This is a genomic window from Exiguobacterium sp. ERU653, assembly GCF_018617775.1.
GTDB classification, from domain to species: domain Bacteria; phylum Bacillota; class Bacilli; order Exiguobacteriales; family Exiguobacteriaceae; genus Exiguobacterium; species Exiguobacterium marinum.
Map to the genome: position 1 here is coordinate 1726282 of NZ_JACSKV010000001.1, position 57671 is coordinate 1783952.

A 57671-nucleotide genomic window follows, 5' to 3' on the forward strand; every position below is an offset into this window, starting at 1 on the left:
AGTGCTTTCACATGCAAATCAATCGGTCGTGGACCAATCGCGTATCCTCCAGGTAGCCCAACTGCTCCTTTTCCGAAACGAGCGGCGAAGACACCAAGTAAATAGACAGCGGCACGAACTTTCCTCGTCTCGGAACCGAGAAGGGGCATCGCAACCGCTTCATTCGAATGAATGGTCACCTGCTCGCCATCGCGCTCCACTCGAACGCCTAGCTCTGTCAACAGATTGACCATCACTTCTACATCTTCAATCATCGGGACGTTTTCAATCGTCACCGACTCTTCCGTGAGAAGTGCAGCCACAAGACAAGGAAGAGCGCTCTGTTTCGCTCCGCTAATCTCGACGGTTCCTTCTAGTTTTTGCTGCCCAACGATATGGAGAATTTCCACGCTGATCAAAACCTTTCTACGACGGACTTATTTGGATTGAGCGTTGTTCCAATCCGCTAAGAACTGCTCAATACCTTTGTCTGTGAGCGGATGATTCATCATCTGTTCGATGATTTTGTATGGTACTGTCGCAATGTCAGCCCCAAGGAGTGCGGCTTTCGTCACGTGAATCGGGTGACGTACAGATGCCGCGATAATCTCTGTCTCGATGCCATGAATCGCAAAGATGTTCGCAATCGTCTCGACTAAATCGAGTCCATCCTGTCCGATATCATCTAATCGTCCGATGAATGGAGAAACATACGAAGCTCCGGCACGCGCTGCGAGTAACGCCTGATTCGCATTAAAGATGAGCGTGACGTTCGTTTTGATCCCGAGCTCTTTGAACTGTTTCACTGCTTCCATTCCCGCTGAAGTCATCGGTACTTTTACTGTAATATTCGGCGCAATAGCGGCAAGTTCCTTTCCTTCTTCCACCATACCCGATGCATCGAGTGCAATAACTTCAGCGCTGACCGAGAGATCCCCGACGATCTCACAGATTTCACGAAGTCTTGTATGGAAATCGACACCTTCTTTGGCAACGAGCGATGGATTCGTCGTCACGCCTCCGATGACGCCCATCTGATGGGCCTTTTTAATGTCTTCCACATTCGCTGTGTCAATAAAAAAACGCATATGTGTATCCTCCTCAAGTTGTGATCGCTTACAATCTCTATTATGAGGAAAGACTTGGCGAATTACTACACCCTTTGTTAGATTCGGAACGAGACGACAGAGAGAATATAAAAAGTCGGTCCTCATAGAGAACCGACTTGATCAAACAGGATTACGCTTGGTTGCTTGAACCAAACTCACGCATCTTACCAGTAACGACGTTGTAGATCGCTTCAATACCAGGTCCGATGATTTTACGTGGGTCATATACTTTTGCATCAGCAGCAACTTTCTCACGTACGGCACGAGTCCACTCTTGTTGGCACTCTGTGTTAACGTTAATCTTGCTGTGTCCGAGCTCGATTGCTTTTTTGATTTGGTGCTCAGGAATTCCTGATCCACCGTGAAGAACGAGTGGAGTTTGAGTCGCTTCTGCGATTTCTTCCATCTCTTTGAAGCCGAGGTTTGGCTCGCCTGCGTATTCTCCGTGTACAGAACCGAGTGCTGCAGCAAGTGCATCCACTTTCGCTTCTTTGACGACACGTACGCACTCATCAAGATCAGCGTATTGTACACCACCGACTACGCCATCTTCTTCGCCGCCAACTGTACCGACTTCTGCCTCAACAGAAGCACCTTTAGCGTGCGCGTACTCGACAACTTGCTTCGTCATTTCGACGTTTTCGTCGATCGGATGGTGTGAACCGTCGATCATGACTGATGTGAAGCCAGCGTCGATCGCTGCTTTACACTTATCGAATGAAGAACCGTGGTCAAGGTGGATTGCAACTGGAACAGTGATGCTGTAGTCGTGCATGAGACCTTCAACCATTTTGACAACTGTAGTGAAGCCACCCATGTATTTCGCTGCACCTTCTGATACACCGAGGATTACTGGTGATTTCTCGTCTTCCGCAGCGCGAAGAATCGCTTGCGTCCACTCGAGGTTGTTAATGTTGAATTGGCCGACTGCATACTTGCCTTCGAATGCTTTGTTAAGCATTTCTGTCATTGATACTAATGGCATAATGACATCCTCCTGTCTGTTCGCTATTATACACGTTTAGGGAAAGTACCCCCGTGCAATTCGTTCCCATTATAACACACCGTAAAACATGTGCCTATGCTATTCGGGCATAGAAATGACTCAGCGCAAGCGTTTACATATGTCATCTTCGTGACGAAATGTCAGATTTTCAAGACTTCCTTCACTTTTTCAATCATCCCGTATATATCAAACGGTTTTTCGAACTGCGCGATTATTCCAAGTCGACGTACTTCTTCAATCACCGCTTCTTCTCCAAACGCCGTCATAATCATTACAGGCGTTTCCAACTTCTCTTCGCGCATTCGTCGCAACACTTCATGCCCAAGCATTCGAGGCATGTTCATATCAAGCAAGACTAGGTCGTATCGTTCCCGCTCTAAAAATTCCCATGCGCTGATGCCGTCTTGTGCCGAGTCCACATCTACACCCATGTTTGTGAACACTTGTGCGAGCATCGTACGAATACCATCCTGGTCATCCGCAATCAACATCCGTGACATGCATGTCCCTTCTTTCATTCATCGTTTTCCATAATCAAACAATTTAACCATACCAAACTCATCTTTTTTTCGCGATGCCTATCTTTTGAAATCAAGGGAACGCTGGTTCGGAACTGTCCACTTCCTGTTCTTCTTTCAATTGCTCAGGCACATCTAACTGATTGACCCGCTCATAATCGGTCACTTCCGCATCTTCTTCTTTCACAAACACTTTCAGATAGTCACCTTCCGCGAGTAGTGAAGAGCTTGTAATGGCTAACGGTCGCTTTTTCCCATCCACATCGTATCCAATCAGGTCATAGCGATAACCATCAGAGACTTTTGTCGCCACTTCAGCATTAGGTACTTTGACATAATAAACGTCCGCCAGTAGACGATTCGGGTCGACATAGCGCCAACCAATCACTAATAAAACGCCGATCAACAATACGGCGATGAGATTTCGCTTCATAAAAAAATTCTCCTTCGATATAAGAATCACTACTTATGTAGGTATACCGTTATTCCGAAGTCATGAAACCATTCCACAAAAAGAGGTTCATCCTGTTTAGAATGAACCTCTCGGGCGCTACGTTAAACTTTAGGATTCGACTGTCACCGGAACGACTGCGATTTCAATCTCCTTCTCGACCTCTTCACGTTCCTCTTTCAAGCGTTCGTCTGACCATTTGAAGACGTCAGCCATGCATCGAAGCACACCGTCTTTATACTGACGGACAAAGTCGATATCAAAGAACATCGCCCCAGTCCGGCGAATCAAGAAATCGATGGCCCGAACGACCGACTCTTCTTCAACCCCGTAGACTAACTGCGCGTAGACAATTTCCGGAAGATCATACGCATTGGAGTCCATCCGTTCAATAACGCGGTCAATATTCGAACCGTATAGACGAACGAGTTCTTCCGCGTGAGTCGCGTCTAAGCCATGATTTTGAAGTTCCTTTGTTTTCTTCTCGAGGAAATCGTTGAAGCCTTTCGACCCGCCGACATGACCACCTGACATTGGCATATGCTTCGTCCGACTCGCCAAATAGACGACACCGTCCTCTTCTTTCAATAATTTAGCGACGAGGTCGACGACCGTTTCTGACATCTTCCGATACCCTGTCAATTTACCGCCGGCAATCGTGATTAAGCCACTGTCTGACTGCCAAATTTCATCTTTACGTGAAATTTCAGAAGGGTCTTTTCCTTCCTCATAAATCAACGGACGAATACCTGCCCAGCTCGACTCTACATCATCCGCCGTGACATTGACGTCAGGGAACATATAGTGAATGGCTTCTAAAATATAATCACGGTCTTCCGTCGTCATGCGTGGATGCGCTTTGTTTTTATCGAAGAACGTATCTGTTGTTCCAACGTATGCTTTATTTCCGCGCGGAATCGCGAAGACCATCCGCCCGTCTGGTGTATCGAAATAAATCGCTTGTTTGAGCGGGAATTTCGATTGATCGATGACCAAGTGAATCCCTTTTGTGAGGCGAAGTTGTTTCCCTTTCTTCGAGTTATCCTCTTCTCGTAATTCATCGACCCACGGGCCCGTCGCATTGATGACTTTCTTCGCATATACGTCATACGTCGACCCGTCAATCTGGTCCTCGACGTGTACACCGGCCACTTTACCGTTCTCATAGATCAATCCAGTTACTTTTGCATAGTTCATAAGAAGCGCACCGTGATTCGCCGCTTCTTTTGCCACTTCAATTGTCATTCGAGCATCATCCGTCCGATACTCTACGTAATAGCCGCCTCCGACCAAATCATCTTTTTTCACGAGTGGTGCTTTTTTGATGACCTCATCTGGCTTAAGCATCATGCGACGCTCTGCACGCTTCACTCCTGCGAGGAAGTCATACACCATAAGTCCAATTGCTGTCGAGAACGGACCGAACGTGCCTCCCTTGTGCATCGGTAAGAGCATTTGCTCCGGTGTCGTGACGTGTGGGCCGTTCTCATATACGATGGCCCGTTCTTTCCCGACTTCTGCGACAAGCGCCACTTCAAATTGTTTCAAATAACGGAGTCCCCCATGAACAAGTTTCGTCGAACGACTTGACGTCCCCGCCGCAAAGTCTTGCATTTCGAGCACAGCCGTCTTCATCCCACGTGACGATGCATCAAGCGCAATCCCAGCACCTGTGATGCCGCCTCCGACAACAAGAACATCATGACGCTCATTTGTCAGTTGCTCATATCGTTTTGATCGTTCTTTCGCTGAGAAATTTTTGATTTCCATCTTATTCCCTCCTATAGTAAATACGGCTCATTGAGATGACTAGAAAAAGAGACCACAACAAAAACAAGGCTTCCCCCTTCTGTTATGGTCTCTCTATTGTCTCGAACCGAATATCAACTTTTCTCCTGTATTATACCCTATTCTTTTCAGTTCAATCATCTCTTGCGCTTAATCAATCTGTAATGTGTTGATTCACAAGCATCCGACTCGCATTTTTTAGTTGAGAAGCTTAGACTTCAAGGTACCATGTTGAAGGAGGATTTCAGATGAAACGTATGTTACAACCTTTTCAGTTTAAAAATGGCGTCGAACTACCGAACCGCCTCGTGTTGGCTCCGATGACACATTATTCGTCAGAACCAACCGGGGAAGTTTCCGAGCACGAGCTCGCTTACTATCGGAAGCGGGCGCAAAGCGTCGGGCTTGCCATCACGGCTTGCGCTTACGTAACAGAAGACGGGAAAGGGTTCCCGAACGCATTCGGGGCCAATGACGACAAATTCATCCCAGGTCTCCGCCAATTGGCAGAAAGTTTAAAAGCAGAAGGCGCAAAAGCCATCCTTCAAATTTTCCACGCCGGGCGTATGTCACCACCTGAACTCGTCCCGAACGAACAACCTGTGAGTGCAAGTGCCGTCGCACCTGTTCGAGAAGGCGCTGTCACACCGCGCGCTCTCGAAACATCAGAAGTCGAAGCTATTATCGAGGCGTTCGGCGAAGCGACACGTCGTGCCATCGAAGCTGGGTTTGACGGAGTCGAGATTCATGGGGCGAACACATACTTGATTCAACAATTCTTCTCACCGCATTCGAATCGCCGTGAAGATCGCTTCGGTGGTGATGTTCATGGACGTTTGACGTTCCCACGCGAAGTCATTCGTCGTGTCAAAGAGGCGGCTGCAGATGCAGAGAACTTCTTAGTCGGTTATCGCTTCTCACCAGAAGAAATCGAAGAACCAGGAATCACACTTGACGACACGGATGTGTTGCTCGATATGATTTTAGAAGAAGGTGTGGATTATATTCACGCTTCTCTTTGGAACTTCAATACAGCCTCTATGCGTGACGAAAACGTCATGGAACGTTCGATTGACCGCATCGCCAAACGCATCAATGGTGCCATCCCACTCATCGGAGTCGGACAACTCCAACGTCCTGCTCAAGTCGAAGATGCACTCGACGTTGTCGATTTCGCCGCGCTCGGTCGTGAACTTATCATCGACCCTGAATGGCTCGAAAAAGTGAAGACGGACCGTGAAGATGACATCGAGACAGAACTCGACTTGGATAAACAAGCCGAACTTGCTGTCCCGGCTCCACTTTGGAATGCGATCACGACTCGTGCCGGGTGGTTCCCGATTAAAGATCAAAAAGTGAAGTAAAGAAATGAACCCGCCGTTTATCACGGTGGGTTCAATTACTATTCCAAAGTCAAGAGCTCACTCATCGTCACAAATGTGTATCCTTCACGTTTCAGCGCATCGAGAACTTTCGGCAATCCCTCGGCTGTAGACTCATGAATATCGTGCATCAGTACAACAGCATTTGGATGGACATTATCCATAATCAAGCGATACATTTGATCGGCATTACGATGACTCCAATCAAGAGAATCGACTGTCCACAACGCAAGGGTCTGCTCCCTTGTCTTAAGAATTTGCTCAATCATTTCATTTTTTGCTCCGTATGGTGGACGAACTAATGCTGAACGTCCTCCTGTCAGCCTCTCAATTCGTTCATCAACCTGTTTGAGTTCAACTTCAATTCCCTTCTCAGACAATTGTGTCAAATCCGGGTGATGTTCAGTATGGTTTGCTAGCTCATGTCCTGACAACGCTACTTGCTTCGCCACATCAGGATAGAATTCCATCTGACTCCCTAACATAAAGAACGTAGCACGCGCTTGGTATTTCTCAAGTGCCTCAAGAATGTTAGGTGTGACTACCGGATGTGGTCCATCATCGAACGTCAGAGCAACATATTTCCCATTGGGTTCAAGCGGCTTATTTGAGGGACTCATGATTGGAGAATCCTCTTCTTGTGCAGCGGACGCATTTAATTTGGATAACAAAAACGGCTCAACTTCCTTCATCGGGATATGAACTTCTACCACACCCGCCGCTCCCGCTGCCACTTCATACTCATCAAACATGACAACTAGACCAGAGGATGTCAGTATCCACTTCGTCGATTTAGGGTGTTTAATCGCTTCACGTAACTGATCTTCAAATACGTATTCTTGATTTTGCAATTGTGTGATGACGCTACTCTGAAACCATTCTAAAGCATGTTGATCATCACGTAAAACATCATCCCATTCAATGAATGTACCGTCCGAAAGGTTCAACCGAAATACGTCGACGTTAGTTTGACCATTCGCTCCACCGGTGAATGCATAAGTATGGGCGACTAGCGTGTATTCAGTCTGATTCGTTTGATATGTATCGGTCTGGATATTTAAGTGACCCTTTTGACCGTGATTAGGGGTTAAGTTGTGTTGAAACGCTTCTTTCTTTTCTAAAATGAACGCATCAAGCTCATCGTTTAGCACTTCATAATCTGTTCTTGGAAGAGAGATTGCTGTCGTATATGCTTTTGCTTGTTCACTTTCTACCGTTAAATGTAACCCGGGGTATTGTCCAGTAAAGGATGGTGTCGGAACTTTTTTAATCGTCGGGGCGGATCCGGTGATGTAATACCATGTACCCATTCCAATCAATAACATCAAAATAACTAACATGTGTCGTTTCATTCTTGCTCTCTCCTATTTAATTTCATCGATTCGATTGTAGCAAACTCATTACGAATGAAATCGTCAATATGGTGACAAATATATACAAAATCATACAAAACAGGTACGAAGTCTTTAAATAGACTTCGTACCTGTTTTCATCCATATGAAAGTCCTCACCTTATTCGTGTGTCCCGTTCGAATCCCCTTTTTTTCGTTTGCGCCAAATGAACGCGAGGATTAAGACGATCAAACTCGCCATGACGGAAGCGATGGCGATTGGACTCGAATCAGTCATAAACAATTGTCCGATGGAGACAGAGTAGGCAAGCCCGAACGATGTGACGAGTTTCGCGCCGAACGCGATGCCCGCGAAACGCGGGAACGGCACGCGGCTAAACCCGGCGGCGAGACAAATGACCTCGTCCGGTAAAATCGGAATAATGAACAAGACGAGCAAGATGCCAAGGCCATACTTCTCGACATATCGATCGTACGTCTTCAACTTCTCCTCATCGACCCAGCGGATGATTCGCTCTCGGCCGAATCGTGCCAATCCATACATGACGAAGATACCAAGCGTGGTCGCAATACTCCCAACCAGAGCGGCACGAAATGGACCGAGGGCGACACTCCCAATCGGCACACTGACCGCTTCTGGGACCGGTAAGGCGATTGGCTGTAGAAAGCTGAATGCCGCGAACACCCAAACCGCCTGACGCTCGTACTGTTCTAATAGACGATCCAGTCCATACGTATCGTATAAGACGAGTCCAAATGATACGTAATAGACGAACACGAAGATTAAAAAAAGAGAAAATGTGATTTTCCACATCTGCTTCAAGATGACATTCGAGCCGTCGCGTATCGCTCGAAGTAGCCCGACCGAGAGCGCGAGCAAGACAACGCCCGTCCACCCTAGTTGGTAAGGCAATAAGAGGGAAGGTAAGACGACGAATGGCAACAGACTGAGCGCGACAAGTCCCAATCCATATCCAAGATAAATCGAATGTCGTTCTTTCATGAGCCATCACCCTCTCCCCGTTCTACTTCTAGTGTACCCAGAAAGTGAAGGTGATGTATCCTGCCAAGGACGTCTTGCACCTCATGCTTTTGATGTAGAAAAGCCACGATTCATTTCGAATCGTGGCTTTCAATCACTTATTCTCCAAGTGATGCTTGGATGAAATCATGGAATAGACGTTGTGGGCGTTCCGGACGTGAGATGAGCTCTGGGTGGAACTGTGATGCCACGAACCACTTGTGTTCTGGAATTTCAATGATTTCCACGAGACGACCGTCTGGGCTCGTACCTGAGAACTTGAATCCTTCCGCTTCGAATGCTTCACGGTATTCGTTATTGAACTCATAACGGTGACGGTGACGTTCGTATACGAGTTCTTGGTCGTATGCCGCGTGTGCTTTCGTCCCTGTTTCAAGTTTACATGGGTACAGTCCGAGACGGAGTGTACCTCCAAGGTCTTCGATGTCTTTTTGCTCTGGAAGAAGGTCGATAATCGGATACGGTGTCGATGGGTCGATTTCAGCCGTATGTGCACCGTCCAACTTCAACACGTTACGGGCAAACTCGACCGTCGCAAGTTGCATCCCGAGACAAATCCCGAAGAATGGAACGTTGTTTTCACGTGCGAAACGTGTCGCTTCGATTTTCCCTTCGATTCCACGCTCACCAAATCCACCTGGGACGAGGATACCGTCTGCATCACCAAGGATGTCCGAGACGTTTTCAGCCGTCACGTCCTCTGCGTTGACCCAGTCAATGTCGATATCTGCATTGAACGCATAACCCGCATGCTTGAGCGATTCTGCGACCGAGATATAGGCATCACGCAATTCGACATATTTTCCGACGAGTGCGATTTTCACTTTCTTCTCAAGATGCGTGACCGTGTGAACGAGTTCTTTCCATGCCGTCATATCCGCAGCCGGTGTGTTGAAGCCGAAATAGTCGTTGACGAGTTGGTCCATCCCTTGTTTTTGAAGGTTGAGTGGTACTTCATAAAGCGTCGATGCGTCTTGCGCCTCGATGACTGCTTCTTTACGCGTATCACAGAAGAGCGCAATTTTCTCACGCATGTCTTCCGGAATATCATGCTCCGTGCGGAGGACGATGATGTCTGGCTGAATCCCGTAGCTGCGAAGTTCTTTGACGCTATGTTGTGTCGGTTTTGTTTTCATTTCGCCTGCCGCGCGAAGGTAAGGAACGAGTGTACAGTGGACGTACATGACGTTCTCTTTGCCGATATCATTTTTCACTTGGCGAATCGCTTCGATGAACGGAAGGGATTCGATATCCCCCACTGTTCCACCGATTTCTGTGATGACGACATCGGCGTTCGTTTCGCGTCCCGCACGGAAGACACGATCTTTGATTTCGTTCGTGATATGCGGAATGACTTGAACCGTTCCGCCGTTATAGTCTCCACGACGCTCTTTCTTCAAGATAGTCGAATAAATGCGCCCTGATGTGACGTTCGCGTTTTGCGACAAGTTGATGTCGATGAAACGCTCATAGTGTCCGAGGTCAAGGTCAGTCTCCGCACCATCATCTGTGACGAATACTTCTCCGTGTTGATACGGGCTCATCGTACCTGGGTCGATGTTGATATATGGGTCAAACTTTTGAATCGTCACGTTGAGTCCACGATTTTTGAGTAGACGTGCGAGTGAAGCTGCCGTGATCCCTTTACCGAGCGAAGAAACTACCCCGCCTGTTACGAAAATGTACTTTGTCATGTTTCTTTCTCCTCTCTTAAATACCAACCGTCGGGAAACGAAAAAACAAAAAAAGCAAAAGTGCCCCCGTGAATGGAGGACACTTTTGCTGCATCGTTACGTGCTAAACTAGCCCATGACTAATTTACGCCAGAGACGATACAGTCGTCAAGATATTATTTTTTCTTTTTTTCATGTTGTTCAAAATCATTAAAAAAGAAAAAGAGACACGCCTAGCCGGGCCCAATGCCCGGCTTTTTGCGGTCTCTTATAAATCATCCTCGTCTTCGAGATCGAGGTCGTCGTCCAAATCATCATCCTTGAAGTCATCTAGGCCATCAACTTTTTCTTGTTCGCCCGCATCGTCAAATTCAGTTGAATCGTAATCTTCAACTTTTGCGAATACATCCAAGTCATCTTCGATGTCGACGATACCTTCGTCTGCCTCTTCGAACTCTTCTTCGAATTCGTCAAGTTCACCACGTTGACGTGCTTCGATGACGAGATCTTCATCCGACTTGTCGAATGGATACCATACGCGAAGCGCCCAGCGGTTTGCACCTAAGTTGACGAACAACCCGTCGATGTTCAAATCGGTGTAAAGTTGTGCGATTTTCTCGAGTTCTTCCTCTTCACTCGCAAACGTATAATTTTGCTTGATTTTTTCGCGAATCTCATCAAAAGAAACAGGCTGCTCGCCAGTTTCTTGGAGAAGTTCATAAACGAAATCAATCAACGATTTATTCATTAAAGGACACTCCTTTTCCGTCACTAGTTAAACATCACTCCTCATTATAAACAAAAGCGATATGAAAAAGCTAGAGTAAATTATGATTCGTTCGATGTCTCCGTTTTGATTCGGAACCAGTACAGACTAATCAATCCGATATTAAAAATGGAATGAGACGTCCGACACCTTCTTCGACCGCCATGATGGATAAGAACAAAATCTGTGGAAGAATTTGACTACTTAGGGCACTTACAATCGTCAACAGGATCACTATGTTTTTCATAAGTCCACCCATCACTGAAACTGGAATATTCTACTCCTCATTTTTCCTTTTCCAGTTCTATTTGTCGATGAACCTGTTTTGCAACACATTGACTTCTTAGCTTCTTCATATTTCTGCCGATATAGAAGAGAACGCCACTTTAGATATGAAATAGAAGGAGAATAAAAATATGGCATTTTTTCGTAAGACAACTTCAAAAGATTTCGTCGCTTCCGAAGGATTTCCTGAGATTCACACAATCGCTAAACCAGCCGACTCGAGCTTAAACGGGCGCGCACACTATATGGGATATACATCATCTCAAGTGAAACGGCTACAAGACATGGCTCCACTAGTCGAGTCCGTCCTAGACGAGGTACTCGAAAATGTACTCGACCACTTAATGCTTCAACCAGAGATGGTTCAAATTGCGAATGGCTCGTCGACACGAGAACGTTTAAAAAATGTATTTGCTGCTTATTTCCGTAGTCTGTTAACCGGGAACATCGATGATAAATTTTTAGCAATGCGGAAGCGAATGGGACAAACCCATCACCATTTTTCAGTCCCCGTCGTCTGGTTCTTGGCAACATACTCGGCGTTTAACACCTTGCTCATCCCGAAAGTGGTCGAAACGTATCAACACGATCCGGCCATTCTGACCGAATCCCTTTTGGCTCTGTCACACGCGATGAACTTGGACGCTCAAATCGTTACCGAACAATATGTGAACGCCCGTCTCGATGAGCTTGAGTCTGCGAACCAATCCCGTGCCGCTCTATTAAGTGACGTGTCACGCGTCAGTACAGAAGTGGCGACGACAATGGAGCATACAGGGCAAGCTATGTCCGATACAAGCAATCGCGCTCATCAAGTCTTGGCAGAGACGGAACAAACAGAAAAGATGAGTCGCCACTTGATGACGTTGACTCATACAAATGGAGAACAAATCGAACAGATGGAAGCTGAATTCAAACAGTCGGCTACCTATGTCGATACCTCACTCGATCGAATAACAGCTTTGAAGGACGGTTCTCAAGATATCGTCAGCATGACGCGAAGCATCGAACAAATTGCCAATCAAACCAACTTACTCGCCTTGAACGCTTCGATTGAAGCGGCCCGTGCAGGTGAACACGGCAAAGGGTTCGCCGTCGTCGCCACCGAAGTACGCACACTCGCGGAGAATGCGAAACAGCTGAGCAGTCAAATCAATGCGCTCATTCATGAGAATGAGACGAACATCGCGGCTCTCCTCGATCAAATGGGTCACATGCATCGGACGAACGATGAAGCGATGCGTCAACTAAACGCCGTCAAAGTTGGGTTTTCGACCGTCCAAGAAGAGATGGGACAATATGTCCTTTCTTTCGAACGAAACAAACAAGACCTCGGACAGATGGTCGAAACCATTTCGTCCATCAACGAGACAACACAAGGGTTATCCCACTTAACCTCCTCTCTTTTATCTACTTCCGAAATACAGTAAACAAATAAGGCACGGTCCGCGGACCGTGCCTTCCTGTATTATTGGACAATCGGTTCTGGGATCTCGATGGCTTTCAGCGAACGATCGAGCAATTCGACGACGTCGAACGTGCCGACCGTCTCATCGACTTCCTTCGCTTTCGTTCCATCTGACAACATCGTCAAGCAGTACGGACACGCCGAACCGATGACGGTCGGTTTCGTCTCAAGCAACTGTTCCGTCCGAGCCACGTTGACACGTGTCCCGACTTTTTCTTCCTGCCACATGAGACCACCACCTGCTCCACAGCACATACCGTTTTCACGGTTACGTGTCGCTTCGACGAGTTCGACACCCGGTATGCGTTCGAGGACGAACCGCGGTGCGTCATAAATGCCGTTGTAACGACCGAGATAGCAAGAATCGTGGTAGACGACGCGTTCGTTCACTTGAAGATCCGGCTGGATGCGACCTGTGTCGAGCAACTCGGCGAGTAATTCCGTATGGTGATACACCTTCACACCATCAAGTCCAAAGTCCGGATACTCATTTTTGAACGTGTTGTACGCGTGTGGGTCGACCGTGACGATTTTCGTCACCCCATACTTCTCAAACAGTTTAATGTTCGCTTCAGCGAGTTCTTGGAAGAGTAACTCATTCCCGATTCGACGTGGTGTATCCCCTGAGTTTTTCTCTTCATTTCCGAGAATCGCGAATGAGACGCCGGCCTTGTTCAAGACGCTCGCAAAGCTTTGCGCGACTTTTTGGCTACGGCTATCGTAAGAACCCATCGCGCCGACCCAGAAGAGGTATTCGAATTCTTCACCTGCTTTTTTCTTCTCCTTCGCCGTCGGGATGACGAGCTCTGTATCCTTGCGCCAGTTCTCGCGTTCTTTTCGGTTCATTCCCCATGGGTTTCCTTGACGCTCGATGTTTGCGACCGTGCGCTGTGCCTCCGGATCCATCTTTCCTTCCATCATGACGAGGTAGCGACGAAGGTCGATGATTTTATCGACGTGCTCGTTCATGACCGGACATTGGTCTTCACAGTTCCGGCATGTCGTACACGCCCAGATTTCTTCTTCCGTGATGACGTTGCCGATCAATTCGTCTGCGACGAGCATATGTCCGTCTTGCGCCGCTGCTGCGATTTCAGCACCTTGCGTGTTTTGGAACATGAGTGCCGGTGCCCAAGGTGATTTTCTTGTGACCGCTGCACCTTTCATATTCATATGGTCGCGAAGTTTGACAATCAAGTCCATCGGCGACAACATCTTCCCAGTTCCTGTTGCCGGACACACATTCGTACAGCGTCCACACTCGACGCAAGCGTACAAGTCGACGAGTTGTTTTTGGTTAAAGTCTTCGATTTTATTAACCCCGAACACAATCTCTTCATCTGACTCTTCTGCTTCTTCCATCGCCGAAAAATCAACGGGCGCTAAGCGTCCGACTTTATGGGTACGACCGAGCCAGACGTTGAGCGTCCCGGCAATCAAGTGAGCGTGTTTGCCTTGCGGGATGTAGACCATGAAGCTGAGTAAGAACAACAGGTGCATCCACCAAAAGACGACGAACAACGCGAATGCGACTGATCCTGGTACCCAAGCAAACGCTGAACCGATCAGTGTCGCGACCGGTTCGCCCCACATCGGAAGCTCTTCTTTATAGACGAGGTAAAACCCGTTCCCGAACAAGACGGAAACCATCAGCCCGCCAATGAAGATGAGGGCGAGACCCGCTAAAAAATTCCGTTTCAAGCGTACAAGCTTCTCGACGTAACGACGGTAGAACCCCCAAACGACCGCGACGAGAATCATGAGCATGACGATTTCTTGCATGAACGTAAAGATTGGATAGAGCGGACCGAGCGGGATGTGTGGGAAACGTGTTCCGACCGCTAGTCCTTTCCAAATAAAATCAACCGCCCCAAATTGGACGAGGATGAAGCCATAAAACATCATGACGTGAATTGCGCCACTCTTCTTATCTTTTAACAATTTCTTTTGACCGAACACGTTGATCATGACCTGCTCGAGTCGTTCTTTGTTCGTTTGGTTCCATTCTGCCTTCTTCCCGAGCTTGATGAACGTATAGCGCTGGTGAACCAGCGTAGCAAATAAATACACACCATAGCCGAAGACGAGCAAGAATAGAATCCAGTTGACGATTAAAAATGTAGACATCCCCAAAACTCCCCCTTATGAAAACGGATTCAATCTTGAATTCAGTATATCAAATGATGAATGAACAGTCATTCATTTTTGCGAAGTTCTCATCAGAAGTTTAGAAGATGTTTCAAAATAAGGAGTAAGCCGCCATAACTGAACACGGCCAAAACGAACGTGCGAAAGTGTAAATTCCGGTCGGAAGGGAGTTCAAATTTCACGATGTTGAGAATCATCGCCCCGGCCACAAACGCAAAACAGAGCGCTTCGACGTGCGCGGCCAAGTCAATCCATCGTGAAACGAAACCTCCGAGTAAAATCCCACCGCTCAACAAGTAGCGTCCTTGTCGCATATAGCGTTCCCCGTAATGGCGGTTCAAGTCATGACCGAGCGCCAAGAAGTGGACCCCGAGAGCCGTCGCATAGAAGCTTCTCGCAACGAACGTCACAGAGTCGGCCGTCACGACATACGCTGAGAAGGTCATATATGTCGTGAGTAGTGTCACCTGTAGCCAATACGAAACGGCTCGATCGACCGCCTCATCTTGAAAGTGAGGGGTCCGAACGAACCGCATGGTGCCATAGAACAGTGTGAAGCCGATTAGACTGACGATATAAATCTCTGATGGTAAAGCTAGATTCAACCAATCGACGCGAAGCGTGTCTTGGCGTTTGTTCAGCGACGGCAAGAGATACATGAAGAAGTACGTGATGGCGACCCCACTCGAGAATGAGAACCATTTCTTAGAAGGAACGGTCTCTTCCCGGAACAAATAGATGCCGAAGAAATTAATCAACGTCAAATAGATGATGATCCAGTTCGCCATCTCGTCTTCACCCTTTCAAGTCAATCCAAAACCGCTCGACAATCGTCCCATCTTCTTCCGTGTATGGTGTATCCGCAACGCCACCATTGTTTAAAATGACTTGACGTGAAGCAATATTCGTTCGGTTGCACGTGATGAGTGCACGCTCGATGCCGAGCTCTTTCACTTTTTCAAGCGCAAGTTGCAGTTGACGTGTGGCGAGTCCACGCCCACGCGCGCTCGGTTTCACCCCGTACCCGACATGGCCACCAATCTTCAAAAGCGACTCGTTCAACTCGTGACGAATGTTCGCCGCTCCGAGAAGTTCTTCCCCATCCGTGAGCCAATACGTCGTACTCGGGACCCAGCCTTCCTCAATATGTTCACGCAACTCTTTCTGGCGTAACGTGTTGACGTATGCCTCGAAGTCCATCGTCTCACGGTCGACTGAGGTCGGGACGATTCGTTCATCGCGCTCATACCATTCCTGTAAAAATGCGAGAATCTGTTCTTTTTGTTCGACAGATGTTTTGATTAGTCTTAACATCACAATTCCCCCTTTATCCATTTCCATTCACGTTCTCTATTTGATTTCCTTGTTCCTTTATCTTAGAGAATGCTCACTCGAAATAAAATGGACGTTCTGATTGGATATTGTCCCCCTTTTAGGCATGAAAAAAAGCGCCATCTTGTTCAGATGACACTTTTCGTAGACTCACTCTTCGAGTCCGAGCCGTTGTGGCATATGTGGCGCGAGTTGTCTCGCTTCTTCCAACCGACCTGCTTCGACGAGCGTATGGAAATGTAAAAACTGTTCATGCGATGCATCACTGATGGCTGCCAAATAATCGACGTACCGATCGTAGACCGCTTTGTCTTCTGACCGCGCCTCAATAAGTGCGATGTACAGGCGAACGGTGTCTTCCCCGTATAGGAGCGGGAACTCATCGTTCAGTTGAAGCAATTTATCGATTGAGTCGACATCGACTCCGTTTTCTTGGTCATAATGCATGATGACTTGCTCAGCATGGTCTTCAAGGCGACCGCGCCACTCTTCATACTCTTCTTCGTTCGTCTCGAGCATCTCGAACCAATCTTCATTTAACATCTCTTCAATCTTATTTACGCGTTCTGTGAAGTTCATACGCTCTCTCCTCCTTCAAACGTCCATGTGACATGTACTTCGTATATACCCACGTTTTCTTCATTCATGGATAATTCGTATACGAACGTACATGACTCTTCAGACACATCGAGTCGCGATGTCGTCGTGGCCATCGTCATCGACATATAGGCATTCTTATATAAGCTTTGCGTGAAACGACCTTCGATGAAGGAATGGTTCATCTCGATCGGTCCTTTGCAGATGAGCGCCAACCGTTCTGGTGTGTACTTGATTGTCGTCGGGACTGGTCCGTCCTCTTGTTGCTGGTCAAACATGAGAATAAATCCAGTCTTCAATGGATAGTATAATCCATCCATCGTTAACTCAATCGCTTCTGGAATATCACTCATCCGTGTTGTTTGCTGGACACGCACGCGAAGTGGTTCAATCGCCATGCTCATCCCCCTTTCCGTCAACTCATCGTACCACATCTTCCACATATCGTTCTATTGACATTGCTTCGTCTTCACGTAGACAAAGTGATTCATCCACTCATCGTTTTCATAGATGAATCCTTCTCTTGTGCACTCGTACGACATTCCGACACGCTCTGTGAAACGGACGGATGCTTCATTGTCAAGATTGATATGTGTCTCGATACGCTTGAAAGACAACTCCAGAAAAAGACCGCAGGCAATGATGTGCCCGCGGTCTCCCTATGAAAAGTGAAAAGGTTAGCGTACTTTATACACACGGCCTTCGAATGGTTTCAAATGAAGGAGTGTTGATTCAACATCGCCTTCAATCGGCATATTGCTCAAGACGACATCTTTCGCACGAAGTGTTTGATCCATGTCAAACATCGTCTCTTTCGCCGTCAAGTTCGTGACGACGAGGTATTGCGTCTCCCCGAGCGTACGCGTATAAGCATACACTTCCGAATGATCCGGTAAGACGACGTCATACGAACCGTATACAAACGTCTCATCACCTTTGCGAAGTTGAATCATCTCTTTATAGAAGTTGAAGATCGAGTCCTCGTCTTCAAGCTGCGATTCGACGTTGATGGCTGTATAGTTCGGATTGATCCCGAACCATGGCTTCTCCGCGAACGTGAACCCGGCATTCGGAGCATCACTCCACTGCATCGGTGTACGCGTGTTGTCGCGTGACGAGTTCCACGTGATGCGCATCATTTCGTCATGGCTCTTCCCTTGTTCGACGCCGATATAGTAGCGATTGCGTGTCGCGATGTCATCATATTGGTCAATCGAATCAAATTTGACGTTCGTCATCCCGATTTCTTGACCTTGATAGATAAACGGCGTCCCTTGCATGAGGAAGTACATCATCGCAATCGATTTCGCGCTCTCTTTCCAATAACGCTCATCATCTCCCCATTTTGAGACGGTACGTGTTTGGTCATGGTTTTCGACGTAAAGCGCGTTCCATCCGTCGGCTTCAAGCCCTTTTTGCCATTTCGTCAACACGTTCTTCAAATGGACGACATCGAGTTTCGAATCGGCATTTTCACTCCATAGGTCCATATGTTCGAATTGGAAGACCATGTTCATCTTCCCTTCTTTTTCACCGACCCAAAGGTGCGCATCGTCAGGGGATACACCGTTCGCTTCACCGACTGTCATGATGTCATGTTTATTGAACGTCTCGTCACGTAGTTCTTCTAAATAGTCGTGAATCCCGTCCACGTTCATATGCATCTCAAACGACGGCACGAAATCGAGGTCGTTCGGGTTCGGTAAGTCGGCGAACGTCGGATTCTTGCGAATGTGGCTGATCGCATCGACTCGGAACCCGTCGATTCCTTTTTCGAGCCACCAGTTGATCATATCGTACACGGCTGTACGCATCTCAGCGTTTTCCCAGTTGAGGTCCGGCTGTTTCTTCGAGAAGACATGCAAGTAGTATTGCTCCGTCGTCTCATCGAATTCCCAAGCCGACCCGCCGAAAATCGATTCCCAGTTGTTCGGCTTCGATCCATCCAGCTTCCCATCGCGCCAAATGTACCAGTCTCGCTTCGGATTGTCTTTTGAGCTCTTCGATTCAACGAACCACGGGTGCTCATCCGACGTATGATTGACGACGAGGTCGAGCAACAGTTTCATATCGCGCTGATGCACTTCGTCCAACAAGCGGTCAAAGTCTTCCATCGTGCCGAATTCGTCCATGATGTCTTGGTAGTCACTAATGTCATAGCCGTTGTCATCGTTTGGTGACTTATACATCGGACAAATCCAGATGACGTCAATGCCGAGGTCTTTCAAATAGTCGAGCTTATCAATGATTCCTTGGATGTCTCCGATTCCGTCTCCGTTCGCGTCGTAAAAACTGCGCGGATAAATCTGATAGGCGACGGCTTCTTTCCACCAGTTGCGTTTAAGCGTCTTTGTTTGTGTTTGTTGTTCTCGTTGTAAAAGTTGCATGTGATCTAGATACTCCTTATCCCAAAACTCACTGCTCTTCATATATAATCATCTTATCCGTGCTGTGAACTTTATATCATTAGCGCAATCGTTTGCACGTTGCAATAAATTTATCTTACCAAAAAACATTCAATGATACAAAGATGTTTCATCAGCATACTTAACGTGTACCCTACACGATTTTGTAAAGAAATGAAAGCGAGGTGTTTTATCATGTTTCGACCTGCTACACTTCGGGATTTCCCAGCAATCGATCACTTAATTTTGAAGAAAGCGAAAGAGTTTCAAGTCGCCGGGAAGTCACAATGGGTCAAGTATTTAGAGCCGAGCCGCTCGGATTATGTACGACACGATTTAACGAAAGGGTCCGTGTTTGTATATGAACGTGACGCGCAAGTGGTCGGTTCGGTCAGTCTCATCCCACCGACCGATTGGGACCATAACCTATGGGAAAAACCGGACGATGCCGTTTACTTGCATCGACTCGTCACGGACTCAAGTTTAAAGGGTGAGCGGATTGGAGAGAAATTAATGGAATATGCGCTCTCCCATTCACCATCAACGATTCGGTTAGACTGTGTTGCCGACAACACCTTCTTGAATGGGTACTATCCTCAGTTCGGTTTCCGTTACATCGGGGAACGGAACGGATTTTCGTTATTTGAAAAACGGGCTTGACCTTGACGTGACGTCAACATTTACGCTGAAGCTAAGGAGGTGAAGGGATGTACACCATCCAACAACTCGCGGCACTCGCAGGGACGACGACACGAACGCTTCGACACTATGACGCGATTGGTCTTCTCGTTCCCGCTCGCGATGATAACGGTTACCGGCGTTACATGTCGAACGACGCAGAACGGTTGCAACTTATCTTATTCTACCGAACACTCGATGTCCCCCTCGATCAAATCAGACAATTGCTTGATTCGACGACGTTCGACCGAGTCGAGGTGTTGAGTGAGCATATCGAGGCGTTACGACAGAAAGCGGCTTATTTTGCGAAGTTGGCGGAGACTGCTGAAGCGACCCTCACCTCACTAAAAGGAGGGATCCTGATGGAAGACAAATCATTGTTCAACGGATTGTCTTATGAAGAGATTCAAGCACATGAGGCAAAGCATCAAGATGAGGTAAAGGAGCGGTGGGGGGACAGTTCAGCTTACAAAACCACACAAGAACGGGCGGCGAAGCGCTCGAAAACGGACTGGGAGCGCATGAATCAGATGCACCTCGATTTGATTGCGCCACTCGTCGACCTGTTCCGCTCACAAGTCGCAATCGAGGATGAACGGGTTCAATCAATTGTCAGAGACAATCATCTGTTCATCGACACACACTTTTACGATTGTTCGCTCGACATGTTCAGTGGACTCGGACAGATGTATGTGGCGGATGAACGATTTACCGAATTTTATGACCGCTTCGAGCCAGGTCTTGCTGCCTATTACAACGAAGCCATCCAATATTATTGTATCGTCAACAGTTAAGTCCAAGCCTCAGGCTTGGACTTTGATTTGTCGGTGGTCTGTTTTCATACTATCCATCGTTTCGATGTGTCGACGTAACATCGGTAAGACCGTTGTCAATTGTAGGTAAGGATATGTGGCAAAATTGTCGGTCCCACCTTTATAGATGACCACTCGCTCGAGAACCCGCCATCCTTGTGTGGTCCATTGTTCAAGCGTCGTCTCACAGAACGAAGGCTGATGTTGAATCGCCCAATATGCTTGTAGCTGTCCTTCCGCCATTGATGGATGTATCGTGAGAATCGGACACGGCAATTGATTCAATCGACTCGGCTCAATCGGCCCTGTTTCATGGACAACAATTAACTCTGGGGCAAGTTTTTCAAGCCACATCATCGTCTTATCATCGTTCAATGATGACACATGAATGATATGGTGGGGTGGAATCGATAGATCATTTAGCGGATACCGTTTTCTCACTTCTTGAATACGCTTTTGACTCGTCCAACGCATAAACGGTGTCGCCCACCGAATGTATTGATGGATAAGCCATTCCTTGAGAGACTGCGGTCGATGTTCGGTTGGCTCATCTTCTTGAATGACATGTGTTACTCCCAAATTACGGATAGCATGATATACAAAAATTGACGTATGATGATCACTAATCATGAGCACAATGGGTCTAGTCATCTCCACATCCCTCCACACTTATCGCTTTCGATCCGTCACTTCTTGAATCCCAAGTTCATATAGAGCCCGCTTCCATGAGCCAAAACGCCTTGACACTTTTGCCACACTCGGTTTATGAAATTGTTTCGCCCATTTTTGATAAGTAATCGCATTGAACGGGGTTAACACCCGATAGGCCTCATACAACGCTTGCACCATCTCCGCTTTCTCTTTCGCGGGTTGTACCGTGAAATGTTCTTCTTCTAAATGTTCGACCGCTTTTACAGCAAGACTCCATGACCCAAAGTGGGTAATAATATCACCTAATGAAGGGACGTTCCGACCAGCTGCCCATTGTTGATATTGACTGCTCGTTAACTTTCCTCCTTGTATCGATGCGAGCCGAAGCGCTTGTATAAAATCATGAGATTCATAACGCCTTGGTTCTAACAACCCTGACGCTTTCAAGGCACTTGTCCACGTCCCGTATACTTTCAAAATGTCTAGAAACGTGGGGGCGTCTCGATTTTGGCTCCATCGTTGATATTGTGTCACCGTGAGGGAGGGAGTCAGAGATGCAGCAGTTTGAAGCGCTTGAATGATCTCTGCTTCCTTCGTCATATATGTTCCTCCTTACACGCTTTTTTCTTTTATGAAAGAACGTGTATCAAGCACGGTTTGAATCACTTTTTGCTGTTCTCCAATCGTCATATTGGAGCTCGACGGTAAACAAATCCCGTTTTCAAATAATCGACGGCTGACATCTTCTCCATCGACTGTGACATATTCAGCATCTCGGTAGAGCGGCTGTAAATGCATTGGTTTCCACACAGGTCGTGATTCAATACCAGCCCCTGTTAAGTGTTGAATCAATTGATCACGGCTGACGACGTCTCGACCAAGTTGCATCGCAGTCAGCCAACGATTCGCACGCGAATACGGAACCTCTTGTTGGTACGTGACATCCATTTCTGAAAACATGCGTTCATATCGTTTAAAGACATTGCGTCGCGCACGTACCCGCTGTTCGATGACCTCTAACTGTCCACGACCGATACCTGCCGAGACATTACTTAAACGGTAGTTATAACCTACTTCCTCATGCTCATAGTGCAACTCATTCTCCCTTGCTTGTGTTGCGAGTTTTAACGCATGTTGACGTTGACTGTCAGAGCCGAGCAGTAGCATCCCTCCGCCTGATGTTGTGATGATTTTATTACCATTGAATGAATAAAAACCGATGTCTCCAATCGTACCGGTCATTAGACCTTGCCACGTCGAACCGAGTGACTCTGCGGCATCTTCAATCAACGGGACCTCAAATTCCTTGCAAATTTGACGAATCTCACCGATTTTCGCGACCACCCCATATAGATGAACAACGATGACTGCTTTAGGTAATCGCCCTTTCGTAGCAGCTTGAACGAGTGCTTTCCGCAAAGCCTCCGGAGACATGTTCCACGTCTCATCTTCTGAGTCAATGAAGACCGGTGTTGCTCCGACGTAAAGGATTGGATTGACCGAAGCGACAAAAGTGAGTGTCTGACAAAAGACGAGATCGTTCTTCTCTATCCCGAGCGTCATCAAGGCAAGATGGAGCGCCGCCGTACCGGAGCTAGTTGCCAACATATGCGCATGATCGGTGTACTTTCCAAGTTCGTCTTCAAATGCGTTGACGTTCGGACCGAGTGGGGCAATCCAATTACTCGAGAACGCCTCCTCTACATAGATCATTTCTCGACCGGACATGTGCGGCTTTGATAATAGAATATTCATGTGCTCATGTCCTCCTTCATCATCGTTTGATAGGTGTCGTACCATTCAATCAATTCCTTCAACCCTTCATATAAGGATGTCTGAGGGTTAAAACCAGTCATAGCTTCTAGCGTAGGCAAATCTACTTCATGAAACACTTGATCACGAACCGGAAGCGTCAGGTTTACCGGATGATGCATCAAATATCCGACTTCAGTTAATAACGTTTGAACATGGACATAGTCGGAAGCGTTAATTCGAAACTGCCCAACGAGAGTCAAATCTGATTGAATGAGCCGTAGAACTCGAACGACTGTTTCAACCACATCATCGATATAAGAAGCTTTCACGATATCCGTTGCATAGTAACCAACCATACGATGACCTTGATCAATAGCGAGCACTGCTTTTGAGAACAACGTAGTCGAATCGTTCCAAGGGCCGTAAACATCTTCTGTCACGAGGTGCAGTGCCGACGAGGAATGTCGTGTATCTTCGATTGGAAGGTCGAAAGTGATGAACGATGGGGCGGACACCCTATTTTTTTGACTTCTGATCAATTGCTTCACCTGTTCAAAGCGCTCCATCTCCCTCCCTGTATAAACACTTGAAGGTCCTCCACATAAGATGACATGATTTGGCTCATACATCGTCATGACTTGACGCATATTCGGCCTGTGTGAGGTATCTGTTCGAATGAGATGAAACATCGGGTGAGACAATACGTAGAGTCGTTGCTTTGAGAGTTGATGTTTCGCTTGTCCTTCGTCATCGATCCCGATTACTTCGTAACCTTCTTTTAATAGACGTCGAGCAATATGAAATCCTTTAAACGTTGACACACCGACCACCATGACACGATTACTCATTGCACTCCCCCCTTTAATTTCCATCGGCGACGCGGATCCGCACTTGCTGGGCTGGGATGAATTCGAATCCACTTGCAAAGATTCGTTGCAAATCTCCATCAATATCATCGCTGTTAGCAACAAAAAGTAAGGCATCAGTCAGTGCTGCACTATTGTCTCTAAAGTGTTCGACTAACCGCAAAATAGGAGTCGCTGATGTGAATGGACGCGTGCAACCGACAAAGATTTTAGGGAAAATATTTGCCTCTGGGTCCAGTTCATTGGTAGCCAGTAACTCTTCGTATAATTTTTCGCCTGGACGGATGCCCGTCACTGCAATCGGAATTTGATCGGTGGTAAATCCACTGAGTTCAATCATTTTCTTGGCCAAGTCGATGATTTTTACCGGATTGCCCATATCAAGCACGAAAATTTCACCGCCTCGTGACAACACACTCGCTTGAATAACGAGTCGACTCGCCTCAGGAATCGTCATAAAGTAACGTGTCATCTCTGGGTCGGTTACGGTGACAGGACCGCCTCGTACAATTTGCTCTTTAAAAAGTGGGACGACGGACCCACGACTACCGAGTACGTTACCAAACCGAACGACCGCGAAGATCGTCTCGCTCGATCGTGATTTTTCTTGAACAATCATTTCTGCGATCCGCTTTGTCGACCCCATGACGTTCGTCGGATTCACCGCCTTGTCAGTTGAAACCATCACGAATCGATCAACTCGATATTTGGAGGCAACATCAACCATATTTTTCGTTCCATACACGTTGTTTTTGACGGCTTCTAACGGATTGTCTTGCATTAATGGGACGTGTTTATGAGCCGCTGCATGGTACACAATTTCAGGACGATACGTCTGAAAAACATACTCGAGACGCTCTATGTCCTGCACGTCACCGATGACCGGATGAAGCTTCGTCTCAAGTCCAAGACCGCTCAGTTCTTTTTCGATTAAATAAATACTGTTTTCACCATGTCCGAGAAGAATCATCTCGGCTGGTTTGAACTTGATCAATTGACGGCAAAGTTCTGAGCCGATTGACCCCCCAGCTCCAGTCACTAGAACGGTTGCGCCTTCTACATGTTTCGAGATACCAGAAATATCGAGTTGGACGGGCTCACGTCCCAACAAGTCTTCAATCTTCACTTCGCGGATTTCGTTGATTGAAACATTTCCAGTCGCAAGTTCCGATATCATCGGTAAAGCGTGGGATTCAACGCCTGTCTTCTCAATTCGTTTTAACAACTCGATTCGTCTTGTGTACGACAAGCTAGGAATCGAGAGAATCACAACTTCAATTCCTTGATCTTCGATGATTCGTTCTAATTCATCCGTCGTTCCAAGAATCGGAACACCATGAACGTATAACGACTCAAGCATCGAATCGTCATCGAGTATGCCCACTACGTGAAGTACTGTTGTTCGATACTCCTTCAATTCACGCACGATGAGTTGACCTGAGTTCCCGGCTCCGATGATGAGTGTTTTTCGACCTTGGGGAGAAGCATGTAGTTTAAACGTATGCAGAACATGGTTTCGTGCTAGTACACGAGTAAACAGAATGAAGTTAAACGCAAGCAAGCCTTGAACGGCAATCATTACTCCAAGTCCGCGCCCAAATTGAATTTGATTGTAAGCGAATAAAATCAAGTCACTGCTAATCAACGCAATCGTCACTTGTTTCATTTCATGAATGGATGCGTAACGCCAATCGATTCGGTGAATTTTCAAAAGCATTCCGACGAACATAAAACTGATCATCTTGATGAATACCATCAGCATCAAATCGTAATTCGTTGCCGTATAAGGCATCACTCTCGAGAACAAAATATCAAACGTCATGTATAACACGATTGAAACGATTGCAATGTCGACACAGAAAAATAGTAAGTTTCTACGATTTCTCCGATATACGCTAACGAGTGTAGCCATCGTTTACTGCACCTCCAAATGTCTAAGTTGTTTGATCTTGTTGGGTCATGGACTGTGCGAAGAATACGTTGATGATAGTAAACTACCCGAGTCGTTGTAACAAATTTAAGGATAATTCGAGCTTTTTGTTATTAATGAAATCGCTGTAACAAATAAGTTTACAAAGTTATTCTCACTATTTCATTCACATAATGAATAATTTCCCACCTAACGGGAATGGAAAGAATAAACCAAATAAAATTGGGTGTTGTTGACAACTGTGTTTTGATTGAAAAGGAGGTACCTGCAACGCATCGCTATTCACTTCTGTACGACCGTTCTGACAACATACATGTTCATTCACACCAAGAGACCTTCTAAGACGCCTGCTAGCGTCCCTACAAAAGGAGAGACACCAAGATGAAAAAATGGACACGACCTCAAATCGTACAAGCTTTGCAACTCGCTGCCCAAGAATACTCAGAACTCGATTCCAAACAATACAGTGTTTGGTCACATGACAAAAATGTTCCTTCCCTTTCTACTGTCATTCACCAATTCGGATCGTGGCGTGAAGCCCTCGTTGCCGCACAAATTAAGCTCTCGTTCCATTATTATTCAGACGAAGATATTCTACTCGCATTAAACAAAGCTGCAGAAGAACTCACTCTATTCACGAGTCAAACGTACCGAGAATGGTCAAAAGTGACGCGTTCTCCTTCCCTCACACTTATCAGTAGTCGTTTTGGTTCATGGTCGAATGCACTTCGAGAGGCCAAACTTCAAACGACGGCCGCTAAAAATAGTGAAGAACGAATCATTCAAGCCTTGATTGAAGCGTCTGAAGAACTCGAACGCTTAACGTCACAACACTATGCAGTGTGGGCACAAGAACGTGGCTATCCGACAGTCGCCACAATTGCCCGGAAGTACGGTTCTTGGAGCTATGCACTTTTTGTGTTGGACATCGCTCCACCAAAAAGAAAATGGGATGAAGAGGATGTCATTGAAGCGTTGCGTCTTGCGAAAAAAGAATTATCCCACTTCAGTATCCTCCATTACCGAAAATGGGCTGAAGGACGGAACGTGCCGAGTACGTCTACGATTAATGTCCTATTCGGAAGCTGGACTGCCGCTCTCAAATGCATGGAGACACAAAAGATTACGCAATAATCTAAGATGAGACATGAAAAAGCGCCGACTAATAAGTCGGCGCTTTTTCATGTGACGATTGCGATATACATTGGTATTCCGATTAATAAGTTGAACGGGAAGGTGATTGCGAGAGACAAGGTCAAATAGAAGGATGGTTTCGCTTCTGGGACCGAGGCTTGTAGCATCGCTGGAGCAGCAATGTATGACCCACTCGCCGCAAGTGTCATCAGAAGAATCGTCCCTCCATCGGACAGACCAGCGACTCCTGCTGCGACAAAGCCGACAAGTGCTCCAATCAACGGGAAGAGTGTTCCCATGATGACGAACTTCAATCCGTACGTCGACACCGTCTTTAACTGATGTCCGACTTTGACGCCTAACCCTAATAAAAAGAGGAGCAACACCCCTGGAAACAAGTCTACAAAGAATGGCTTGAACGGAGTTGCGTCTGGTGTCACGAGTCCTACGACAAGACCTGCAAGCATCAACAGAATACTCTTTGAGAATAAGCTATCCCGTAGCACAGACAATGAGTTTGTTTTGCTGGATGTCGCCGTGATGCCCAAAACTTGTGTCTGATTATATAGCAGTAACGCCACAATCAAACCTGGGATTTCGAGGACAACGACCAGTGTCGTCATGAACGGCTCATATCCAATCCCGAGTCGCTCAAGTTGCGTCGATGCAGCCACATATGTCACGAGTGAAACGGAACCGAACGTCGCAGCCATCGCAATTCGTTCATGGAATGAAAAGTTGAGCATTCCTCCGACGAAAAACGCGAGAATCGGCAGTGAAATTCCAATCAAAAGCGTCACGGTCAGCGGTAACGCAATCTCCTCAAAAGATACCGAGGCGAGTCCCATGCCACCCTTTAGCCCAATGGCGAGTAGTAAGTAAATGTTTAGCGTCGTGCTCAGCGAATCGGGAATCTTGAGATTTGATTTTCCAACTGCGGCGATGACCCCCGTCACAAACAGAAGCACCGGGGCGCTCGTCAATAAAAATAAAAACAATTCCATACGTCTTCCTCCTTGGCGACAAAAAAGCGCACACCTAAATAGGCGTGCGCTGTATGCCGACGGCTCGAACAATCGCTCCGTCAGGCCGACAACTGTCGGTTATTAAATTGGTCAGTAGCTCCGTAACAAGATTTCGAACAGCACGCTTCATGATGACTCGTCCAGTCGCTCCTATATACGTCTCTGACTCTCATTTTAAAAAGTCATGTTCCCGTTGTCAATCGGTTTGATCCCAAGACGCGTCCAAACGAAACACAATCAGACGCTCTCCCGTTTTCGTACTGATGTCTGTATGGAGAGAGACGATCGAGCGACCAAGTACTTGCTCGACGATGGACTCGAGTTGAGTGCGTCCCGCTTCGACAAGATTGTTGCGGTATTTCTTTAAATTGTTCGCGACCTGACGACTTGGTGGCCAAATCATACTCGGCCGGCGTCAACACCCCTTGGAGTGTGACGATGGCGAGGTCTCGAAGCAGGTCTGCCTTACACGTCAATGATCCGCGACCCAGGTATTCTTTCTCCCATTGGGTGATGCGGGCGCTCAGTTCCATTTCCAGCTGACCTTTTTTCCGCATTTACTTCACGAATCCAATCATCATCTCGCGAAGAATCTTAGCCGCCGCGATGGCCGTCATATCCGACTGATCATATGCCGGTGATACTTCGACAAGGTCCGCTCCGATGATGTCGAGGTCCGCATTTGCGATGGCGTGTACCGCTTCTAACAATTCTTTCGTCGAGATGCCACCGATTTCTTGTGTGCCCGTACCTGGTGCTGCCGATGGATCTAAGACATCGATATCGATGGTGACATATACTTTTTTCCCAGCGAGTGTCGGCAAGACGCGCTTGAGTGGCTCGACCACCTCAAACTGGTGCATATTGTAGCCAACTTCACGTGCCCATTCGAACTCTTCTTTCATCCCTGAACGAATCCCGAACGAGTAACAGTTCGATGGTCCAATCAAGTTTGCCGCCTTTTTAAGTGGAGTCGAGTGCGAGAGTGGCTCGCCTTCATACTCATCCCGAAGGTCCGTATGCGCATCCAAGTGGATGATGACAAAGTCGTCACCATATACGTCGTGCATCGCTTTGATAATCGGCCATGTGACGAGGTGTTCGCCACCCATTCCGAGTGGGAACTTGCCCGCCTTGACGACATCTTTGACGAATGCTTCGATGAGGTCGAGCGACTTTGGTGCGTTCCCGAACGGAAGTGGGATGTCTCCTGCGTCGTACACCGCAGCATCAGCCAAGTCACCGTCTAAATATGGGCTGTATTCTTCAAGGCCGATCGACACTTCACGAATCCGGTTCGGACCGAAACGCGAGCCCGGACGGAAACTAACCGTCCAGTCCATCGGCATCCCGTAAAGAACGGTCTTCGCCTCTGTCACCTCTGGGAGACTGGCGATAAACACTTTACCTGAGTATGCTTCATCGAAACGTTTGATCATTTTGTCAAATCCTCCACGAATTTTGGAAGGACGAATGCTGCATTATGAAGCTTCGGTGTATAGTATTTTGTTTCGATGTCATGGAAACGCTCGGCCGATACTTGTTCAGGGTCGTACTTCTTCGAACCGATTGTGAACGTCCACATGCCGCTCGGGTACGTTGGAACATTTGCCGTGTACAATTTCGTGATCGGGAAGATTTCCTTCACATCACGTTGAACCGTTTGGATGAGTTCTGGTGTGAACCATGGGTTATCCGTTTGTGCGACAAAGATGCCATCCTCTTTGAGCGCCTTCGAAATCCCTGCATAGAACCCTTTTGTGAAGAGGTTCGCTGCAGGTCCGACCGGTTCTGTCGAGTCGACCATGATGACGTCGTACTCGTTTTCAGACTTAGCGATATGCATGAACCCGTCACCGACGATGACTTCCACGCGAGGATTATCCAGTTCACCTGCGATATTTGGTAAGTATTTCTTCGAATATTCAATGACTTTCCCGTCGATATCAACGAGAACAGCTTTTTCCACTGATGGGTGTTTCATAATTTCACGAATAACACCGCCGTCTCCCCCACCGACAACCAGTACATGTTTCGGATTCGGGTGTGTAAAGAGTGGGACGTGTGCGACCATCTCGTGATAGACGAATTCGTCCTTATCCGTCGTCATGACCATCCCGTCAAGTAACAACATCGTTCCGAACTCGTCCGTTTCGACCATTTCTAGTCGTTGAAACTCCGTTTGTTCGCTCTCATAAACGTGGTTTACACGGAACGTGATTCCGTAATCTTCTGTTTGGTGCTCCGTAAACCATAATTTTAATTTTTGGTCCATCGATAGAACCCCTTTCTGTTCAAAAAGTTGTTCGTATGCGAGTGGCGTTTTGAGGCGCTTCTTATTCATACGATAGGAAGTATACAAAACCTGTACCCATTTTGCACGATTTTTTTGCGAAATGTATCTTGAATGTGAGTTTTTTGTGAGACGTAGCCGATATACTGAATGAACTAATTTTGAATGGAAAGGTGGAATACTATGTGGTCACCCTGTGCTTCCTGTAACACAACGGTTCCTTTGATTTCTCAAGGAAAACTCATCACAAAAACGAAAGAATATTCTTATACATCATTTGAAGAATTAGATGCACTTCTGATGCACGTTGAGGGTACCGTATACTGTGTCGACAATCAATCGAACAGTCAAACGCCTCCACTCGAGGTCGAGGTGTTACGCGATCAACTCGCGCATCGTCATATCATTGATCAAATTCAGCACGGAACGTTTGAGAGTCACCTTCAACCGATTATCTTCCTCGATTCTAAGGAAACGTTCGGGTATGAGGCACTTCTCCGTAGTGGTGCTTCTATTTCACCCGGTGATCTGTTCCGAACGGCCAACCGGTTTGGGTTGCATTCGAAGCTCGATCAACGTGCTCGCGCCGAGGCGATTAAAGCGACGTTCGAAGCCGTGGCTCCACATCAAAAGACGTTTATCAACTTTTTACCATCGACGATTTATAATCCGGACTATTGTTTACAACATACGTTCGATATCATCGATCGATATGGACTCAGCCCAGACCGCTTTATATTCGAAGTCGTAGAGACGGAGAAAGTACATGACGTCGATCATCTTCAACACGTTTTTTCAACGTATAAACAACGGGGGATGAAAGTCGCATTAGATGATGTCGGTGCAGGTTTCTCTACCATCGATATGTTGAAACGACTCGAACCAGACTATGTCAAAATCGACCGCTCTTATATTTCATTTTGTGATGAAGATGCCGAGAAGCGGTCCTTCCTCAAAAAAGTACGAACTTTGACCAAATCGATGGGAATCACGCTTCTTGCCGAGGGCATAGAGCGTCTAGAGGAGGCAGATGTCTGTCGTGAGCTCGGATTCGATTTGGCACAAGGGTATTTCTTTGGAAAACCAGCACCTGCGAATAAGCACACCTTTGAAATTGCATAAGTAAACTTCTTAACGAGGAGTGTAGGCATCGACCTTGTCGAAACCCTGCACTCTTTTTCGTTTTTCTATGATGAGTAAATGTCTGCCGCCCATTCCTTCCTCTTTATTTCATTATTTTTTAGGTTTCGGTCAGAGGTGTTCAGGAGATAGCATAATTATAGAAGATTGATGCGGGCGAAAGAGGTGAGTATGTAGATGAAATCATGGATTGTCAGTGGCTATGCGATTGTACTCGGAATTATCATCGGCTTAGTGAGTTGGCTCTTCTTATCCGTCGTCTATAAAGGGATTCATTTTGTATGGCATACGGTTCCTGAACAATTTGATGTTCGGTTGTATCTATTCCTCGTCCCGGTCCTCGCCGGGGTGTTGATCGGTCTTTTGCAACACCGTTATGGTCGGATGCCGCGCCTCATGCCAGAAGTACTAGAAGAACGGAAAGGGACCGGCCGTATTGACTACCGCTTGATCGGGTTCACGACATTGACCGCTTTACTCGTCCTCATCGGAGGGGCAAGTTTAGGACCTGAAGCGGCACTCGTCGGCATCGTCGGGGGGCTCACGACATGGTTCTCAGAGCGCATCCGCTACGTGCGCCAAGAATTAGGTGAATTACAAGAAGTCGGTCATGCGGTCGTTCTCGGGATTGTCTTCAACGCGCCACTCTTCGGCGCGATTGCGGCTGAGGAAACTGAGCGAAAGAAACAACCGATGCTGAACCTTCTTGCTACACTCGCCGGAATCGGAACGTTCTATCTACTCAATCAACTCGACGAACGCCCACCGTTTATCATTAAATTCCCAGCGATTGAAAGCGTCCAAATCGATTGGTCAATTTTATTGATTGTCCTTGGCGGTATGATTCTCGGATGGCTCTACTTAGTCAGTGAACATACATTAATGCGACTTTTTTCAAACATTCCTATTTTATTGCTCACTACGCTTGGCGGCATCGGGATCGGGGGAATGGCTCTCCTCTATCCAGACTTACTCTTCTCTGGTGAAGAAACAATCCTTGAGTACGTAGATGAGTGGCAACTCATCCCGCTATACACACTTCTCCTTTACAGTGTGTTAAAACTGCTCTTTACGGCATTCTGCCTAGCTACCGGTTGGCGTGGCGGTCATATATACCCACTTCTTTTTTCTTCGTTCACTCTTGGCTATTTTTTCAGCCTCTTATTTGAGGTTGATATGACATTTTCAGTCGTCCTCACGACGAGTGCCTTACTTGCGACAGCGATGCGACAACCGTTGGCGATTATCGTACTACTCGTACTCTTTTTTCCACCGAATAGTTGGTTTTATATATTTGCGGTCGTAGCAATCGTTTCCAAAATTCCACTGCCGTCATTTATCCACTCTCCAGTGAAAGCTTGATTTTAGAAATAGGAAAAAGGGGAATAGATGAATAGTTATGCAGTCTCTCGAAAGGAGGAACGGTTGTGAGCGAATACGAAATGGCCATTGAAAACCTAATTGACGCAGTTAGCTCAGATTGGATTAGCATTATTCTAGCTATTTTAGTCGTGATTATGGGGATTGTCGTCTTCGTTTATGTCGTCATGACAATCGTCGACATGTTTTTATCCAAAGATATCGTCTGGGGAATCGTTGAAGTCATCGCTCTATTCGTCGGACTAGCCGTGTTATTGTCCGTCTTCTATTACTGGAATCGGAATCGGACAAAAGCACAGTTCGGTCTCTTCCTCGTCTTGTTCTCTCTCGCAGTGAATGTGTACTTCTTTGTCCGTTACGCGGATGAAATCAACGCTGTTCTGAACAGCGTGTACTAAAAACGAGGGGATGCATCCCCTCGTTTTCATCGTTTCTGGAAAGGTGGTGTTTCGTTTGAAACGTCGTGTCATTCAATTGATGATTATGGTCATCAGTGTCATTTTGCTAGTCAGTCTCTTTTTTTGGCTGGATATCCTTATACCTGTTTTAATCGGCATCGCCATCGTCGCACCGCTTGTCGTCGGTTGGCAGATTCTATTTGACCAAGTACAGCCCCAAGGAAAGCTCGCCTGGTTACTTACCGTGTTCTTCATCCCGTTCATCGGTGTGTTGGCGTGGGTCATGTTCGGACGCACTCCACGTCGTCATCGACGCTTTAAACGGACGTCATCTGAAATTCGGATGCTAAGACAAGCAATCGAGAGCGAAAAAATCGAGACCTCACCTGAGATCGTGTCCGCCTATCCGTTGACACGAACACTCGAAAAGTTAGGCGCGACCGGTGCGAACGGACATACCTCGACGAAGCTTCTCGTCAATGGTGAAACGAAATTTGAGGCTTTGTTAGAAGTCATCAACAATGCAACAGATCATATTCATATTCAGTACTATCTATTTCGAACGGATGAGATTTCTTTGAAAGTCCGAGATGCACTCATCCAAAAATCAAATGAAGACGTGACCGTTCGTTTTTTGTATGACGGACTCGGTAGTCAAGAAATCGGAGAAGACTTCATTCAACCGTTACGTGAATCACGCGTTCACGTCCAGGCGTTCGACCCGGTCTTGCACCCCTATCTCGTCTTCAACGCGAACTTCCGAAATCACCAAAAACTGATTGTCGTGGACGGTCAAATCGCTTTGACCGGTGGATTAAACGTAGGAGACGAATATCTCGGTAAAAATGAGAAGCTAGGCTTTTGGCGAGATACCCATTTACACCTTGAGGGACCACTCGTCCGTGAACTCCAACAGCTCTTCGTTGAGAATTGGTTATATGCGGGTCAAGGTACGATGGATGAGACATGGGACTTGTTCGCAGACGAAGAACATCTATCTCGGTATTTTGTGAATGAACCGAAAGGACAAAACGGCGCGACGCAACTTCTCGTCACGTCACCCGGGAAAGATGTCACGATTCGTGATGGACTCATGCGCTTGCTCATGGAGGCTAAAGAGTCCATCTGGATCACGACCCCTTATCTCGTTCCACCACCTGAACTGTTGGCGATTCTCGAGGTCGCCGGTCGCAGCGGGATTGATGTAAGAATCGTCGTACCGGGGAAAGGCGATGAATGGTTCAGTTTTCATGCTTCCGAATATTATTTCGAACAGCTGATTAAGCGAAACATTAAAATTTATAAATATAATCGACATTTCATCCATGCGAAAACGCTTCTGATTGATGGCAAGGTTGCCCTTGTCGGATCGGCCAACTTTGATTTTCGAAGCATATTTCTAAACCATGAGATGACGATTGCCCAATTCGATACGACATCCATACAAGAGCTTCACGACACCTTTTTAAAGGATTTTGAAGAATCGATTTTGATTGACTGGACCATGTTACGAAAAAAGACGACGAGGAAACGTTTCGTCGAGGCGTTTTGCTATATCTTTTCGCCACTACTTTGACGCATTCGCCAAACGAGGTATGAAACGGCAACGAGTCCGACGAGAAACAATTGCCATTCGATTGTCAACTGCATGGCAGCTGTCACGGCAAGTCCTTCGATGATCAAAGCGGGCACTTTTCCAATCGTACTCGCGACCGCGAACGATGTGAGTGTCATACGACTGAACGCTGCCGATAACGTGACGAGACCAGACGGGACAAACGGCATGAAACGCATCCCGAGAACGAGAAACCATGCTTCGGCTCCTCCAGACTCACGAAGTCGCTGAAACCGGCCACTGTCCGGGGACGTATAGCGATGCAGTGCTTTTCGGTAAAGAATGAAGCTCACGATGGCGCCGATTGCCTCCCCGATAATCGATACGAGTATGCCCGGTACGAGACCGAGGACGCTCACATTGATGGCTGTTAGAAAAGCACTCGGTAGGACACCGGCGACCGCGATTACACTATTCAGTAAAATACTGATAATCAAAAATAAAGGGAGCGGGAGCAATTCCCATTCCATAACGATCACTCTTTCTATGCACAAAATAAGGACCATGACATGTCGTCATGGTCCTTCACTATATCATAGTGATGAAGAAGACGTTGCGCCTGCTTCATCCCACGAGTCTTCGTCGACTGGTGGTAAATGTTTTTCTTCCAATTTCGAAACGACGACCGCACATGCCGCATCCCCCGTGATGTTGACTGATGTGCGAAGCATATCGAGAATACGGTCGACCCCGATAATGAGGGCGATTCCCTCTACCGGTAAGTTGACCGACTGAAGGACGAGGGCAAGCATGACGAGCCCGACTCCTGGCACACCTGCTGTCCCAATGGATGCGAGGACCGCTGTGATGACGACCGTCAACAACTGAGTCATCGTTAAATCAGAAGCAAATACTTGTGCGATGAAAATCGTCGCAACCCCTTGCATGATTGCCGTCCCGTCCATGTTGACCGTTGCCCCGAGTGGTTGCACGAATGAAGAAATTGAACGCGGGACACCAAGTTTTCTTTGTGCCACTTCCATAGAAACAGGAAGGGTCGCGTTTGATGAAGACGTCGAGAAGGCGAACGTCATCGCTTCATAGAAGTTTTTGAAGAAGAATACAGGACTCATCTTCCCGATGAAGTAAACGGCTGCTCCGTATACAATGGTTGCATGTAAGAATAGCGTCAAGACGACGGCAATCATATACCATGCCATCGCAACGACCGCATCGAGACCGATGCCTCCAATCGCAGAAGCAATCAATGCGAAAGCGCCGTATGGTGCGAGCTTCATGACAAGATGAATCAAATACATCATGATACGATCACCTTGTTTGATGAATTGACGCCACGTCTTCGCCTTATCCCCGAGAGCAATTAATGCAAATCCAATCAATGCCGCAAAGACGATGATTTGAAGCATGTTTCCTTCAGCGAGTGCCGTAATCGGATTTGTCGGAATCATATTGACGAATGTCTGTACGATATTTGACGATTCCTCGGTCGCTGTTGATTCAAATTCAAGACCTGTTGTTTGGAAGTCCCCACGCTCCCCTGGCTGTAAGACAGATGCGACACCCATCGCTAACATGATGGCGAGTGCTGTCGTCGTCAAAAAGAATAAAATCGATTTCGTCCCGACTCGGCCTAACTCTTTTGGATCCCCGAGACCCATGACCCCTAAAATAATCGAGAAGAAGACAATCGGTACGACTAACATTTTAATCAAATTCAAGAAAATCGTTCCGACCGGAGATAAAATATATGGATTCACAGTTTCATAAATATTATCCGGCAATCCCGCCAATCCTAGACCAACTACAACACCTAGCGCGAGACCGATTAAGATTTTTTTCGTTTCGCTCATCGTATCACCCTTTCTTTTTTCACAATGTAGTCAGTATATCATAATACTGAATTTTCATACAATTACAAATGAATATCTCTTCAGTTACAAAATTCCCTTTTAATACCAAAAAGTCGAAACAAAAAAGATTGGAGACGAAAATTCGTCCAATCTTTTTACTCAGCGCTTAAGCGCTCGAGCTCTGCATGAAGTTCAGTCGACTGTTCCCAAATCTCGGGGCGATGTTCCTGTAAGAAATTTGCTAATACGTCTCGGGACGGAGCGTCCATCATCTCGATTAAAATCCGACCCTTCAACGACTTGTCCATCTGATTGACGTGATATGGCAATAATTTATAGCCGCGTCTCGCTTCTAAGTCAACCAACATATCACATGCCGCAATTCCACCGTAGTAAAAGCCTTCTGGTTTTCGACCGACTGTGACCCACACAATCCAGTACAGTTTCCCGTTCGGTACCGCCTCCCGGTCCGTCAAAAACTTAATGCGTTTCTCAATGGCAGACTTCGCATGCATTGCGCCCATGTCGATTGTCGCTGTGCCCGTCTCGACATCGATAATCACCGGGGACATGTTATTTAAACTAAGCGAACCGACACCAAAACCACCATGCCCGTCCGTTGCATCGTCTGAAATAATATTAAAATTAATGTCTTTCATGTTCCACCCTCCCTCTCTACTGTACACAATGATATAGGATTGTGGCAATCATGAGTCACACCCAGTCGATTTGAAAGCGTCCGCCTGGACCGATTTGTTGAATCAGTGAACGGTCTTCTAAGATGACTCTTCCGATGACATTGACTCGTTCATCTGCCGATAAACTCTGCTTCGTCACTTGTAATTCTCCTGCATATCGACCGTAACGTTCATTGTCGATCGTGATACTGCCAATCAGCCTTTCTTCTGTGTATCGCGGTTGAATCCGTTGATTTCCGGGTCTACCGTAAGCACGAGACTCAACGGAACGAAGGACATCACGGGCAGAGTCCATCCGATTCGTGTGACGGGTCGGAAGAGAATCATCACGATCCCGTGCAGTCGCTCGAAGGACGATGATTCCCTCATCGTACGCCTGAAACTGTCGCATCGTCGTATCTGATACATACGGGTCGCCAATCAAGATACGATCGACTGTCGTTTGCAAATCGACATAACACGAAAAAGGAGACTTGTGACGATGCGCTTCGAGTGTCGGTAACGTCTCATGAAGGGGACCACGCAACCGCTCTTCTCCAGGGATGAACGCTTGTATCTTGATTCCTTGTGACCGGTGCCAAAGGTTTTTTTCATCAAACCATGTACGCTCGAGCCCTGTTTCCGGACGAGGATAAAAATTATGCCACGCTTCTACGCGTTCTCGTTGTAATCCGTGCCGAAGCATCTCTTCGAGTTCTTTTTCTGTGAGCGTACTCGCATTCAATGCAACCATCATCTGTTTCGATAAAGCAGCGACTTGTTTCGGCGTAACGCCATAATCGACTCGTAATCCCGTGATGCCCCAATCTAAAAGCGTATGCGCATCGTCCCAGTCCTTGCCGAGCGCCTGTAGAGAAGACGGGGCAATATCTGCTACGAGTTCCATATCGAGGCGTCTTGCCAACGCACCTAACTGCTGGAGTCGTTCCGTATAGGTTGTCGGGTCGTCTTCTGGAATATGAAGCGACGTGAAGATGCTCGTAAACCCTACCTCTCGCATATGTTCCATCCAATCAATTAATTCAGGTGACAGTTCCTCGCTCAAGTAAATTGAAATTCCTCTCATACCTATCACTCCTTACCAAAAGTAGAGAAAAAGATGACTCGCTTCTGAGCCATCTTTGTTTATTAGATCCCGTCCGCCATCTCTTCTTTAAAGCCGAAGAAATACGTGAATAAAAAGCCTGCCGTATATGAAATCAATAGTCCTGCAATGTACGTCAAATACATGCCATTATCAATCAATGGTGTGAGCGATAGACCGGATACACCGATTCCGAGCGCCGCCGTCTTCATCGTTGCTTGGAAGGCACCACCGACCGCGGCTCCGAGACACGCCGTCAAGAACGGACGTCCGAGTGGAAGCGTGACCCCGTAAAGAAGTGGTTCGCCGATTCCGAGGAACCCGACCGGGATGGCTCCTTTGATAATATTACGCAGGCGCGGGTTGCGTGTCTTCACAAAGATCGCAAGTGCTGCACCGACTTGACCCGCACCGGCCATCGCCAATATCGGAAGGAGTGCTGTCGTCCCGACCGTGTTCAACAGTTCTAAATGAATCGGCGTCAATCCGTGGTGTAACCCGACCATGACGAGTGGTAAGAAGAATCCGGCAAGTACTGCTCCCGCTACCGGCCCCCCGACTTCAAGCGTCGCATTGATGCCTCGCATGATGCCGTCTGATAATAATCCTGCGACTGGCATGATGGCATAAAGGGCAGTAAATCCAACGATTAGGACAGTAAAGAGTGGTGTAAAGATAATATCAATCGATACCGGCATGAAGCGACGAATGTGCTTCTCGATATACGTCATGAGCCAACCGGCAAAAATAACACCGAACAGCCCTCCACGCCCGACAACGAGCGGTTCCCCATAAATAACGATATCCGCGAGGAGCGGGTTAAATAGAATTCCCCCGGCAATTGCCCCGAGTACCGGCGTTCCCCCAAACTCTTTTGCTGTATTCCACCCGACAAGGATGGCCAAGTACGCAAAAACTGTACTCCCGAGCACGAGCAGAATTTGCATCCACGTCTCTGTTCGGTCGACACCGGCGTTGACAGCGAAGTTCGCCGCACCGTTAATAATCCCCGAAGCGACAAGTCCAGGAATGAGCGGAATGAAGATGTTTCCGAGGCGACGAAGGAATCGTTTGAACGGTGACTTTTGCTTCTCTTTCACCTTCTGGCGTTCAACAGCCGCACGTTCCTCTAACGTTAAGTTCTCATCCACCGACTCTTCCCCAATCGCTAATCCCGTTTCATGGCTCATATAGTCCGCGACCCGATTCACGGTACCTGGACCGACGACAATTTGCAGCGTCTCGTCATCGATGACACCCATGACCCCGTCAATCTTCTTCAATGCGTCAAGATCTGCTTTCGTCGCATCTTTCAACGTCAACCTTACACGTGTCATGCAATGCGCGAGTTGACGAATATTCTCTTTCCCCCCGACATGTGCGAGGATGTCCCGTGCTAAAACCTCTTCTTTCTTCACCTTGAATTCCCCCTTATAGCGCCTCACGGACGAATCCGTTCGCACTCTCTAATCGTTTGATAGCCTCTTCATAAGAGACGTCGGCTAAAATCATGACGATTGCTGTTTTGACGTGGCCCTTGGATGACACAAAATAACGCGCGGCCGTCTCCAGGTCGACCCCTGTCGCTTCTGCGATCATCCTCTTGGCACGCATTTCTAGCTTTTCATTCGTCGGCTTCACGTCGACCATCAAGTTTTGATACACTTTCCCTACTCCAATCATCGACGTCGTCGATATCATGTTGAGGACAAGTTTTTGAGCCGTTCCTGCCTTCAATCTCGTCGAACCTGTCAACACTTCCGGTCCCGTCTCCACTTCAATCGGATAATTCGCATGTCGGCTGATGACGGCATCGTGATTGCATGAAATCGCAGCCGTTATCGCACCGATTTCACGTGCGTAGTCGAGACCCCCGACCACGTATGGTGTCCGACCACTCGCCGCAATCCCAATGACCGTATCGTCCGCTGACAATTGAAGCGCTTTCAAATCTTGAACCGCCAATTCTTTACTGTCTTCTGCTCCCTCGACGGCTTTAACGAGCGCACGTTCGCCACCTGCAATCAGTCCGATGACTTGGTTCGGTGACACACCGAACGTCGGCACACACTCTGCAGCGTCTAAAATACCGAGTCGCCCACTCGTACCCGCTCCGATGTAAATCAAGCGACCGCCTTTACGAAAGGAAGCGATGACCTGCTCTACAACTTGCGCAATGACCGGGAGTTGTTCTTGAATCACTTGAGGGACTTTTTGATCCTCTGCATTCATAATCGTCAATCGTTCCTCAATCGACATCTCGTCCAGTTGCATCGTTCGTTCATTCCGTCTTTCTGTAGCCAATTTATCTAGCATCGCCACCATCCTTTCTTCTCTATGATTTCATCGTACTATATTGAAACTTAAAGTCAATTTATAATTTAATTTTTATGAAATTTAATTTCAAATGAGATTCAAAAGAAAACTCACTCCAATCGAATGAGTTGTTTCTTCAGGACGTGAACGCGCACGTCTTTATTCGTGACCGAATCCTTTTCGTATTCATAGCCGTTCCGTTCCCAAAATCGGCGGGCTCTCTCATTATGAGGAAGCACTCCTAACCGAAACTCTGTTTGATATGGACGCATATATTGATTTTCCAACTGTTCATACAACGTTTGCGCCAGACATGTCCCGTGAAGCGACTCATCGACGACGAACAAACCGAGCCAAAGCGAGCCATCTACCGGGTGTTTTTTTAAGAGGTCTGCGATTGCTATGATTCGCTCTCCTTCGCGAAAAATCAGGCTAACGGTACCTTCTGCTTCAAAATCCGCCACGTTCTCGTCGCGAAACGTTTCAGTGGATTGTCCATTCATACGAGCGAACGTGCGCTGCCGCATCAAGAAGTTCTCCAACTCCGGTCGATCCTCTACCGCATATGGTCGAATCATCGGCGCAATTTCACCATCTCATCTCGGGCTTCTGCGTAACGATCGATCAATCCTTCTCCTTTTCGGTGAAGGAGTCCCATATATAACGTATCGACAATCGTTAATTGCGTCATCCGTGAGGCGATACTTGCGATTCGGAAGTCACTCTCGACGTTCGGCGTACAGAGTCGAACGTCCGCTTCCCGGTAAAGTGGCGATTTGTCGAGGTTGGTGATGGCAATGACAGGAACACGTTTCTTTTTCGCAAATCGGACGAGCTCGAGCACATCTTTCGTTCGTCCTGACGTACTAATCGCGACAAATACGTCAGACTTTCCTAAATGCGGGATCAGCGACAGCATATAATGAAAATCCGGAGATGTCATGGCTGCATATCCCAATTTCGTAAACTTATATTGCGCATCAATCGCCGCCGTCGAAGATCCGCCGACCCCGTAAAAAATGACACGGTTTGCACGTGCGAACAACTCCACCGCATGTTCGAGTTCTCGTTTATCCATCGCTTCGGCGCATGCTTCAATCGCCGCTTTATTGACGTGAATGACTTTTTGAAACGAGTCGTACGGGGTATCTTTTTGCTGAAGGACATTGAAATCTGTCAATGTCGTCTCCGTGACGGCCAGGTCTTTCACGAGCGCGAGTTTAAATGCTTTAAAACTATCGATTCCAATCACTCTAGCGAAGCGAACGATACTCGCCTCAGACACATCCGTCTTTTGGGCAAGCTCTTTCGTGGTCATATTTGGAATGAGCGTTGAATGCGACAAAATGTAGTCCGCAATTTTCTTTTCAACCGCTGTCATATCGTCTTTTGCTAAATCAATTTTCGTAAGTAAGGATTCCATCGGGTCATCCCCTTCCTGCAACTGTTGTTCTTTTATGATAGCGGATTCTTTCCTCATATTCCAATCGGCTAAGAAGGTCGAGCGTTCAACCGGCCTATAAGTTGTTCGTATTGAACGTGTCCCCACCTTGAATCGATCCGTTCTCAAATCCTCTTTCGAACCATCGCATCCGTTGTTCAGAAGTACCATGCGTGAACGAGTCCGGTGTCACGTATCCACGCGCCTGACGTTGTAACGTGTCATCCCCAATCTGATGCGCGGCATTCATCGCCTCTTCGACGTCTCCTGCTTCGAGATACCCTAAACCTTGCGCATGATGCGCCCATACGCCTGCGTAGTAGTCCGCCTGCAATTCAAAGCGAACGAGATAACGGTTGAATTCCGTTTCACTCATCTCGTTACGAAGCGGCATGATTTCTCCTGTCGCCCCGAGAAGTGTCTGTACATGATGCCCGACCTCATGGGCGACGACGTATGCCATCGCAAAGTCACCAGGTGCATTGAAACGTTGGCTCAGTTCATCATAAAAACTCAAATCGATATATAGTTTTTGGTCGCCGGGACAATAGAACGGACCAACGGCCGACCCGGCAATACCACAAGCGGATTCGACTTGTCCCGAAAATAGGACGAGCGTCGGCTCTTCATATGTCATCCCATTTTTAGCGAATATGTCTGTCCACACTTCTTCCGTATCTTTTAAAACGACCGCTACGAAGTCCGCCATCTCCTCTTCACGAGCCGTTCCCGTATACGTTCCCTCCGATTGAGGTTCCCCAAGTCCGATGTTGTTGACGAGATCCGTCGGACTGCCTCCGTTCAATAACGTAAAGACGATGACGAGAATCAATCCGAGACCACCCCCGACCCCGGCAATCCCTTTTCCTCCGATGCTCCGTCCCCGTCGGTCCTCGACGTTACGGCTCTGTTGTCTTCCTTTCCACTTCATCTTCATTCCTCCTACATTCGCTCTGTCTTGTTACATACCCGAAATATATAAAAAATGAGCGCCTGCTTTGAGGTAGATGAGAATTTTTCTTTTCTCAGCGAACGGGATTCACTACAATATAAGAGACTTCAGCAAAGGAGGAATGACCCATGCCTTACGTAACGGTAAAAATGCTTCCGGGCCGTACCGTGGAACAGAAACGTGCGTTGATCGAAAAGGTGACGGATGCCGTCTCCGAGACGACGAACGCGCCAAAAGAAAACATCACCGTCTTCATCGAAGAGATGGATGCAACACATTACGGTCAAGCCGGTGTGATGCACGCAGATAAGAAATAAGCGACGAACGGACCCCTAATATGGAGTCCGTTTTCTATTCTAATCTTCCCTGTTCACGTCGAACCGTTCACTCGGTATGGTCGGCTTAATCAAGTGACGCGTCGCTCGCCAGATGTGATAGCCGATACGGTCGAGCCAGAGCAATACTTGCACTTTTTGTATCGTCAGGTCCATCTCCAGTTGATTCGCTGCCGTCTCTTCTAACAGTTCCGAACGATGTGCTTTCCGATACTCCGCCAGTTGTTTCGAGGCCTGTTTCCACAGCTTTGAATCCTCCGGTGGCGTATGATGATTCAGTTGATTCACAAGGTCAAGCTCATGTAACACAAGTTCTCGTGCTACTAAAAAGTCGGTGTCCCGAAGTACGTGGACCGGTTCGACTTCCCGCAAGACGTATAACCAGCGTTCCAGGTGGTCAATCGTGTGCAAGAGAGATAAATGTTGACCATAATCATTTCGCTTTCCATCATCCTCAAGACGTATCGTGCTCAAAAAGAAACGAACGTCGCTCAACGTCTTGTCGACGAGGATCAATTCATCTTCACGTAGTCGCCCTTCACGGACGAGCAACTCGGTCTCGTTCCCTAAATAACGCTCGATTTCAAGTAAGGAACGTCGTGCCGCTTCCAAAGCGACTGTCGGAAGTTGTGACATGTTTTTATCGAGCAGATGCGTCAATTTTTCTGACCGACTCGGAATCCACTTCAGTAATCGACGTGCGAACGTTTGATAAAAAGGCAGGAACAAGATCACACCAAGTAGATGGAATGTCGTATGGAATAAAGCGAGGCGCAACAAATCGTTCCAGTTGAACCAATCGGCCACTCGATTGACGACCTCGAAGAGAACGGGAAATGTCAACCACCCCATGAGGACAATCGACACATGGTAGATGGCATGAGCCAACACGATGCGCCGCGCCGATTTCCATCCACCAATCGAACCGAGTGCCACGACAAGGCTCGTTCCAGCACTCTGACCAAGCACCAAATAAGCAGCCTGTGGGAGTGAAATCGCCACTGTCGCAAGGGCCGTCATCGTTAACACGAGTCCAATCGTCGACGACTGAAGGATGGCGGTCATCATGAACCCGATTCCAATCAGAACTACCTGATGCAGAATAGTCATTTCACCGACCGAGCCAAACGAGAACGTGACGACATCCCCCATTGCTTCTTGAAGTGTTCCAATTCCAACAAAAATCAACCCGATGCTGACGAGAAACAATCCAATACGGCGAAGGCGCGGACTGGAGAGACGAAACACCATCCCGATTCCAATGAGCGGTAGAAACAACTGGCGCACGTCTAAATTGTAGCCAAGGACGGCAATAATCCACCCTGTCGTCGCACTCCCTACATTGGCTCCAATGACGAGCGGTAACGATTGTGTGAACGTGAGGAGCCCTGCACTCACAAATCCAATCGTCATCAACGTAGTAACCGAAGAAGATTGAAATAAAGCTGTTAACATGGCACCAAGTGTCGCACCTGACAAAGAGCCATCGGTGAATTGATTCAAGTGATGACGTAGTCGTGTACCCGCCCATTTTTTGAGCGTGTCTGTGAGTAGTGTCATGCCGAGTAAAAATATCCCGATTCCACCAATCAGTGTCGCAATCTCCATCGTGTCACGCTCCTTTGCGTGCTTATTCGTCTTTTAATGTCGACAAAATCCACGATTTCTCGTTGGCATAATCCTTCAAGTTCAACAACACATCTTCCGGATAATAAATCTTTTCATCCGACTGTCTCGAGTTCAAAATCGACTGGACGAGCATCGACACTTCCGAAATCTCTTTCCTCTCCCCATCATTCATCTGAAGATAAATCCCTTCATACTTTCCTTGGCCTTTATACAAGTCATATGGCAATTGACTTAACTGATCTTCAAGCAAATAATATTTCGACGGTAACCCGATTGTTTCCATCGTCTGACGGAGACGTTCCATATGACGGTCACGGTTCGCTTCCGGGAAGTTTTTATATTTCAATAAACGACGATTCACGAACCGACTGGACAGATCGGCCAAAATCGAGTCTTCCTCATCCATCCACTCTTGGAAATAGAAGTAGACGACCGTTTCATCCAACTTCAAATATTGTTCGAGCGACATCACTTTTTGTTCAAAAATTGGCAAGAAGTGCTTCGGGGTCAGGTTGAAGGCATAGCCACTCTCATACAGTTCCTGTGCTCGCTCAAGAATCGCTTTCAAGAGAAGGTCGCTCGAACGTGTCGCCGGATGAAGGTACACTTGCCAATACATCTGATAGCGACGCATGATGTAATCTTCAATCGTGTGCATCCCCGACTGCTTGACGACGACTTGATCTTCATCTGGACGCAAGACGCGCAACATGCGCTCTAAATCAAATTTCCCGTAGCTGACACCTGCAAAGTGCGCATCTCTTAGCAAGTAGTCCATCCGGTCGACATCGAGTTGCGAACTGAGTATGTTGACAATTAGACGATTCGGGTGCGTCTTGTTGATGATCGAGGCCACTTCTTCCGCAAACCCGACACCCATCTCGGATAACACTTTGTTAACTTCGGTATCCCCTAAAATGATTCGTTCGGTCCACACTTCATGGCGAACAGAGAAGACGTGTTCGAACGCGTGCGAGAATGGCCCGTGCCCGACGTCATGTAAGAGTGCCGCTGCTAACAACAACTCACGGTCGCGGTCATCCCATTCCGGATATTGTTGGAACTGATCGATTAACTGGCGTGCGATTTCGTATACACCGAGCGAGTGATGAAATCGTGTGTGCTCTGCGCCGTGGAACGTCAAAAAGGACGTCCCGAGTTGCTTGATGCGACGCAAACGCTGAAACTCTTTCGTGTTGATCAGCTCCCAAATAAGATGATCGTAGACGTAAATATAACGGTGTACCGGGTCTTTAAACACTTTTGATCCAGATAGTTGTCCTCGTGACGAGTACATGACATGCCCTCCTACGTTTCGTTATGTTCTAGATTCGACTTCAAACGAATCGTTCCCTCCGTGCTATAATGAGAAGGAAAATTATTTGTGAAAAGGAATTAAGTATATGATCCATCCATTATTAAAACAACCGAGTTATCGTGTGATCGACCAATCGAGCCTTGGCACGATGTTTCAAGCGGAACAATCTTTCGCAACTGACGATACGTTATGTGCTTCAACCCAACAATCAGGCGCTGTCTTGCGCGTATGGGTGCACACGAATACGATTGTACTCGGAATCCAAGACGCAAGGTTGCCCCATTTAAAAGATGGGGTTCGGTATTTGCACGAGCGTGGCTTTCGACCGGTCGTCCGTAACTCGGGCGGACTTGCCGTCGTGTTAGACGATGATGTCCTGAACTTATCTTTAATCTTACCCGAGAATGACGGGATTCAAATCGACAGCGGCTATGAGGCCATGACCTCCCTTATCCAACAGATGTTCCAAGATGTCACGAGCGACATCGTCCCAGGTGAGGTCGTCGGCTCGTACTGTCCGGGAAGTTTCGACTTGTCGATTGACGGGAAAAAATTCGCCGGTATTTCGCAACGACGCGTCCGTGGCGGTGTCGCCGTTCAAATTTACTTGAGCGTCAGACAGAGCGGGAGCGAACGTGCCGAAATCATTCGAGACTTTTATGATTTGGCGATCCAAGAGGAAGCCACCAAGTTCACGTACCCTACCATTGTACCGGAAACGATGGCTTCGCTAGAAGACTTGCTCGGTATTCCCCTCACGGTTCAAGATGTTCTTACACGGGCCTACCGCGTCCTTTCCACTGTCAGCACGCTCCAAAACGCGTCACTGACAGCTGAAGAACAAACGACACTCGTGAGCCAGCTCGAACGGATGTGGAAACGGAATGAACCGCTACGCGAGATTGAACAACACTTAACAGAGGAGTGATTCATCCAATGTTTAAACTGATCACAGACACCGGAGCCGATTTGACACACGATCAAATCATCGAATACGGTCTTGAGATTTTACCGCTCGGTGTCATCATCGACAACGAAGAGTTTTTAGACGGGGAAACGATTCAACCGAAAGACGTGTACGATGCGATGCGTCAAGGCAAGACGCCGAAGACGTTCCAAATCGAGGCGTCACGTATTGAACATTGCTTCCGTCAGCATCTCGAGGCGGGACTGCCGTTCTTATATCTCGCCTTCTCCGGCGAACTTTCTGGTACCTATCAAACCGCCGTCATGGTCGGTGAGATGCTGAAAGAGGAGTATCCAGACAGCACATTCAAGATTCTCGATACTCGAACCGCTTCAGTCGGACAGGCGTTATTCGTTAAGACAGTCGCGGAGTACAGTCAAGAGCACACGTACGAAGAAACAGTTGCGTATGCCACTTCACTCGTCGGAAAAGTACGCCACCTGTTCACAGTCGAATCACTTGAATATTTGATGCGAGGCGGACGTGTCTCGAAAGCGAGTGCCTTCATCGGTGACTTGTTGACGATTTTACCGTTATTGACGGTCGAGGACGGAAAACTCGTCCCGATTGAAAAAGTACGCGGTCATAAGAAAGTCATGCGTCGCATGGTCGAATGGACCGTTGAATCGAAGCCGCTCGTCGAGAACGGGGACCTTTTCATCGGTCACGGTGACGACGTTGCGAAAGCTGAACAATTTGAGAAGATGGTCCGCGAACATCTCCAACCGAAACACATCACGAAGACACTGGTCGGGTCTGCCATCGGTGCCCACACCGGTCCAGGTCTACTCGTCATCGCCTATTTCGAAGCATGAAAAAATGAGCTCTCCCGATTTTCGGGCGAGCTCATTTTCGTTTAGCGATTCCAGTTTTTAAATCCATCCCCAAACTGCGCATAGTTCTCGTCTTGGAATACACCGTCCACAAATTTTGGTACATCTACCGGCAACTTCCCTTGCGGCTTCACTTCACCGAAGATGGCACGAATGCCTGCCGGTAAGTTCGGTCCTGCCGACTTCAAGTTACCCGCTTCCGAGTCTGGTCCGTTCGGATCGCCTTTGAATCCATAGATCAATAGCTGCGCCGGTGCTTCTAGCTGAACGGCAATATCATATGGATTACGCAAACTGAGTAAGACCGACTTCTTCCCTGTCTCGTTGGCGTAACGGAACACTTCGGCCGGTACATAATGATCGGCTGACGTCGACTTTAATTTGGCGCTATTGTTCACGTTTGAACCGACGATGATATAGTCAGCCGCCTCGACTTGTTGCCGTAGTAACGGATTTCGATCTAGATGTGGCGTCGATGCTGAGTAGTTGGCCGTGATGACGTTCACGCCTTTCATATTCCCCGCATTCTTTTCTAGTGACTTAATCGTTTTCACCATGCTGTCTGTCTGGTCTTTCGCTGGCGACAAGACGAGCACCGTGTCTCCTTTTTTCGGTTTAAACGGGAGCGTCTTGTCATCATTCTTCACGAGAGTGACAGCCGCCTCCGCGATTTCACGCTCTTTCACTTTATGTTCTGCGCTTCCTACGATAGTATTTGCTTCCGCAAGCTTCGCCTCGAGCGTAGTCGAGTTCATCGTTTCTCCCCAGATGCCCCGTTCTGCCTTCAGTTTTAAAATCCGTTCAACCGATTCATCGATGGTCGCCTCCGACAAACGTCCATCGTTCACTGCCGCGATGACTTCCTCAAAGATCGCCTCAAGTTTGATCACGTCCGCCTCCGAACGTAAAATCGTCGGCATGAGCGCAATATCGACCCCCGCTTCAAACGTCTTGATGACCGCTTCCGCTTCCGTGAAGTTGTCTGCGATAGCCTGCATGTTGAGCGCATCGGTCACAACGATTCCTTCATATTCGAGTTCCTCACGGAGCACTCCCGTAATGACATCGTCCGAGAGCGTCGCCGGAAGCGGGAACGTGCCACGATCTGACTCGACGACCTCGTCTTCAATCTGCGGCATCCCGATATGTGCTGTCATAATCATATCGATGCCTTCCGTGATGGCACGTTTGAACGGTAGCAGTTCCAGTCCGCGCAACTCGTCGAGCGTTTTGTCGACAATCGGTAATCCGTAATGGGAGTCGACGGCTGTATCTCCATGACCTGGGAAGTGCTTCGCCGTTGCCGCTACACCTTGGTCTTGAATGCCTTTCGTCATCGCTGATCCAAGTTCGCCGACCAGGTCAGGATCGCTCGAGAAGGAACGGACCCCGATGACTGGATTCCCTGGGTTATTGTTGACGTCTAACACTGGTCCGAAGTTCACGTTTACCCCGAGTGCGTGTAATTCAGAACCGATGATTTCCCCTGCATCATAGGCATATTGACTGTTTCGAGTCGCTCCAAGCGCCATATTCCCCGGTAAATTCGTTCCCGTCCCAAGGCGTGTCACAATCCCACCTTCTTGGTCGATTGTGACGAATAACGGAATATCATTGCTGGCATCTTGTTTCACGACTTCTTGCAGGTCATGAACGAGTTTCGTCGTCTGTTCCGTCTCTTTCACGTTTTCCGCGAATAAAATGACGCCCCCAAGGTCAAATCGATCGATGACTCGCGCAACTTCCGGTGCAAGTGCCGTATGGTTCGCCCCGTTCCATAGTCGGAAGTCCGGCATGATCATCTGTCCGATTTTTTGAACGAGTGTCATCGATTCCAATTTCGTGCTGACACGCTGATCAATCGACATGGTCGGTGTCCCTTCCGCCACGACCGCGTCCGCTGCCGGAACCGAGGAGACGAGCAACGCCGTCGTCAATCCGAGTGTTGCCGTCCAATTTAATGCCTTGTTCATGTTCCCACTCCCCTTAGTCAAATTTGGCTGACCCCCAAACGAAAAGGCATGGAGGAAGAAGCGTTGCCTCATCAACGCTCGTTCACCCCATGCCTGATCGCATCAGTTACATTTGGTTCTTATTCAGGTGGTCAACAACAGTATAGCAACTCCACTTTTCAGAAACAATCGCCCTAGTGAAAGCGTAACCATTTTGAAACAATGTTTCTGTTTTGATACACAGAAAACTGTATTGGTAAAACCAATAATTTCTCTGGTTCGTTTTTGATTCTTTTTTTGGTAAACTCAATTCGTTACAGGTTAACTTAAAAAAAGGGGGAGTTTTTTGTGGCAAGAGGGGAACTGAAACGCAAGCCGGAATGGTTAAAGATTAAATTGAACACGAATGAAACATATACCGGCTTAAAAAACATGATGCGTGAGAAAAATCTACATACGGTATGTGAGGAGGCGAAATGTCCGAACATCCATGAATGTTGGGCGGTACGTCGGACCGCGACTTTCATGATTTTAGGAAGTATTTGTACACGCGCCTGCCGCTTTTGCGCCGTCACGACAGGTAAACCGAACGAGCTTGATTGGGAAGAACCGAAGCGTGTCGCCGAATCGGTACGCCTCATGAACTTGAAGCATGTCGTCATCACGGCCGTCGCACGTGACGATTTGAATGATTACGGGGCTACCGTCTTCGCGGAAACGGTTCGTGCCGTCCGCGCCATGAACCCAGAAACATCGGTTGAGGTGCTCCCGTCAGACATGATGGGTGACTTCTCTGCCTTGCAGACGTTGATTGATGCGGGTCCTGACATCATGAACCATAACTTAGAGACCGTTCGTCGCCTCACACCGAGAGTCCGTGCGAAAGCAACGTATGACCGGACCCTCGAGTTCTTGAAGCGTTCGAAAGAACTGAATCCGGAGATCCCGACGAAATCATCAATCATGGTCGGACTCGGAGAAACGAAAGAAGAGTTGATTGAAGCGATGGACGACCTTCGCGCGCACAACGTTGATATTTTGACGCTCGGTCAATATTTACAGCCGACGAAGAAACATCTCGAGGTCGAACGTTACTATCACCCGGATGAGTTCGCCAAGTTGAAAGAAATCGCACTAGCAAAAGGATTCTCACATTGTGAGGCAGGTCCGCTCGTCCGTTCTTCTTACCATGCGGACGAACAAGTACACAAGGCACGTCGCCACACGATGTTGCCAATCGATTAACAGAAAGAAGAGAGATTATGACTGGTACGACGTGGCACTTACTTAGAACCGAATCCACTTCACCGGCTGAGAACATGGCGATTGACGAAGCCATCGCCAATTGGGTCGCGAAGGGAGAACTCAAACCGACGCTCCGTTTTTATTCATGGGCACCTCATGCGATCAGCGTCGGACGTTTCCAGCGGGCGACACGTGACTTGGACCGCGAGGCGCTTACGAAGAACAATATCCCGGTCGTTCGGCGACTAACCGGGGGACGGGCCGTGTTACACGCGGATGAACTAACATATAGTGTCATCTTGCCCGAGTCGACACCGGCTCTTCCGACAAATATCATCGAGAGCTATCGATTACTCACGGAAGGTGTCCGTCGCGGTTATCATGAGCTCGGTGTACCGGCCGAGTTTTCGGTGCCGTTGACGGAAGAGGATCGTGAGGCGCTCCGCAAACCAAAATCAGCCGTTTGCTTCGATGCTGCCTCGTATTACGAGCTTGCCGTCGACGGGAAGAAGATTGCGGGTAGCGCACAGGTACGTCATCAAGGGGCCGTGCTTCAACATGGATCGATCCCGCTTTCTGTCGACGATGAGGTGTTGTTCGACTGCTTCACGATGGAGGAGCACGAAAAACTTGAAGCCAAAAACCGCTTCAGCGAAAAAGCTGTCGCCTTGAATGACACGTTACAGCGCTTCGTCTCCTTTGACGAAGTAGCAGCCGCATTTGAGACCGGCTTCAAAGACGCGTTCTCCTTGACGTTCGAACCGCTCGTCTTTACGACAGAACAGCGAGCTGAGATCGATTTGCTCGTGAAGAAGTATGAGAGTGACGAATGGGTCTGGAAACGCTAAAAAGATTGTCCCTTTTTTACGGGGACAATCTTTTTTCATGCCACGTTCGTTCGGCGCAAGAGATGGCGCACATCCCGGAACGTGACGAATGTTTTATTGTTTTCATCATATAACTTGTAACGTAACGACTTCAGGCTTGAAAATAGCCCGATTGTCGTTGCTCGCTGTAATGGTGGTGTCGATGTATGTGCCTTCTCTAAATGATAGTTCGGCACTCGTGGACTCAAATGGTGAACGTGATGGAAGCCGATGTTCCCCGTCACCCATTGAAGCACTTTCGGCAATTCGTAATACGAGCTTCCTTCAATTGCCGCCTTTACGTAATCCCATTCCTGTTCATCTTCAAAGTAGGAATCTTCGAACGTGTGCTGAACATAGAATAACCAAATTCCGAGCACGCCGGCGATGAACATTGTCGTCCCTTGTACGATAAGGAACGCTTGCCATCCGATGACATAAATCAACGCACTGTATAACACGACGAGTGAGAGATTAATGATATACGTGTTTTGCCGTTCTTTTTTACGGGCGTCTTTTCGATTGAAACGACTCGTCACGAGAATGAGCCAAAGTGGTCCAAGACCGAACATGACGAGCGGATGACGATATAGGCGATACTTCAATCGCATCCATTTCGAGGCTTCGATGTACTCCTCAATCGTCATGACCCAGATGTCGCCGACGCCCCGTTTATCCAAATTCCCACTCGACGCATGATGAATCGCATGCTCGCGTTTCCACTTCTCGTAAGGAAACAACGTCAAAACACCGGTAATCGTTCCGACGATGGCGTTTGCCTTCTTATTCTTAAAGAACGAACCGTGTGTACAGTCATGGAAGATGATAAACATCCGCACGACAAATCCTGCTGCTATCAACGTGAACGGTAATGTCAGGAAAATGGAGACACTCAGTAGTTGATACGCCAAAAACCATGAAACGAGAAACGGTAAAATCGTATTGATCATCTGCCGCACACTGATCCGAATATCGGACTTTTCAAACGGCGAGACGTGCTTTCTTAATTGGGCAATCTTTTCTTTACTCATCACGACCTCCTTGAACTCAACAGCGTCACAACGCAAAAATATAGATAAAACCAACAACCGACGTTGTTCAATGTGAATTCATGGATTGGAAGCATTCCCTATCAAGAATTAACACCAGGTCATTATATCATGTATAAAACTTATGTGGTGAAAATTCAGAAAAAAAGACTTGTCCCTATCTTTAGAGACAAGTCTAACTAATTTATTGTTGCGTATAAATCGAGACGGACCCACCATTGACGAAGAACTCGCCCCAACCGTCCGCATTGATCGTCACGAGACGCCCGTTATTGCCGGTCATGTCTTTCCATACTTCTCCCGCGTTCTGCTTTCCGACATACATCCATTTCGATCCGCCCGGTCCGTCCGACAAAATCGTCGCAAGTCCCGACTTCGCACGGTCCGTCACACCTTCGCGCGTCCACCCGATGACGTCTTGATGATTGATGTAATCATGTTGCGTGCCATAGGCGAAGTCTTTACGCGCTTTCAAAATCGGTTGAAGCGACGCTGACATATTCGGGATCTCACGGTTCGTCGTCCCTTTCGTTCCATAATAATCACCATAGAAGAGCGTCGGATATCCTTGATCACGCGTCATGATGGTCGCATAGGCGAGCGGTTTGAACCAATTGGCAACCGTCGACTCGAGTGATTGCCCTGGTTGTGAGTCATGGTTGTCGACAATCGTGACGGCGAGTGTAGGATGCTGCTCGACGACCGTGCCTTTTAGAATGTTGCGCATATCATAGTAACCGCCACCGTTCCCCGCTGCTTGGAAGTTGTAGTGGAGCGGTACATCGAATACCGAGTGGGTATATCCCGTCTTCGCCAAGTAATCATTGATGGCTCCCAGGTCATTCTTCCAATACTCCGCAACCGTGAACATCTCTTTTCCGGTTGCCTGACGGACACTTGTCACCCATTCCTTTAAATACGAATGGTTGATATGTTTGACCGCATCGAGACGGAATCCATCGAGACCGAGCGAATCGGCGTACCATTTCCCCCAGTTTTTCATTTCCTGTCGTACTTCTGGATGTTCAAAATCGACATCGGCGTACATCAAGTAGTCATAGTTCCCGTTCTCACCGGATACTTCACTGTCCCATGCTTTACCGGTACTCTTAAATTTATAAATCCGGCTCAAGCTTCGTGACTGATCCCAGTCGGTCCCGTCAAAATGATACCAACGCCACTTGAACGGCGAGTATGTATTGTTCCGTCCCGCGAAATTGAATCCGGTCCAGGCGGAAATCGAATATGCTCCCGACGTCTCCTGATTCCGATTGGAAGGGTTCACCTCAACGGCTTGAACTGATTCTGTATAATCGGCCCCTCCTTTATGGTTCATGACGACATCTCCGTACACGCCGATTCCTTTTCCGCGTAAGTTCGAGATCGCCGACTGTAGCTGCGCTTTCGTTCCATACTTCGTCCGAGTCGTCCCTTTTTGATTGAATTCCCCAAGGTCATACAAATCGTACGCCCCGTATCCGACATCATTTTGTGACGTCCCTTTATACGCTGGCGGGATCCAAACGGTCGAGACCCCAATGTCTTTCAAGTGCTGCGAATCGTTCGAGAGACGGTTCCAATGCAGTCCGTCGTTCGGGACATACCATTCAAAGTATTGCATCATCGTACCGTTCTGCGGAGTTGCCGCTTGTGCGACCGGTTGCCCCAAAAGAAGGGCAATCGATGTCACCCCAGCCAGCACGGCAACCCCTTGTCGTTTCTTCAACATCATTCATTCCTCCTCAAATGATTAATGAAAGCGCTTGCATTAATCATTGTGAAGGATTTTGATTTTGTTGCATAGACCGATGTCCAAAAACAGTTCTCTCTCCCTAACTATTTTTCATTCGAATAGTTCAGTTGAACGAAACAAAGACGGATGGCTTGTGCCATCCGCCTATTCATCCTTGACGATTCACTTTTATTCGTTTGAATCGGTAGCCGATATACGGAAGTCCCGTGAACACGAGACCGGTCGTCACGAGTAGTTGAACGCCAATCAATATCATTTCGACTACGGTCGGCCAATCAAACTGAAACAACGAAAAGAGGGCAATCCATAATATACCTAGGATGAGCGCAGCCCGTCCCATCTGACGTTCCATGTCATGATATTTCTCCTCTGTTGTTTCGATATCCGAGTAAATCGGCTTAGCATCTCGATCCCCTTTGAAAATATGAATCTCATCCCCGGTCGATGTGACATGTTGCCACCCGCTCGACGCAAACAGGTCAAAGTAGTCTTCATCTGGACGAGTTCGATAATCCAAACTATATTGAACGTCTTCCGGTTCCCCTTCGACAAGCGTATATCCTAAAGGGGCAAATTTCTTCAAATGCCAACCCTTCGCCGCCATTCGCTCCAATTTTCGCATCTCACGCTCTTCGGCAAACGCTAGTCCCCAGCTCGACACATACTTCTGTCTCATCGTGATCCCTCCATATCTAAAATGGCACAGGCATCTTCGACCATCGCCTGTCGTCTTTTCACATCATCCGTCAGAATCGAACGCCCTTTACGCGTAATCTGATAGTTCTTTTTCTTTCCGTCTCCGTCCATCGGTTCAATCAATTCGGCATTCAACAACTTTTTGATGATTGTATACATCGAAGCCGGACCAATGTGCATTCGCCCTCGCGTAGTCTCTTCGACAAATTGCATGACCAAATAGCCATGACGCGGCGTCGTGAGCGCCAATAAGATGTAAAACATACTATCCGTCAGTTCCCCTAACTCCAAGGAGTCCGTTCGCGGCATCTCCCCACCTCCTATATCATTAAATGATACATCTCTTACATTCAATATATATCGTTAAATGATATATGTCAATAAATGATATAAAAAAGTCGCACCCATTTAGGTATGCGACTTCTGTGTGGATTGATTTAGCTTGTGACGTAATCCAAATCATGCAAGATATACGCCAGGAAGAAGATCATGCTTGGATTCTCATATCGCATCTGCACTTTACGGAGCTGCTCGCGATACGTGACCTCATACTCGGCCCCGTTCATCTTCCGCTCCATGTTCATCTTGATGAGTGCATCGAGTTTGTCCATCATATCGACAAGCATTCCTTCATACGTATCATCTTTCGAGTCGGCCATATATCTCCGGAATGCCGGTTGCATATACTCAGGCAACAGTCCAAGCAGACGTTCACTTTCCGCCCGTTCGTACGCCTCAAACGCAGCCCCTGTCTCTTGCGTCGAATGTTTGACTGGACCGAGCACGTCGCCTGTCACCCCTTCCACTAAGTCGTGACAGAGAAGACGGGCCACGAGTTCGGCGACATCGACATCGACGTCGTACTTCTCACGCTCTAAGAGCCCACTGAACATACCGAGCGCAGCCGCGCGGAAACCGTGAATCGCATCGTTGTCGTCAATCGTGTTGAAGCGACCTTTCCAACGACGCACACTATCCATCCGCATGACGTTCTCGATGAACCGTAACACATCCGTCTCTGCCTCGACCTGGTCGAACAGCCAGCGAACCGAATCAATCGGATGATGACGGAGTGCAGCTTTCATCTCTTCTAATTTGTCATCGAAATGTGGAGAACCGTGCGCGACTTCCCGTCGCACGAACAGCATCGCATCGAATGAATCGATTCCGTCGACGATTCGTCCTTCAAATGAGTCATCCTCCGCCTCGACAACGAAGCGATGAAAGTGAGGACGTAGCGACTGCGAGAGCAACTCGACAAGACCGAGGCTCGCTGTCCGCTCCATCCGCTCGATGTGACCGATCAACGTCGGTTCTTTTTTCGTCCGGTGCATGATCGGACCCGTCTGCACTTCATTCATGTCATGGAAGATGGCTTTCCCAAGTAAATCGAGCAAGTCGACTTCACGCCCGTTCTCTTTCTCCACGTAAGCCGCGATCAAGCTGAAGACCGCGACACGAAAGCTATGACTCGCTGCGTTATCATGATAATGGGGGGCATATTCGTCCCATCGTTGCACGTTTTGCATGCGTGTCATCTTTCGGATAAACGTTCCGTTATGCATGATTTCACTCCTTACGATAATCGTTCAAATACTTCGTCGTGACAGACGACGTAGAGCATGTCTGTATCTTGGAGCGGTAAGTCGAGCATCGTCGCCACATCCAATCGGTCATTGACCGCGATGAGCGTCACTCCGGATTCAAGTAGCGCCTTGTTCGCCTCGCGTATGTTTTGCCACTCGGCT

At 47.7% G+C, this 57671-nt stretch carries 57 protein-coding genes and 1 pseudogene (2 of these 58 only partly in view); 14 read left to right on the forward strand and 44 right to left on the reverse strand.

The genetic code is table 11. From position 1 onward, the window contains the following. The 6 genes from murA to KNO95_RS08760 form a co-directional block, all read right to left on the reverse strand. A protein-coding gene (murA, locus tag KNO95_RS08735; RefSeq protein ID WP_026825066.1) for a UDP-N-acetylglucosamine 1-carboxyvinyltransferase crosses the window boundary here: on the reverse strand, nucleotides 1–389 show its 5' end (the start). It extends 868 nt beyond the left edge of the window; 389 of the gene's 1257 nt are visible here — the first part of the coding sequence; it begins with the start codon at nucleotides 387–389; its stop codon lies off the left edge, out of view. A 27-nt stretch (nucleotides 390–416) separates the two neighbouring features. Beyond that, a complete protein-coding gene (fsa, locus tag KNO95_RS08740) occupies nucleotides 417–1067 on the reverse strand; it encodes a fructose-6-phosphate aldolase (protein WP_214700194.1) in 651 nt (216 codons plus the stop codon). A 151-nt stretch (nucleotides 1068–1218) separates the two neighbouring features. Beyond that, the gene (fba, locus tag KNO95_RS08745; protein ID WP_026825064.1) at nucleotides 1219–2073 is read right to left on the reverse strand and encodes a class II fructose-1,6-bisphosphate aldolase; all 855 of its coding nucleotides are present in this window, start codon (nucleotides 2071–2073) and stop codon (nucleotides 1219–1221) included. A 161-nt stretch (nucleotides 2074–2234) separates the two neighbouring features. After that, nucleotides 2235–2594, reverse strand: coding sequence for a response regulator (locus KNO95_RS08750; protein ID WP_026825063.1), 360 nt, complete (start codon nucleotides 2592–2594; stop codon nucleotides 2235–2237). A 91-nt stretch (nucleotides 2595–2685) separates the two neighbouring features. After that, entirely contained in the window at nucleotides 2686–3045 is a 360-nt protein-coding gene (locus KNO95_RS08755) for a YxeA family protein (RefSeq protein ID WP_214703157.1), read from the reverse strand. Between the two features lie 129 nt (nucleotides 3046–3174). Beyond that, nucleotides 3175–4833, reverse strand: coding sequence for a glycerol-3-phosphate dehydrogenase/oxidase (locus tag KNO95_RS08760; protein ID WP_214703156.1), 1659 nt, complete (start codon nucleotides 4831–4833; stop codon nucleotides 3175–3177). A gap of 266 nt (nucleotides 4834–5099) precedes the next feature. On the opposite strand from KNO95_RS08760, the gene KNO95_RS08765 reads away from it, so the two are divergent. Further along, complete coding sequence (locus tag KNO95_RS08765; RefSeq protein ID WP_214703155.1) at nucleotides 5100–6215, forward strand: NADH-dependent flavin oxidoreductase; 1116 nt, start codon at nucleotides 5100–5102, stop codon at nucleotides 6213–6215. A 38-nt stretch (nucleotides 6216–6253) separates the two neighbouring features. On the opposite strand, the gene KNO95_RS08770 is transcribed toward KNO95_RS08765, so the two are convergent. From KNO95_RS08770 to KNO95_RS14480, 5 genes are all read right to left on the reverse strand, one after another. After that, the gene (locus tag KNO95_RS08770) at nucleotides 6254–7585 is read right to left on the reverse strand and encodes a polysaccharide deacetylase family protein (RefSeq protein ID WP_214703154.1); all 1332 of its coding nucleotides are present in this window, start codon (nucleotides 7583–7585) and stop codon (nucleotides 6254–6256) included. A gap of 160 nt (nucleotides 7586–7745) precedes the next feature. Next, the gene (locus KNO95_RS08775; RefSeq protein WP_214878739.1) at nucleotides 7746–8588 is read right to left on the reverse strand and encodes a TVP38/TMEM64 family protein; all 843 of its coding nucleotides are present in this window, start codon (nucleotides 8586–8588) and stop codon (nucleotides 7746–7748) included. 137 nt (nucleotides 8589–8725) lie between these two features. Continuing rightward, nucleotides 8726–10321, reverse strand: a complete 1596-nt coding sequence (locus tag KNO95_RS08780; protein WP_214878741.1) for a CTP synthase — start codon at nucleotides 10319–10321, stop codon at nucleotides 8726–8728. Between the two features lie 247 nt (nucleotides 10322–10568). Beyond that, nucleotides 10569–11048, reverse strand: a complete 480-nt coding sequence (rpoE, locus tag KNO95_RS08785) for a DNA-directed RNA polymerase subunit delta (RefSeq protein ID WP_026825056.1) — start codon at nucleotides 11046–11048, stop codon at nucleotides 10569–10571. A 130-nt stretch (nucleotides 11049–11178) separates the two neighbouring features. Then, nucleotides 11179–11313, reverse strand: a complete 135-nt coding sequence (locus KNO95_RS14480) for a hypothetical protein (protein WP_285800475.1) — start codon at nucleotides 11311–11313, stop codon at nucleotides 11179–11181. 169 nt (nucleotides 11314–11482) lie between these two features. Between KNO95_RS14480 and KNO95_RS08790 the strand changes: the two genes are divergently transcribed. Beyond that, on the forward strand, nucleotides 11483–12781 hold the full coding sequence (locus KNO95_RS08790) for a globin-coupled sensor protein (RefSeq protein WP_214703152.1): 1299 nt from the start codon (nucleotides 11483–11485) through the stop codon (nucleotides 12779–12781). A 38-nt stretch (nucleotides 12782–12819) separates the two neighbouring features. Here KNO95_RS08790 and KNO95_RS08795 read toward each other — a convergent pair whose 3' ends face one another. The 6 genes from KNO95_RS08795 to KNO95_RS08820 all read right to left on the reverse strand — a co-directional run bounded on the left by KNO95_RS08795 (nucleotide 12820) and on the right by KNO95_RS08820 (nucleotide 19283). Beyond that, nucleotides 12820–14946, reverse strand: a complete 2127-nt coding sequence (locus KNO95_RS08795; protein WP_214878743.1) for a (Fe-S)-binding protein — start codon at nucleotides 14944–14946, stop codon at nucleotides 12820–12822. A 92-nt stretch (nucleotides 14947–15038) separates the two neighbouring features. Continuing rightward, a complete protein-coding gene (locus KNO95_RS08800; RefSeq protein WP_214703150.1) occupies nucleotides 15039–15755 on the reverse strand; it encodes a hypothetical protein in 717 nt (238 codons plus the stop codon). Nucleotides 15756–15762: 7 nt separating this feature from the next. Next, nucleotides 15763–16281, reverse strand: a complete 519-nt coding sequence (locus tag KNO95_RS08805) for a GNAT family N-acetyltransferase (protein ID WP_214703149.1) — start codon at nucleotides 16279–16281, stop codon at nucleotides 15763–15765. Between the two features lie 168 nt (nucleotides 16282–16449). Then, nucleotides 16450–16878, reverse strand: a complete 429-nt coding sequence (locus KNO95_RS08810) for a hypothetical protein (protein WP_214685432.1) — start codon at nucleotides 16876–16878, stop codon at nucleotides 16450–16452. Next, nucleotides 16875–17294 (reverse strand): YwiB family protein, encoded by a 420-nt coding sequence (locus KNO95_RS08815; RefSeq protein ID WP_214703148.1) that lies wholly within the window; start codon nucleotides 17292–17294, stop codon nucleotides 16875–16877. Before KNO95_RS08815 ends, KNO95_RS08810 begins: the two co-directional genes overlap by 4 nt. 279 nt (nucleotides 17295–17573) lie before the next feature. Next, on the reverse strand, nucleotides 17574–19283 hold the full coding sequence (locus KNO95_RS08820) for a glycoside hydrolase family 13 protein (protein ID WP_214703147.1): 1710 nt from the start codon (nucleotides 19281–19283) through the stop codon (nucleotides 17574–17576). A 213-nt stretch (nucleotides 19284–19496) separates the two neighbouring features. On the opposite strand from KNO95_RS08820, the gene KNO95_RS08825 reads away from it, so the two are divergent. Both KNO95_RS08825 and KNO95_RS08830 read left to right on the forward strand, forming a co-directional pair. After that, complete coding sequence (locus KNO95_RS08825) at nucleotides 19497–19961, forward strand: GNAT family N-acetyltransferase (protein ID WP_214700217.1); 465 nt, start codon at nucleotides 19497–19499, stop codon at nucleotides 19959–19961. Between the two features lie 47 nt (nucleotides 19962–20008). Beyond that, complete coding sequence (locus KNO95_RS08830; protein ID WP_214878745.1) at nucleotides 20009–20773, forward strand: MerR family transcriptional regulator; 765 nt, start codon at nucleotides 20009–20011, stop codon at nucleotides 20771–20773. A 9-nt stretch (nucleotides 20774–20782) separates the two neighbouring features. Here the strand turns inward: KNO95_RS08830 and KNO95_RS08835 are convergent, their stop codons facing one another. Genes KNO95_RS08835 through KNO95_RS08855 form a run of 5 tightly spaced genes read right to left on the reverse strand, consistent with a single transcriptional unit; the run spans nucleotide 20783 to nucleotide 25975 of the window. After that, the gene (locus KNO95_RS08835) at nucleotides 20783–21442 is read right to left on the reverse strand and encodes a hypothetical protein (RefSeq protein ID WP_214878747.1); all 660 of its coding nucleotides are present in this window, start codon (nucleotides 21440–21442) and stop codon (nucleotides 20783–20785) included. Nucleotides 21443–21460: 18 nt separating this feature from the next. Further along, nucleotides 21461–22042 (reverse strand): hypothetical protein, encoded by a 582-nt coding sequence (locus tag KNO95_RS08840; protein ID WP_026825044.1) that lies wholly within the window; start codon nucleotides 22040–22042, stop codon nucleotides 21461–21463. Between the two features lie 12 nt (nucleotides 22043–22054). Then, nucleotides 22055–23197: an aminotransferase class I/II-fold pyridoxal phosphate-dependent enzyme gene (locus KNO95_RS08845; protein WP_214703144.1), complete on the reverse strand. Its 1143-nt coding sequence runs from the start codon at nucleotides 23195–23197 to the stop codon at nucleotides 22055–22057. After that, nucleotides 23194–24045, reverse strand: a complete 852-nt coding sequence (locus KNO95_RS08850) for an NAD-dependent epimerase/dehydratase family protein (protein WP_214878749.1) — start codon at nucleotides 24043–24045, stop codon at nucleotides 23194–23196. The genes KNO95_RS08845 and KNO95_RS08850 overlap by 4 nt, the downstream gene beginning before the upstream one ends. Before the next feature lie 13 nt (nucleotides 24046–24058). Continuing rightward, a complete protein-coding gene (locus tag KNO95_RS08855; protein ID WP_214878751.1) occupies nucleotides 24059–25975 on the reverse strand; it encodes a polysaccharide biosynthesis protein in 1917 nt (638 codons plus the stop codon). Between the two features lie 399 nt (nucleotides 25976–26374). Between KNO95_RS08855 and KNO95_RS08860 the strand changes: the two genes are divergently transcribed. After that, a complete protein-coding gene (locus tag KNO95_RS08860; protein WP_214700229.1) occupies nucleotides 26375–27127 on the forward strand; it encodes a homing endonuclease associated repeat-containing protein in 753 nt (250 codons plus the stop codon). Nucleotides 27128–27174: 47 nt separating this feature from the next. On the opposite strand, the gene KNO95_RS08865 is transcribed toward KNO95_RS08860, so the two are convergent. The 4 genes and pseudogenes from KNO95_RS08865 to speE form a co-directional block, all read right to left on the reverse strand. Further along, nucleotides 27175–28131, reverse strand: a complete 957-nt coding sequence (locus tag KNO95_RS08865) for a sodium-dependent bicarbonate transport family permease (protein ID WP_214878753.1) — start codon at nucleotides 28129–28131, stop codon at nucleotides 27175–27177. Nucleotides 28132–28348: 217 nt separating this feature from the next. Beyond that, a pseudogene (locus tag KNO95_RS14585) lies at nucleotides 28349–28709 on the reverse strand (Na-translocating system protein MpsC family protein). Next, the gene (gene speB / locus KNO95_RS08875; RefSeq protein WP_026825037.1) at nucleotides 28710–29591 is read right to left on the reverse strand and encodes an agmatinase; all 882 of its coding nucleotides are present in this window, start codon (nucleotides 29589–29591) and stop codon (nucleotides 28710–28712) included. Beyond that, complete coding sequence (speE, locus tag KNO95_RS08880) at nucleotides 29588–30427, reverse strand: polyamine aminopropyltransferase (protein WP_012727429.1); 840 nt, start codon at nucleotides 30425–30427, stop codon at nucleotides 29588–29590. The genes speB and speE overlap by 4 nt, the downstream gene beginning before the upstream one ends. 201 nt (nucleotides 30428–30628) lie before the next feature. Here speE and KNO95_RS08885 point away from each other — a divergent pair, with 201 nt between their 5' ends. The 4 genes from KNO95_RS08885 to cls all read left to right on the forward strand — a co-directional run bounded on the left by KNO95_RS08885 (nucleotide 30629) and on the right by cls (nucleotide 34939). Continuing rightward, nucleotides 30629–31567, forward strand: a complete 939-nt coding sequence (locus KNO95_RS08885; protein ID WP_214878755.1) for an EAL domain-containing protein — start codon at nucleotides 30629–30631, stop codon at nucleotides 31565–31567. Nucleotides 31568–31762: 195 nt separating this feature from the next. Beyond that, entirely contained in the window at nucleotides 31763–32947 is a 1185-nt protein-coding gene (locus KNO95_RS08890; RefSeq protein WP_214703140.1) for a chloride channel protein, read from the forward strand. Nucleotides 32948–33012: 65 nt separating this feature from the next. After that, complete coding sequence (locus tag KNO95_RS08895; protein ID WP_026825034.1) at nucleotides 33013–33363, forward strand: hypothetical protein; 351 nt, start codon at nucleotides 33013–33015, stop codon at nucleotides 33361–33363. Nucleotides 33364–33409: 46 nt separating this feature from the next. Then, nucleotides 33410–34939, forward strand: a complete 1530-nt coding sequence (gene cls, locus KNO95_RS08900) for a cardiolipin synthase (protein WP_353048126.1) — start codon at nucleotides 33410–33412, stop codon at nucleotides 34937–34939. Here the strand turns inward: cls and KNO95_RS08905 are convergent. From KNO95_RS08905 to ypfJ, 9 genes are all read right to left on the reverse strand, one after another. Further along, nucleotides 34915–35448 carry a TVP38/TMEM64 family protein gene (locus tag KNO95_RS08905; protein ID WP_251125110.1) on the reverse strand — a complete coding sequence of 178 codons (534 nt, stop codon included), beginning with the start codon at nucleotides 35446–35448 and terminating at the stop codon, nucleotides 34915–34917. The two genes, cls and KNO95_RS08905, sit on opposite strands and share 25 nt — an antisense overlap. A 63-nt stretch (nucleotides 35449–35511) precedes the next feature. Then, nucleotides 35512–36789, reverse strand: a complete 1278-nt coding sequence (locus KNO95_RS08910) for a dicarboxylate/amino acid:cation symporter (RefSeq protein ID WP_026825031.1) — start codon at nucleotides 36787–36789, stop codon at nucleotides 35512–35514. 155 nt (nucleotides 36790–36944) lie between these two features. After that, the gene (locus KNO95_RS08915; protein WP_214700241.1) at nucleotides 36945–37448 is read right to left on the reverse strand and encodes a YwhD family protein; all 504 of its coding nucleotides are present in this window, start codon (nucleotides 37446–37448) and stop codon (nucleotides 36945–36947) included. Between the two features lie 55 nt (nucleotides 37449–37503). Further along, a complete protein-coding gene (locus KNO95_RS08920; RefSeq protein WP_214878759.1) occupies nucleotides 37504–38553 on the reverse strand; it encodes a DUF871 domain-containing protein in 1050 nt (349 codons plus the stop codon). A 62-nt stretch (nucleotides 38554–38615) separates the two neighbouring features. Next, nucleotides 38616–39989, reverse strand: coding sequence for a PTS transporter subunit EIIC (locus KNO95_RS08925; protein WP_214703137.1), 1374 nt, complete (start codon nucleotides 39987–39989; stop codon nucleotides 38616–38618). Nucleotides 39990–40002: 13 nt separating this feature from the next. Then, nucleotides 40003–40896, reverse strand: a complete 894-nt coding sequence (gene murQ / locus KNO95_RS08930) for an N-acetylmuramic acid 6-phosphate etherase (RefSeq protein WP_214703136.1) — start codon at nucleotides 40894–40896, stop codon at nucleotides 40003–40005. Between the two features lie 101 nt (nucleotides 40897–40997). Next, nucleotides 40998–41465 (reverse strand): GNAT family N-acetyltransferase, encoded by a 468-nt coding sequence (locus KNO95_RS08935; protein WP_214703135.1) that lies wholly within the window; start codon nucleotides 41463–41465, stop codon nucleotides 40998–41000. Continuing rightward, nucleotides 41462–42310 carry a MurR/RpiR family transcriptional regulator gene (locus KNO95_RS08940; RefSeq protein WP_026825025.1) on the reverse strand — a complete coding sequence of 283 codons (849 nt, stop codon included), beginning with the start codon at nucleotides 42308–42310 and terminating at the stop codon, nucleotides 41462–41464. The genes KNO95_RS08935 and KNO95_RS08940 overlap by 4 nt, the downstream gene beginning before the upstream one ends. A gap of 94 nt (nucleotides 42311–42404) precedes the next feature. After that, on the reverse strand, nucleotides 42405–43259 hold the full coding sequence (ypfJ, locus tag KNO95_RS08945; protein WP_214703134.1) for a KPN_02809 family neutral zinc metallopeptidase: 855 nt from the start codon (nucleotides 43257–43259) through the stop codon (nucleotides 42405–42407). A 149-nt stretch (nucleotides 43260–43408) separates the two neighbouring features. Between ypfJ and KNO95_RS08950 the strand changes: the two genes are divergently transcribed. Then, on the forward strand, nucleotides 43409–43597 hold the full coding sequence (locus KNO95_RS08950; RefSeq protein WP_012727443.1) for a 2-hydroxymuconate tautomerase: 189 nt from the start codon (nucleotides 43409–43411) through the stop codon (nucleotides 43595–43597). A 39-nt stretch (nucleotides 43598–43636) separates the two neighbouring features. Here KNO95_RS08950 and KNO95_RS08955 read toward each other — a convergent pair whose 3' ends face one another. Continuing rightward, the gene (locus KNO95_RS08955; protein WP_214878760.1) at nucleotides 43637–45223 is read right to left on the reverse strand and encodes a Na/Pi cotransporter family protein; all 1587 of its coding nucleotides are present in this window, start codon (nucleotides 45221–45223) and stop codon (nucleotides 43637–43639) included. A gap of 22 nt (nucleotides 45224–45245) precedes the next feature. Beyond that, entirely contained in the window at nucleotides 45246–46541 is a 1296-nt protein-coding gene (locus tag KNO95_RS08960) for an HD domain-containing protein (RefSeq protein WP_214878762.1), read from the reverse strand. A gap of 106 nt (nucleotides 46542–46647) precedes the next feature. On the opposite strand from KNO95_RS08960, the gene KNO95_RS08965 reads away from it, so the two are divergent. Together KNO95_RS08965 and KNO95_RS08970 are read left to right on the forward strand one after the other, a co-directional pair. Further along, a complete protein-coding gene (locus KNO95_RS08965) occupies nucleotides 46648–47490 on the forward strand; it encodes a lipoate--protein ligase family protein (RefSeq protein ID WP_214878764.1) in 843 nt (280 codons plus the stop codon). 8 nt (nucleotides 47491–47498) lie between these two features. Next, entirely contained in the window at nucleotides 47499–48344 is an 846-nt protein-coding gene (locus KNO95_RS08970; RefSeq protein WP_214878766.1) for a DegV family protein, read from the forward strand. Nucleotides 48345–48385: 41 nt separating this feature from the next. Here KNO95_RS08970 and KNO95_RS08975 read toward each other — a convergent pair whose 3' ends face one another. Then, nucleotides 48386–50335, reverse strand: coding sequence for a glycoside hydrolase family 3 protein (locus KNO95_RS08975; RefSeq protein WP_214878768.1), 1950 nt, complete (start codon nucleotides 50333–50335; stop codon nucleotides 48386–48388). 327 nt (nucleotides 50336–50662) lie between these two features. Between KNO95_RS08975 and lipA the strand changes: the two genes are divergently transcribed. Then, nucleotides 50663–51559, forward strand: a complete 897-nt coding sequence (gene lipA, locus KNO95_RS08980; protein WP_214878770.1) for a lipoyl synthase — start codon at nucleotides 50663–50665, stop codon at nucleotides 51557–51559. Between the two features lie 17 nt (nucleotides 51560–51576). Further along, a complete protein-coding gene (locus KNO95_RS08985; protein ID WP_026825017.1) occupies nucleotides 51577–52407 on the forward strand; it encodes a lipoate--protein ligase family protein in 831 nt (276 codons plus the stop codon). A 35-nt stretch (nucleotides 52408–52442) separates the two neighbouring features. Here the strand turns inward: KNO95_RS08985 and desA are convergent, their stop codons facing one another. From desA to KNO95_RS09015, 6 genes are all read right to left on the reverse strand, one after another. Beyond that, a complete protein-coding gene (desA, locus tag KNO95_RS08990) occupies nucleotides 52443–53456 on the reverse strand; it encodes a Delta(5) desaturase DesA (protein ID WP_026825016.1) in 1014 nt (337 codons plus the stop codon). A 202-nt stretch (nucleotides 53457–53658) separates the two neighbouring features. Then, nucleotides 53659–55203, reverse strand: a complete 1545-nt coding sequence (gene amyS, locus KNO95_RS08995) for an alpha-amylase (protein WP_214878772.1) — start codon at nucleotides 55201–55203, stop codon at nucleotides 53659–53661. 172 nt (nucleotides 55204–55375) lie between these two features. Beyond that, nucleotides 55376–55903, reverse strand: coding sequence for a DUF2812 domain-containing protein (locus KNO95_RS09000; RefSeq protein ID WP_214878774.1), 528 nt, complete (start codon nucleotides 55901–55903; stop codon nucleotides 55376–55378). Beyond that, nucleotides 55900–56232 (reverse strand): PadR family transcriptional regulator, encoded by a 333-nt coding sequence (locus KNO95_RS09005; RefSeq protein ID WP_214878776.1) that lies wholly within the window; start codon nucleotides 56230–56232, stop codon nucleotides 55900–55902. The genes KNO95_RS09000 and KNO95_RS09005 overlap by 4 nt, the downstream gene beginning before the upstream one ends. Before the next feature lie 128 nt (nucleotides 56233–56360). Then, complete coding sequence (locus KNO95_RS09010) at nucleotides 56361–57488, reverse strand: YfbR-like 5'-deoxynucleotidase (RefSeq protein ID WP_078147724.1); 1128 nt, start codon at nucleotides 57486–57488, stop codon at nucleotides 56361–56363. An 11-nt stretch (nucleotides 57489–57499) separates the two neighbouring features. Continuing rightward, nucleotides 57500–57671: the 3' portion of an ion channel gene (locus KNO95_RS09015; protein ID WP_214878778.1), read on the reverse strand. 848 nt of this gene lie beyond the right edge of the window; only the last 172 of its 1020 coding nucleotides appear in the window; the start codon falls outside the window, past its right edge; it ends in the stop codon at nucleotides 57500–57502.

Excerpts from the sequence above, each read along its gene's own strand:
- fsa (WP_214700194.1), bottom strand. The coding sequence starts at position 1,067 with ATGCGTTTTTTTATTGACACAGCGAATGTGGAAGACATTAAAAAGGCC.
- fba (WP_026825064.1), bottom strand. The coding sequence starts at position 2,073 with ATGCCATTAGTATCAATGACAGAAATGCTTAACAAAGCATTCGAAGGC.
- KNO95_RS08750 (WP_026825063.1), bottom strand. The coding sequence starts at position 2,594 with ATGTCACGGATGTTGATTGCGGATGACCAGGATGGTATTCGTACGATG.
- KNO95_RS08755 (WP_214703157.1), bottom strand. The coding sequence starts at position 3,045 with ATGAAGCGAAATCTCATCGCCGTATTGTTGATCGGCGTTTTATTAGTG.
- KNO95_RS08760 (WP_214703156.1), bottom strand. The coding sequence starts at position 4,833 with ATGGAAATCAAAAATTTCTCAGCGAAAGAACGATCAAAACGATATGAG.
- KNO95_RS08765 (WP_214703155.1), top strand. The coding sequence starts at position 5,100 with ATGAAACGTATGTTACAACCTTTTCAGTTTAAAAATGGCGTCGAACTA.
- KNO95_RS08770 (WP_214703154.1), bottom strand. The coding sequence starts at position 7,585 with ATGAAACGACACATGTTAGTTATTTTGATGTTATTGATTGGAATGGGT.
- KNO95_RS08775 (WP_214878739.1), bottom strand. The coding sequence starts at position 8,588 with ATGAAAGAACGACATTCGATTTATCTTGGATATGGATTGGGACTTGTC.
- KNO95_RS08780 (WP_214878741.1), bottom strand. The coding sequence starts at position 10,321 with ATGACAAAGTACATTTTCGTAACAGGCGGGGTAGTTTCTTCGCTCGGT.
- rpoE (WP_026825056.1), bottom strand. The coding sequence starts at position 11,048 with ATGAATAAATCGTTGATTGATTTCGTTTATGAACTTCTCCAAGAAACT.
- KNO95_RS14480 (WP_285800475.1), bottom strand. The coding sequence starts at position 11,313 with ATGAAAAACATAGTGATCCTGTTGACGATTGTAAGTGCCCTAAGTAGT.
- KNO95_RS08790 (WP_214703152.1), top strand. The coding sequence starts at position 11,483 with ATGGCATTTTTTCGTAAGACAACTTCAAAAGATTTCGTCGCTTCCGAA.
- KNO95_RS08795 (WP_214878743.1), bottom strand. The coding sequence starts at position 14,946 with ATGTCTACATTTTTAATCGTCAACTGGATTCTATTCTTGCTCGTCTTC.
- KNO95_RS08800 (WP_214703150.1), bottom strand. The coding sequence starts at position 15,755 with ATGGCGAACTGGATCATCATCTATTTGACGTTGATTAATTTCTTCGGC.
- KNO95_RS08805 (WP_214703149.1), bottom strand. The coding sequence starts at position 16,281 with ATGTTAAGACTAATCAAAACATCTGTCGAACAAAAAGAACAGATTCTC.
- KNO95_RS08810 (WP_214685432.1), bottom strand. The coding sequence starts at position 16,878 with ATGAACTTCACAGAACGCGTAAATAAGATTGAAGAGATGTTAAATGAA.
- KNO95_RS08815 (WP_214703148.1), bottom strand. The coding sequence starts at position 17,294 with ATGGCGATTGAACCACTTCGCGTGCGTGTCCAGCAAACAACACGGATG.
- KNO95_RS08820 (WP_214703147.1), bottom strand. The coding sequence starts at position 19,283 with ATGCAACTTTTACAACGAGAACAACAAACACAAACAAAGACGCTTAAA.
- KNO95_RS08825 (WP_214700217.1), top strand. The coding sequence starts at position 19,497 with ATGTTTCGACCTGCTACACTTCGGGATTTCCCAGCAATCGATCACTTA.
- KNO95_RS08830 (WP_214878745.1), top strand. The coding sequence starts at position 20,009 with ATGTACACCATCCAACAACTCGCGGCACTCGCAGGGACGACGACACGA.
- KNO95_RS08835 (WP_214878747.1), bottom strand. The coding sequence starts at position 21,442 with ATGACTAGACCCATTGTGCTCATGATTAGTGATCATCATACGTCAATT.
- KNO95_RS08840 (WP_026825044.1), bottom strand. The coding sequence starts at position 22,042 with ATGACGAAGGAAGCAGAGATCATTCAAGCGCTTCAAACTGCTGCATCT.
- KNO95_RS08845 (WP_214703144.1), bottom strand. The coding sequence starts at position 23,197 with ATGAATATTCTATTATCAAAGCCGCACATGTCCGGTCGAGAAATGATC.
- KNO95_RS08850 (WP_214878749.1), bottom strand. The coding sequence starts at position 24,045 with ATGAGTAATCGTGTCATGGTGGTCGGTGTGTCAACGTTTAAAGGATTT.
- KNO95_RS08855 (WP_214878751.1), bottom strand. The coding sequence starts at position 25,975 with ATGGCTACACTCGTTAGCGTATATCGGAGAAATCGTAGAAACTTACTA.
- KNO95_RS08860 (WP_214700229.1), top strand. The coding sequence starts at position 26,375 with ATGAAAAAATGGACACGACCTCAAATCGTACAAGCTTTGCAACTCGCT.
- KNO95_RS08865 (WP_214878753.1), bottom strand. The coding sequence starts at position 28,131 with ATGGAATTGTTTTTATTTTTATTGACGAGCGCCCCGGTGCTTCTGTTT.
- speB (WP_026825037.1), bottom strand. The coding sequence starts at position 29,591 with ATGATCAAACGTTTCGATGAAGCATACTCAGGTAAAGTGTTTATCGCC.
- speE (WP_012727429.1), bottom strand. The coding sequence starts at position 30,427 with ATGGACCAAAAATTAAAATTATGGTTTACGGAGCACCAAACAGAAGAT.
- KNO95_RS08885 (WP_214878755.1), top strand. The coding sequence starts at position 30,629 with ATGTGGTCACCCTGTGCTTCCTGTAACACAACGGTTCCTTTGATTTCT.
- KNO95_RS08890 (WP_214703140.1), top strand. The coding sequence starts at position 31,763 with ATGAAATCATGGATTGTCAGTGGCTATGCGATTGTACTCGGAATTATC.
- KNO95_RS08905 (WP_251125110.1), bottom strand. The coding sequence starts at position 35,448 with ATGGAATGGGAATTGCTCCCGCTCCCTTTATTTTTGATTATCAGTATT.
- KNO95_RS08910 (WP_026825031.1), bottom strand. The coding sequence starts at position 36,789 with ATGAGCGAAACGAAAAAAATCTTAATCGGTCTCGCGCTAGGTGTTGTA.
- KNO95_RS08915 (WP_214700241.1), bottom strand. The coding sequence starts at position 37,448 with ATGAAAGACATTAATTTTAATATTATTTCAGACGATGCAACGGACGGG.
- KNO95_RS08920 (WP_214878759.1), bottom strand. The coding sequence starts at position 38,553 with ATGAGAGGAATTTCAATTTACTTGAGCGAGGAACTGTCACCTGAATTA.
- murQ (WP_214703136.1), bottom strand. The coding sequence starts at position 40,896 with ATGGTGGCGATGCTAGATAAATTGGCTACAGAAAGACGGAATGAACGA.
- KNO95_RS08935 (WP_214703135.1), bottom strand. The coding sequence starts at position 41,465 with ATGATTCGACCATATGCGGTAGAGGATCGACCGGAGTTGGAGAACTTC.
- KNO95_RS08940 (WP_026825025.1), bottom strand. The coding sequence starts at position 42,310 with ATGGAATCCTTACTTACGAAAATTGATTTAGCAAAAGACGATATGACA.
- ypfJ (WP_214703134.1), bottom strand. The coding sequence starts at position 43,259 with ATGAAGTGGAAAGGAAGACAACAGAGCCGTAACGTCGAGGACCGACGG.
- KNO95_RS08950 (WP_012727443.1), top strand. The coding sequence starts at position 43,409 with ATGCCTTACGTAACGGTAAAAATGCTTCCGGGCCGTACCGTGGAACAG.
- KNO95_RS08955 (WP_214878760.1), bottom strand. The coding sequence starts at position 45,223 with ATGGAGATTGCGACACTGATTGGTGGAATCGGGATATTTTTACTCGGC.
- KNO95_RS08960 (WP_214878762.1), bottom strand. The coding sequence starts at position 46,541 with ATGTACTCGTCACGAGGACAACTATCTGGATCAAAAGTGTTTAAAGAC.
- KNO95_RS08965 (WP_214878764.1), top strand. The coding sequence starts at position 46,648 with ATGATCCATCCATTATTAAAACAACCGAGTTATCGTGTGATCGACCAA.
- KNO95_RS08970 (WP_214878766.1), top strand. The coding sequence starts at position 47,499 with ATGTTTAAACTGATCACAGACACCGGAGCCGATTTGACACACGATCAA.
- KNO95_RS08975 (WP_214878768.1), bottom strand. The coding sequence starts at position 50,335 with ATGAACAAGGCATTAAATTGGACGGCAACACTCGGATTGACGACGGCG.
- KNO95_RS08985 (WP_026825017.1), top strand. The coding sequence starts at position 51,577 with ATGACTGGTACGACGTGGCACTTACTTAGAACCGAATCCACTTCACCG.
- desA (WP_026825016.1), bottom strand. The coding sequence starts at position 53,456 with ATGAGTAAAGAAAAGATTGCCCAATTAAGAAAGCACGTCTCGCCGTTT.
- amyS (WP_214878772.1), bottom strand. The coding sequence starts at position 55,203 with ATGTTGAAGAAACGACAAGGGGTTGCCGTGCTGGCTGGGGTGACATCG.
- KNO95_RS09000 (WP_214878774.1), bottom strand. The coding sequence starts at position 55,903 with ATGAGACAGAAGTATGTGTCGAGCTGGGGACTAGCGTTTGCCGAAGAG.
- KNO95_RS09005 (WP_214878776.1), bottom strand. The coding sequence starts at position 56,232 with ATGCCGCGAACGGACTCCTTGGAGTTAGGGGAACTGACGGATAGTATG.
- KNO95_RS09010 (WP_078147724.1), bottom strand. The coding sequence starts at position 57,488 with ATGCATAACGGAACGTTTATCCGAAAGATGACACGCATGCAAAACGTG.